The organism is Pseudomonas fluorescens (assembly GCF_902497855.1).
GTDB lineage: Bacteria > Pseudomonadota > Gammaproteobacteria > Pseudomonadales > Pseudomonadaceae > Aquipseudomonas > Aquipseudomonas fluorescens_BI.
Map to the genome: position 1 here is coordinate 56,772 of NZ_CABVHU010000006.1, position 57,671 is coordinate 114,442.

The following is a 57,671-nucleotide window of genomic DNA, read 5'->3' on the forward strand; positions in this document are numbered from 1 at the left end:
TGCTGCGTGACCTTGACCCGCCGAGCCTGAACGGCATCGACTATCTGGAAGTCGTCTCCCTGAATCAGCGCAAGCTCAGTGTGGTGTTCGTCAACCCGGTGGCTGGCATCACCGCGGCACATTGCCGGATCGAGGGCGGGGTGCGCATTACTGGCGTACGCATCGAAAGCCTGAGTATCAGCGGCAATCAACTCAACATGACGGTGGACCAGGCCGGTGATTTCTCCTGGTACCGCTTCGTTTTGATCAATCCCACGGCACCCGAAGACGCACCGCCAGGTTTCGACCCTTGCCTGTCGAGTATTCGTTTCAGTTTCAAGGCACAGTGCCCATCCGAATTCGATTGTGCCGACGACCAACCCTGCCCGCCGCAGGTACCGGCCGAACCGCTGCTGGATTACCTGGCCAAGGACTATGGGAGCTTCCGCCGGTTGATGCTGGACCGGATGGGGCAATTGATTCCAGGCTTTCACGAGCGCAACCCTGCGGATTTTTCTGTGGCCCTGGTGGAAATGCTGGCGCACATCGGCGATCAGCTCAGTTATTACCAGGATGCGGTCGCCACCGAAGCGTATCTGGGCACTGCCCGCCGCCGCGTCTCCCTGCGCAGGCACGCGCGGTTGCTGGATTACCCGATCCACGATGGCTGCAACAGTCGGGTCTTCGTCAGCCTGAGCGTCTCGGCCCAAGCCGACGGTCGAGTGTTGGCCGCCGGTACGCCGCTGTTGACCCGTACCGCCGAGCCCGGGACGGTATTGAATGAAACCGTGCTGCAAACCCTGCCTGACGGTGCCACACAAGTCTTCGAAACAATGCACGCGTTGTCGTTGCAGTCCGCCCATAACCGCATTGATATCCATCATTGGGGCGAGCCGGATTTTTGCCTGGGCAAAGGCGCGCAGGAGGCCGCGCTGATCGACGATCCGCCGCTGAGCTTGCAGCCAGGCATGCTGCTGATCTTCGAAGAAGTCCTGAGCCCCGGCACTGGCCGTGCACCGGATGCCGACCGCACCCACCGGCATGCGGTGCGCTTGACCGGGGTCAAGCCGGGGCACGACCTGCTGACCGACACGCCGTTGCAACTGATCAGCTGGCACGCCGAGGACGCGCTACCGTTCCCGTTGTGCGTCAGCGCGCGTATCCAACAGTCCGGTGTCGGCGAGACAGTCAGGATCGCTCAGGTCTGCGGCAATGTGGTATTGGCCGACCACGGGCTGACCCGCGCCGATGAGTCGCTGCTGCCGGACGCGGTACCGGCTGCCGGCCAGTACCGCCCGCGCCTGCGCGAGCCCGGCATCGTCTTTGCCCAGGCCTATGAGCACGACCCTGCGCGCTCCGCCAGCAGCACCTTGTATCAGGATCCCCGGCAAGCCCGTCCGGCCGGCATGCAACTGCGCGAAGACGATCCCGATCAGTTTGGCGACCAGCCCAAGCCCGGTGCCAGCCATTGGTTGCCACGCCGTGATCTGCTCGGCAGTGACCGCTTCGCCCAGGAGTTTGTGCTGGAGATCGAAGCCGATGGCAGCGCACACCTGCGCTTTGGCGACAACCGCTTCGGCCTGCAGCCGCAACCCCTCAGCCGGCTGTTGGCCAGCTATCGCCAAGGCGGTGGCAGCATCGGTAATGTCGGCGCCGAGAGCATCACCCAGGTGGTCTGTGAAGACCCTCTGATCAAGGACTTCATCGAAACGCTGCGCAATCCGTTGTCGGCCAGCGGCGGCGCCGAGCCGGAAAGCGCCGATGCGATCAAGCTGTTTGCGCCACAGGCGTTCCGCACCCAGGAACGGGCGGTCACCGAGGCCGACTACGCGCGAGTCGCCGAGCGTCATCCACTCGTTCAACGGGCAGCTGCCCGGCTTCGCTGGACCGGCAGCTGGTACACCCTGTTCGTCAGCCTCGACCGCAAGGGCGGCAAGCCACTGGATAAGCCGTTTCGTGAAGAAATGCTGCGCCACCTGGAACGCTACCGGCTTACCTGCCATGACCTGGAGCTGCGCGAACCGATCTATGCCCCATTGGATATTGCGCTGAACGTCTGCGTATTGCCGGGCCACTTTGCCGCGACGGTCAAGCTCGGCCTGCTCAAGCGCCTGAGCAGTGGTGCAGACGGGCTGGGACAACTCGGCTTCTTTCATCCCGACCACTTCAGTTTCGGCCAGGGCCTGGCGCTCTCCGCCCTGATGGAGGCGGCGCATTCGGTGACCGGTGTGGCCTCGCTTCAGGTCGAGGTGTTCCAGCGCTGGGGTAAAACCCCTGGTCAGGAAATAGAGCAGGGCATGATCAGTGCCGCGCCGCTGGAAGTGCTGCGCCTGGATAACGATCCGAATTTCCCCGAAAACGGCCGACTGCTGCTGAACATGCAAGGTGGCTTATGAATAATGGCGAACAATGCGGCTGCTGCGCCGGGATCAAGGTGCTGACGCCGGTCGACGAATTGAACCCGCCAGGGCAGACGACGTTGCACTATCGGGTCGGCACCCATGGGCGTTTTCGCGAGAGTCAGCTGGCGCGCCTGTCCGGCCAGACGTCGCTGCTCGGGCTGAGCACACGCGATGCCGACGATCCGGCGCTGGCATTGCTCGATGCCTGGGCTGGAGTCCTCGATGTGCTGGGTTTCTACCAGGAACGCCTTGTCAACGAGGGCTTCCTGCGTACCGCCACGGAGCGGCGCTCGATAGTGGAGTTGGGGCGTTCCATCGGGTACGAGCTGCGCCCTGGGGTGGCGGCCTCGACTTTCCTGGCTTTTTCGCTTGAGACCGCGCCGGGCGCGCCCTTGACCGCGCGGATCGACGCCGGCACCAAGAGCCAGAGCATTCCCGAGCAGGATGAACAGGCCCAGGTTTTCGAAACGCTGGAGCCGTTGTATGCGCGCGCTGCCTGGAATGCCTTGCCCCTGCAGACCCAGGAAGAGGTGCCGCCCTACTGGGGCGCGCGCACCCTGTATCTGAAGGGGCAGAACACCCGCTTGCAAGCCGGCGACTCATTGTTGATCGTCGGCGATGAACGCCTGAAAAATCCCGGCAGCGAAAATTGGGACCTGCGCCGCGTCACCCGCCTGCAAGTGATTTCTGCGGCGCAGCCGAGCGCCGACCCACTGGCTGGCTACACGGTAGTGACGCTCGACCGGCCACTGGGTGAGGTGATGCCTCACGTCGAGCCGGCCAAGGCCAATCCACGCTGTTTTGCCCTGCGGACCAAGGCCTCGCTGTTCGGCCAGGCTGCGCCGGACTGGCGAGCGATGCCACGCAGCCTGCGGGCAAGCTACCTGGGCCTGGACGTCGAGGAACAGGCGAACATCAGTCTGCACGGCCAGTGGCCGGGCTTCACCCTGGCCGACATTTCCGATCCGCCGACCCGCCAGGCCACCGGCAGCGGCCTGTATGCCGAGTACTTCGAAGGCAAAGACTTCAAGACACGCAAGCTTGGCCGCACCGACGCCACCGTTGATTTCGATTGGGGCAACGCCAGCCCCGATCCGAAGCTGACCGTCGACACCTTCTCGGTGCGCTGGAGCGGCTGGCTGCAAATACCCGAGAGCGGCAATTACAGCTTTTTCGTCAAAGCCGACGATGGCGTGCGGCTGTGGCTTGGCGGTCAGTTGCTGATCAATCAGTGGCAGGTGCAAGGTGCCACTGAATACGACGCGACCCTGTTTGAGCTCCAGGCCGGGCAAAAACTCGACCTGCGCCTGGAGTACTTCGAGAACGGCGGCGCCGCCTTGATCCAATTGCGCTGGCAGGGCCCGGGCATCGCCAAACAGATCATCCCCCAGAGTCGGCTTTATCCCCGGGACGTACACAGCGTGCATCTGGATGCCAGCTATCCGCGGCTGGTCACGGGCAGTTGGCTGGTGCTGGCGCTGCCCGATTACCAGGAGCTGTATCAGATCCTCGACAGCCGCGAAGATGCTCGCGCCGCCTTCACCCTGAGCAGCAAGACCACGCGCCTGAGCCTGCGTGGTGAACAACTGCGCGAGCTGTTCAACGAGCGTCTGCGCGAGACCACGGCCTACGGCGAATCCATCGAGCTGCCGTGGGCGACCCGACCCCGGTCCGGGTTGCTCAGCGGTCATGTGTTGACGCTGGGTGATCTGCAGCCGGAGCTGGAAGCGGGGCGCTGGCTGTCGGTCAGCGGCCACACCTTGCCGGACGTGGCGCAAAATGCGCTGGCGCGTCAGCGACTGTTGGCCAATGACCCGCTGGTGGCGGTGGAAATCGCCAGGGACGGCCGGTTCGCCAGCCTGTCCTTCACCGATGGCGTACGCCATGAAGTGCTGCTGGGTTTTGCCAGCGAAGTGCGGCGCTTGCAACGTAACGACAGCAGTGGCTCGCGTACGCGCCTGGAGCTGGAGAGCGATTTGCAACAGGCCTATCTGCCGCTGAGTGTGCGGGTCAACGCCAATGTGGCACCCGCCAGTCACGGCGACAGCAAGCAGATGCAGATCCAGCCGGAAATCCTCGGCAGTGGGGACGCCAGCCAGGCCTTCCAGCGCTTCTTGCTGCAACAGAGACCGCTGACCTACATTTCCTCACCGACACCTTCGGGCATCCAGAGCACGCTGCACGTGCACATCGAGGGTGTGCGTTGGTCCGAGGCGCCACGTTTGGGGGACCTCGGCGCACAAGACCGTGCCTATCTGCTGCGACGGCACGACGATGGTCGGGTCACCGTGCAATTTGGCGACGGCCTGCACGGCAGTCGCCTGCCCACAGGGCAGATGAACGTGCACGCGTACTATCGCGTCGGCATCGGTGCGGCCGGCAATCTCGACAATGGGCGGATCAGTCTGCTGCTGTCCCGCCCATTGGGGGTCAAGGATGTGATCAACCCGGTACCCGCTGCCGGCGGGGTTGACCCGGAAGACCGCGACAGTGCCCGGCAGAATGCACCGTTGAGCGTAAGGACCCTGGACCGCATCGTCTCACTGCGGGATTTCGAAGACTTCGCCGCCGCCTTCGCTGGCGTCGGCAAGGCTCAGGCGGTGTGGTTGTGGGATGGCGAACAGCGCTTGGTCCACCTCACCGTCAGCGGGGTGGAGGGCGTCAGCATCGATCCCGGATCTACGCTCTACCGCAACCTGGCAGCGGCTATCGACACGGTGCGCCCGGCTCATCAGCCCCTGAAGCTTGCGCCCGGCGTGGTGCTGCGCTTTGGTGTGGAGGCCAAGGTCCGGATCAATCCGGACTATCGGAGCGCGGCGGTCCTGAGCGCAGTGCGCAGTGCCTTGGGGCAAGCCTTCGGGTTTTCAGCGCGGTACTACGGACAACCCGTCAGCGGCAGTGAAGTACTGGCAGTGATGCAGCGGGTACCGGGAGTCGAGCGGGTGGATCTGGACAGCCTGCGGCTCTGCGACGGCTTGTCCGGCAGCCGTGTAACGGGGCCGGATGGTCGCCTGCGCGCCCGCGGTGCGCGGTGGCAGAGTCAGCAGATATTGGCGGCGCAGCTGCTGTTGTTGGACCCGACCGCGGTCACGTTGACGGAGCTTGGCCTATGAGCATTGACGCCGAATTCCTGATGGCGCGGCTGCCTGCCTTCTATCGCGAGCGTGATGCCGAAATGGGTGGGCCGCTGCGGGCATTGCTGGAGGTTATCGCCGAGCAGGGCGCTGTGCTGGAGGAGGACATTACCCGGCTCTACGACAACTGGTTTATCGAAACCTGTGACGACTGGTTGGTGCCCTATATCGGTGATCTGCTGGGCGTACGCGGTCTGTATCCGGTCAGCGGCACCCAGGCGTTCGGCCTGCGCGCCTATGTGGCCAATACCCTGCGCCTGCGACGGCGCAAGGGCACGCTGCCGGTGCTGGAACAGCTGGCGTTCGATACCACCGGCTGGCGTGCGCGGGCGGTGGAGTTCTTTGAGCTGCTGGGCACGACCCAATACCTCGAACACTGCCGCCCGCAAAGCGTGCGCACGCCGAACCTGCGTGATGCCACGCAATTGGAGCGCGTCGACGGCCCTTTCGACCGCAGCGCCCATACCGTCGAGGTGCGTTCACTCCCGGCCGGGCGCTACAACATTGCCAACGTTGGTCTGTATCTTTGGCGATTGCAGGCCTACGCGCTGCAACGCGCCACTGCCCGGGCGATGACCAGCCTGGCGGGGTTCTACAGTTTCGATGCCCTTGGTCGCGACGTTGCCGAGCCGCTGTTGCGGGGCGAGGGCATGCTGTTCAACCGGCCGCGCACCGAGCAGGAAATCACTCACCTGGCGCAACCGGAAAATGTGCCGGAGCCACTTTCCCGGCGTCTGCTGCACGACGAACTGACCGCCTTGCGCCAGGCCCTGACCGATGGCGAGACGCCCGACCCTGTGTACTTTCCCCTTGATCAGGAGGAGGGGGGGCCGGTGCTGCGAATCTGGCTGGACGGAGTAGAAGTACCGCCTGAGCATCTGCTGGTGTGCAATCTGTCGCCCTTGCCCGGTGTGATGCCGCAGGAATGGCGGCGACCACCGGCCAGTGTGACGGTCAAGTCGAACAAACCCGGCCGGCCGGACAAAACCTTTCCCGGCGTTGCCAACCTGTACCTGGTGGGTTTCGACCCGGTCCTTGGGCGTATCGCCTTGCCGGCCGGCAAGACCGCGACCCGGGTGGAGGTCGCTTATTGCTATGGCTTCCCTGGTGATGTCGGTGCCGGGCCCTATGATCGACGCCCGGTGCGTCGCGAAGATGAGCCGTTGCACGGCCTGCTGGACCCCGCAGATTTCCAGGCATGGTTGCGGGTCCCGGGCGATTTCGCCACCCTGGCCGATGCGCTCGCGGCGGTGATTGTGGGGGTGCCCACGCTGATCTATCTGCTGGACGACGGGACCCAGGAACTGAGCCCCGATCTCAACTTGCCCGATACCCACCTGGCCATTGAAGCCGCCAACCAGCGGCGACCGGTACTGATCGGCGACCTGCGTTTACGCGGCAATCTCAACACTCGCCTCAGCCTGTCCGGGCTGCTGCTGGACGGTCAACTGCGCTTGGACGGCGCGCTGGGCGAAGTGAATTTACGTCATTGCAGCCTGACGCCGAGCAAGGGCGGCATTCGCCACACCGGCACCGGCAGCCAACTCTGGCTGCGACTGACCCATTGCCTGTGCGGGCCGTTGCGCTCAAGCAAGGCCATTGCCGGGGTCGAGGGCCGCAACAGTGTGTTTGATAACGGCGATGCCTTGGCCTTCGATTTGCCACACACGCGATTGCAGCTCGATCGCTGCAGCGTCTTCGGCGCTTGCGCAGCCGGGGAACTGCAAGCCAGCAACAGCCTGTTCAGCGCCAAATTGACGATCGCCCGACGCCAGGAAGGTTGTGTGCGTTTCTGCTATATCCCGTCGGGCTCGCAGACGCCACGCCGCTATCGCTGCCAGCCAGACTTGGTAACCGCCCAGGCGAAGAGCGAACGAGTGCGGGTGACACCCACGTTTACCTCGGTGAATTTCAGCCATCCGGCGTATGCCCAGCTGCGACTTTCAAGTGCTCAAGAACTGCGTGCCGGTGCCGAGGATGGCGCCGAAATGGGCGTGTGGAATCTGCTGCAACAACCACAGCGCGAGGCCAACCTGCGTCAGGCCTTGGACGAATACCTGCGCTTCGGCCTGGAGGCCGGGGTGATCTTTGTGAACTGACTGAACGCGCATAACGGGCCAGGAATACCATTATGAAAGCCGATCTCACCCGCTCTACCGACAAGCAGGACCAGCACTACCGCGCGGTACGCATGCAACAGGGGCGGGTGCAGCTGGACGCGGACTGGAACGAGCAGCAGGACATTCTCAATCGCCGGATCGAGACCGAAACCGTCGATACCATCGGCCACAGCGGGGGGCCTTTGGCCAACCCGGGTTTTCTACTGACCGGCAACGGCAAGACCATCGGCATCGGCATCGGTCATTACTACGTCGAAGGCTTGCTCTGCGAAAACGCCAGCCCGGTAACGGCGACCAGCCAGCCACACTTGCCGGGCAACGTCTCACCGGTGCTGCCGGTCAATGCCAGCCTGTTGTCATTGCCTGCGGCGAACGCGCCGCCACTTGCCGAGGTCAAGGTCTATGACAACAACGGAGCGCCCATCGACCCGCCTGATGGGGTTTACGTTGGTTATCTCGAAGCCTGGCTGAGGCATATCACGGCCCTGGAAGACCCGCTTATCCGTGAAGTAGCCCTCGGTGGGCCGGACAGCGCGACCCGCGACCAACTGTTATGGCAGGTCAAGCTATTGCGTGCCGGTGACATCGGCTCCGACCTGACCTGTCTGAGCGCGCTACCGGCCTGGACCACCCTGGTCACTGCCGCCGACGGCAAGCTGGCGGCCCGCGCGGAGCCCAGCACGCCGCCCAAGGATCCCTGCCTGTTGGCGCCGGAAGCGGGTTACCGACGCCTTGAAAACCTGTTGTATCGCGTGGAGATCCATGACGATGGCAGCGTTTCAGCTGACCAGCGCTACAAATGGTCCCGTGATAACGGCAGTATCGAGACCCGCGTAACACGTTGGCTGGGCGAGCCGACGGCGGACGAATTCGAGGTCGCCAGCATCGGCCGTGATGCCTACCTCGCAATCACTGCCGGTTGCTGGCTGGAATTGTTCGACGATACCTATGAACTGCTGGGCCGGCCCGGGACACTGGTCCAGGTGCTCAAGACCGAAGGCAATCTGGTCACCCTCGATCTGGCCAGTGCCACCGGACCGCTGGACAAGATGCTGTACCTGAGCAATCCGCGAGTACGGCGTTGGGACGGTTGGGCGAAGATGGCCCCGGCGGCGGCCAACTTGAACAGCGGATGGGTGGAGCTGGAGGAGGGCGTCGAGATCAAATTCATCCCCGGCAAGTACCGTGTCGGGGATTTCTGGACCATTCCCGCGCGCACGGCTACCGCTGACATCGAGTGGCCGCTGGTGGCCAACAAACCCGCCTTCCAGGCACCGCAGGGGGTGTTGCGCGCCTTCACCCGGTTGGCCTTGCTCAACTGCCAGGCCGGGGTCTGGAGCACGCTGTCCGATTGCCGTCAGTTGTTCCCGGCGCTGACCGAACTGACCAATCTCTATTACGTAGGTGGCGACGGCCAAGAGGTCATGCCTGACCCTTTGGCGCCACAAAACCTGCCTTTGCCCAGCCCGCTGGAAGTCGCGGTGTTCAATGGCAAGTTCCCGGTTGCCGGGGCCGAGGTCAGCTTCACCGTCAGCGATGGCGCGCTGCCTGACGGCACCGACAGCCAGATCATCGCCACCGGCGCGGACGGTATTGCCAGCGTTACCTGGAGCCTGGCCCCCGGCGTGCTGAACCAGACCTGCACGGCGCAACTGCTCGAAGCTGGCCAGGTAGCGGCCGGCAAGTACAACGTCCTGCATTTTTCCGCCAACCTGTCCGTAGCGACACACGTCGCCTATGACCCGGCGAAGTGCGCCGACATGGCCGCCCAAGGCATTCATACCGTGCAGGATGCGCTCGATGCGCTCTGTCAAAAAAATCACGGCGGTGGCTGCTGCACCAGCATCGGCGTCGGCGGCGAGTTCGAGAGTCTCGACATCGCTCTCAAAACGTTGCTCGAACAGGGTAAACGCGACATCTGCCTGTGCCTGCTACCTGGCGAGCATCACCTGGCCGACAGCATCGACCAGGTCGCGCCGGAGGGTACCCATCTGTTCATCCACGGAAGCGGCCCCGCCAGCCGGCTGGTGCTGCGCAATCAAGAATTCAACTGTTTCGATTTTGCCTCCCTGACGTTTCTGGATTTCGCCATCATCGTGCTGGGCGACAACCAGTGCCTGCGTTTTCAAGGCTGTGCGCAATTGCGCTTTGCGCGGATGCGCCTGTCGGGACTAACGGTGCCTGGCATTAGCCTGGTGCAGATCGACGACGCCGAGCGCATTGACTTGAGCGCTTGCCTGATCAATGCCTACTCGTCGAATGGACCACCGCGGGGCCGGGATCTGATGGTTGCCATCCCCTTGCTCGCCCCCCTGGAGGTGGCGCTGGAAACAGGCAGGGGAGAGCTCTTCGCATCCATCCCGAGCAAGGTGGTCGAAGCCTTTGCAACGTTCAGCCCGGCTCAGCGCAAGGCTTTCGGGCAACAACTGGACCGCCTGCAGGTGCCCCTCACCCCCAATGAAGGATTGGCATTGTCGACACTGCGCAGCGAGATCGAACAAGGTGCCAGCCAGCGTCGACTCGCGCTCTCGCTGGATCGCTTGCGCACTGAAATGATGCTCAACCCCACCGGTTTCGCGCTGGCTCTGGGGGATGCCGAGGCCGACACCTTGCTGGCAGACAACCAGATCAACGGTCGCGTGTCCTTATACGGCGAAGGCAAGAGTGACGAACCGTTGGACCTCGACCTCCTGAAAAATCTGGGCGTGGCGTTGAGTCGGGGTCGAGTTCGACTCCAGCCAGGCAATGGCAATCTACGCCTGCGTAACAACCGGCTACGCGAGTTACGCGTGGGCGATGCGATGCTCGACCGTTTGCGGCAACTTGCCGGCGCAGCCGACGGAGGGGTGCTTGATGGCTGCTATCGCAGCCTGTTGGCGGACGCCAATACATTGGTGGGCACGGAAAACCTGCTGCTGGCGTCGAGCCTGGCCCTGAGCCAGAACCAACTGAGTATCTTCGGCCACATTGCCGCGTGTATCGCTTACCAAGGCAAGTACATCGGCAATTTCACCCTCGAATCCATCCTGTTCCTGCTGGGTCACAAAGCGAACCAACAGTTTGCCAATGCCGGGCTGATTTTCAGCGAACTGTAGCGGGCCGCAGATACAGGAAGGGATTTTCGCCGATTTAAACAGGCACACTGTAACCCGTTGAATCCGGGTTGCAGTGGCCGGTTACACCCATGACTTCCGGTGACTGAACACATGCGACTGAAGTAATGCTCGGACACATGCGCTCGCCTGCTCGTTGAAAAGGTGAGCGGCTACCTGTTGCTTGTTGAGTACGGGCGAGCGTGAGGGGGGACGAATATCTGTTTGACAGATATCTGTATTTGATATAATTTTGCTTGCATGGAAGAACGCCGGAGAAGGTATGCGGGTAATAGCGAAAGCGGCGGTTACGCAAGCGATGCAGAAATACAGTCAATGGCAAGCAGCGCTGAGTTTATGGCTAACGACGTTTGATAAACCAGGCCTGCGCTTCGAGTCGTTTGAGCAGACTCGAAAGCTTTGGTCCACCACGTCCGGATGGAACGTTGATCGAGTCCCTCACTCAAAACTACGGGAGACGAGCAGAAAGGGCCCCCTTGATATTTATATCTTTGATATCAAGAAGAATGAGTGTCGGATTATCTGTTGGATAAATACGATGAGTGGCACCATTTATATCAAGGATATCCTGCCTCACGCCGGATACGACAAGTGGTGTAGAAGTGAGGTCAAGTAGTTCTGATCGAATGATCTACTTTTATGTACTGTAAGAATATAGGTGATAAAATGAAGCGTGATAAGATCGAAGCCACTGGACTAGATTCCTTCATAGCTAATATTTCACCGATGCTTGATGGTCTGAGCGATCAGATGGCGACCATGTCCCGGCTATTGTCTGCCTGTCATGAAAAAATCAAGGATGATAAAGACTTGCAGGGGCGCATGGCGCTAATCGATGAGCTTTACTCTCATGCTGACAGTGAAGGGCATGTAGCAGCACGCTTCGCGGAGCTGGTGGCTGATCGTGTCTATGAGTACGAGACTGAAACGGTTTTGATCCCTTACTCCTCTCAATCGCAAGCGTTGGCGTTTCTTATTGCCGATAGGGGGGTTAAACAAAAGGACTTGTCCGAAATTGCTTCTCAAAGTGCCATTTCAGAAATGCTCAACAATAAAAGAAAAATGACTGTATCTCAGATAAAAGGCTTTTCTGATTACTTTAAGGTTCCGGTCGAGTTTTTTATGCACGGTGTAGTTTGATCAGCGTTTTTTGACGACTCAATGAAAAAGGCGCGCTCTAGGGGGCGCGCCTTCCTTTGCCCGGCAGGATACATTTCGATCCCACAAGTCCTTCAGACTATCTTCAACCCTTCAAACGGGTTCCACCCCTGCGAGCCTTTTTCCTGTTTCAGGTAATACGCATAGTTGGCGCTCAACCCATACATCAGTGCAAAGACGACGTTCAGGCCGCTGCCCAAGGCGTAGGGCAATTCACGACCCAGGATTGTGAAGATAAACGACAGGCTGAAGCTGACGACGACGATGATCGCCAGCAGCGCCAGGTTCTTTTTCCACAGGCCAAGCACGAAAAGATAAATCGGTCCGAAGAAAATCGCGATGAAGTTCATATTGATCAGCATGCGCTTGCGGGTCGTCAGCTGCTTGAGCGCCGAGCTGAAGTTGGGGGTTTTGGGGCTGCCGTGCTGATTGAAAAAAGCGAAGCGCTCTTTCCATTTCGGGCTGGCATCGTGGTTTTGCAATTCGTCCGTGCTGCTCATGTTCTGTCCTTTTTTGGGGCGCTGCTCGGTCGAGACATCGACCAGCTTTTTGCAGGCTGCAGGTCAGTGACCAATGTGGCGACTTGAGTCTCCGGCAGCGTAGGAAATTTCACAAGCCATTATGTTCAGCCCCGATGAGGCTTCGAATCAGATGGGGGGACACATAAGAAATAAATCTGTCGCCGTTTCCCCCCAATCAGAGCGCAAAACCTACCCGCCATTGGGGATGGTGCTGCCTTGACATCGACTGCCTGGCAACCATGGATCGCCGACTGTCACCAACAGCGCAAATAAGCGTGAATTGTTAACGGCGGCCTGCTATTACCCTGTAACCACCTGAACGAAGGAGCGCTGACATGTCGACCACCAAGAAGCTGGCCCTGATGATCGCTGCGCTGTACTTCTCGAGCTTTGCCCAGGCCCGCGAGCTTGAGGTTTCCACGGGCGGCGCGACGGTGACCATCAATGGCATTACCTACACCGGGAAAAACATCAGCGTTGACGGCAACCGGGTGGTGGTCGATGGCGTCGAGCAGACTGTGCCGGTGACAGGTCCGGTCAGCGTCGTCGTGAACGGTAACCCCACCTCGGTTGAAACGGCCGCTGGCAGGGTTCAGGTCACCGGCAATGTCGGCAGCGTCCGCACCATGAGCGGCCATGTCGACAGTGGTGACATCAATGGCGATGTCACCACCATGTCGGGCGATGTGAGTTGCAAGGTTCATACGGGCGACACTAAAACAGTCTCCGGCAACATCAGGTAGTCAGTGCCGATGGTCGAGCGCAGAGAAACTCCAGGAAACTTTTGCACACCGCCGATAGATACGGCGCAGGTCTGGACACGATATGAAACCGCCGGGAGGCCCAACTGTCGGTCAGCGCAACACTGACCAGGCCCGGCCCCTCGGTGTAGCTGATCGCCCGCCGAGGGATGACGGCAATGCCCAGGTCGGCTTGAACCATTCGGCACACCGCATCGAAGCTCTTCACGTGCACTTCATACTTGATGGTTTTTTTCGCACTGCGCGCTGCCTGGTCCAGCATTCGATACAGAGGGCTGTCCTTGTGCAACGCGATGTGGCTGAACGACAGGCTGTCTGAAAACGCTACAACGGTTTTTTCCGACAGCGGATGGCCCGTCGGCACCACCAGCACCAACTCATCCGAATGATAGGCATGGACATCCAGCCCGCGTTCCGCCGCGCCGGACAGGTCGGTGCCGATTCCCAGGTCACTCTGATTGCCGAGCACAGACTCGACCGCTTCTTCGCTGGTCTGTTCCTGAAGTTCTATCTGGATTTCGGGGCGAGCATCGCGGAAGGCGCGCAGATCCTGGGGCAGGAACTGGATGATGCTGGAACGATTGGCGCCCACCCGGATATGACCGCGTTGCCCATCGGCGAAACCCGACAGGTCGGCGCTCATCTGCAGCAAGTCATCGACGACCCGTCTTGCGTGCTCCAGCAGGCAGAGGCCGGCGGGTGTCGCTTCGATGCCTTTTTTATGGCGATAGAACAAGGGCGTGCCGACGGCGTCTTCCAGTTCGGCAATCCGCTTGCTCACCGCCGACGGCACCATGTTTTCTCTTTCCGCGGCTCGCGCGATGCTCCCCTGTTCACAGGCGGCAATGAAGAGCTTGAGCGAGGTGGGATCGAATCGCCAGATGGATTGCATGGAGCACCGATATTTGGTGATGGCTGTGCTGAGGAATCGTCACTAGTGCCGACAGATGTGGCGTTTAGTATCCCTCTCAGAGAGGAGATAGAAAATGACCACGACAAAAATCCGCTTTGACGGACGCATCCTGTTCTTATCCTGCAGCAGCGAAGCCGTTCAAGCTCAGCTGCAGGCGCGCGACCTGGCGGTGGCCGAAGCTTTGCCGCTGCGCGACGACATTTCCACCGACGAAATCACGCCTGTGGTCATCATGATGACTTACGACTCGCGCCTCAGTGAATTTCCTTATGTGGGCTTCAAGACGGAGGATGTGCTGCCAATCGCAAATTTCGCGGTCAAGGATGGCGGCTTCCAGGTCACGGTGGCAGGCAAGCGTTATGGCAAGGGGTCGTCTCGCGAATCCAGCCCCCTGGCGGAAAAATCCGCCGGTATTCGCCTGATCATTGCCCAGAGTTTTGAGCGCATCTATCGCCAGAACTGCGACAACATCGGCATCTACACCTCGACTGATTTCGGCTTGATCGACCGTATTCGCGCCGGCGAATCCATCGATATCCACGAGTTTCTGGCGGGGCGGGATGCGGTGACGCAAGCGGTGATCCGCGCGGGTGGCCTGCTGCCGTTCAGCAAGGCCGAATTACCGCCTCGCGACGAAAAAGTGTTCAATCCGATTCCTGCCAATCGTCCGCTGACGTTGGTCGAGAAGATCATCGAACGCCGCCGCATCGACCCTGATGGCGCGGTAGTCAAGGGCGACGGTGTGTTCATTTCCGCTGACTGGCGTTTCAGTCATGACTACTTCACCGGCATGTGCGCGCACTTCATGCAGGAGGCATTTGGTGAAGACGTGAAGCTGGTGCGCCCCCACGAAATCATCGCCTTTCAGGATCACCTTATTCTGGCCAGCCAGAGCTTCCCCCATGTCCGTGACAATCTGCTCGCCGCCGTTGGCGGGCTGGCATCGGCTCATGATGACTTCGTCCGGCGTTATCCGGTGGTTGCCCATGGCGCCTTGCAAGGGCAGAGCGGCTCGGAAGGCATCTGTCACGCCTTGATGACCGAGCAGCATGCGCTCCCGGGCCAGGTCGTGGTCGGTACGGATTCACATTCGCCGCACTCCGGGGCCCTGGGTTGCCTGGCGTTCGGCGCGGGCGCAACCGACATCGCCAATAGCTGGGCCACGGGTTACATCCGTTGCCGCATGCCCGAGATCATTCGTGTCGAACTCAATGGTCGGCTCAAGTCCGGCGTGACGGCCAAAGACGTCGTACTCGAGTTGCTGCGTTCGGCGTTCATCCGCCAGGGTAATGCCATCGGCGCGGTGTTCGAGTACACCGGGGAAGCTGTCCAGGCCATGTCGATTGATGAGCGGGCCACGTTGACCAACATGGTGGCCGAGCTCGGCGGGTTCACCGGCATCGTGCAACCGGACCAGAAAACTGTCGATTTCATTCTTGAGCGGCGGGGCGTGAGCATTGAGCTGGAGGACTGGTTGTTCAGCGATGAAGGTGCTGAATACAAGGAGCAGTTCGCTATCGATTGCTCGCGCCTCACACCCTTGGTCGCGGCGCCCGGTGATCCCGGAAACGGTGTGGCCCTTGCGGAGCTGGATGAGTACATCCCGGTGGATATTGCCTACGGCGGATCCTGTACGGCGGGCAAACGCGAGGACTTTGATTATTACCACGAAGTGTTGGCGTGGGGTGTGGAGCACGGACTGACCATCGCCGAACACACCCGACTCTATCTTCAATACGGCACCCTGGCTGTTCGAGACTACTGCATCGAAAAGGGCTACCTGGACACCTTTGAACGCCTCGGCGTCGAGATGATCATGCCGGGTTGCGGCGCCTGCGCAAATTGCGGACCTGGCTCATCCACCCGGGCGGATCAGGTGACCGTGAGCGCGATCAACAGAAACTTTCCCGGCCGATCCGGCCCCGGCCAGGTATGGCTCGCGAGCCCCTACACCGTTGCCGCCAGCGCGCTGCTCGGACGACTCGCCAGTTTTGAAGAGTTGCGTGAGCTGGCCAGCCAGGAGGTGGTTTGAGATGGATGTATCAACCTCGGACCTGTGTGATCGACATGCGGCAATGCTCATCAATGGCGATGTCCGGGTGCTGCCGGGCGACTGGGTCTGGTTCGGCTCCCTGCGCCATTGCCATGGCCAGATCGTCACGCTCAAGGCGCAAGGATGTAACGGTGAGATTCGCGCTCTGCTGGCTGAGGCGGGCAATGGCCGCGTGCTCATCGTCGACGCGGGACACAATCCCCTGGCCCTGCTTGGCGACAATCTGGCTGCGCTGGCCATGCGTAGCGGCTGGGCGGGAATCCTGATTGATGGAAACGTGCGCGACACCCAGGAGCTGGCTCGGATGGAGCTCGGGATCATCGCGACCGGGTGCTGGCCCGTGCGATCGAACAATGAGCACGGCGGCATCGTCCAGGAAGCGCTCACTATTGGCGACACCCCGGTGTTCCCCGGTGATTGGCTGTATGCCGACGAGGATGGCGTGCTGGTGAGTCGCTCCGAACTCCATCCTCCAGCCCGGCATTCGAGGTAACCCGCAAGCTGGCGATTTCCTGATGCTATAACCGGTTACCGTGCGTGGCCGGAATTAATGATCTCCAACAAATACAATTACGGAGAAATAACATGGCTACTGCGATCCAAAGCGCTGTGGGCGAACCTGCCGGCATTGATGAATTACTGCTCTATCGGCGCATTGCCTGGCGAATTCTTCCGCTCACCATTGTGTGCTTCCTGTTTTCCTATTTCGACCGCATCAATATCAGTTTTGCCAAGACCCAGATGCAGGCGGAACTGGGGCTTTCCGATGCGGCTTATGGCTTTGCCGCCAGTATTTTCTTTTTTGGTTACGTGTTGTTCGAAGTGCCAAGCAGCTACGGCCTCAAACGCTACGGCGCGCCGAGCTGGATTTGTCGCATCATGGTGTCATGGGGATTGGCGACCGCCGCACTCGTCTTCGCTTATAACGAATACACCTTGTACTTCCTGCGCTTCCTGATCGGCGTCATGGAAGCAGGTTTTGGCCCGGCCCTGTTGTTCTATCTGGCGTGCTGGTTTCCTAAAAAGAACCTGGCGAGCATGAACGGCATCTGGTTCCTGTCGATCCCGTTGGCCGGCGTCCTTGGCGCACCCGTGTCGGGGTTGATCCTCGAGTACATGAACGGTTTCCTGGGGCTCGCCGGATGGCACTGGCTGTTCGTCTTGTCCGGATTACCCTGCAGTCTGCTGGGCATTGTCGTGTTGTATAAACTTGATCGGGATATCCAGTCCGCCAAATGGCTCACACAGGACGAGAAGGATGTCCTTCAGCGCAACCTGGATAACGACAGGAAAGCCTCCAATCCGATTCAGGCATCGCTGTTCAAGGTGATTTTTACCCGCCAGGTCGCCGTGCTTTCCGTGATCTATTTCATGATCAAGCTGACGGGCTATGGCCTCAACTTCTGGATGCCGCACCTGATCGGCGCATCGGGTATCAAAAGCGAGCTGACGGTGGGGTTTCTGACAGCACTTCCGTACCTGGTGGCCGCTATCGGCATGATCATCGTCACCCGGCGTTCGGACGCCACTGGAGAGCGGCGCAAGTACCTGTGGCTGTGCATGATGGTCGGCGGAGTGGGTTATTTCGCGGCGTGCTACTTCAATGACCACTACATTCTGTTGACTTCATTTCTGGTCCTGGCCACTGCCGGCGTTTTCATCGCCATCCCGATTTTCTGGACCATCCCCCAGCAAGCGTTCACCGGCCTGGCTATCGCCGGTGGCATCGCCGCAGTCAATACAGTGGGGCAGCTCAGTGGCATGGTCGCGCCCTTGCTGGTTGGCTACATCAACGACGTGAGTGGCAACACTTACATGGGGATGCTGGCGCTGGCTCCGTTCTGCTTCCTGTGCGCGGGTCTGATTTACTGGGGCCTGCCGGATGATCGAAAAACTGCGAAGCGCGTCGTGGCGTGAAGGGCCGCTGTACCGAGGCGCCTATAGCGCGTCTCGATGACCAAGGGCTGGTCTTTGCATGAACAGGGTACGGCGAGCAGTTGAACTAAAAGCTGACCAGTTAGTCAGGATAGTTAATTGCTCTTCTCCCATTACGAGGATCCCCCCATGCACAACTACACAGTGGAATACCTGTTCAACGGCGAGCCCCGCACTCACAGTTTCGAACTCGGCCAGGCTCGGCTACCCGTGCACGAGGCGGCGATGCATCTGCTACAGCTGCATTTGGGGGATGCCGAGAACAGCCTGGTCATGCCCACGGCGGACGCGACGCCGGCGGAGATTTTAGAGCAGGCCGAGCGGGTAGGGCTGACGCAGATCAAGGTCGTCGATCAGCCCGGTTGATGGGACCTCCAGGCGTTGCTTCGACTGTTCGCTATTTAACTTCAGGCACCGCCAACCACTGCCCCAGAATTTTCTGATAATTCCCCGTCACCTTCGCCAGATGCAGCCACTGATCGACATACAACTTCCAGCTGATGTCATCCCGCGGCAGCAGATAGGCCTTCTCCCCATACTGCATGAACCGGCTCGGATTGACCGCGCACAAACCGGGTTTGAGTTTCTGCTGGTACAGCGCTTCCGAAGCGTCGGTGATCATCACGTCGGCCTTCTTGTCCAGCAGCTCCTGGAAGATGGTGACGTTGTCATGCAGGCGTAATTGCGCCTTGGGCAGAAAGGCGTGAACGAATGCTTCGTTGGTGCCGCCGGCCGGTTCGACCAGGCGCACCGAAGGCTGGTTGATTTGCTCGATGGTCTGGTACGACGCCTGTTCTTCGCAGCGCACCAGCGGAATTTTGCCGTCGACATCCAGCGTGGTGCTGAAGAAGGCCTTTTTCTGGCGTTCCAGGGTGACTGAGATCCCGCCGACAGCGATGTCGCATTTGCCCGCCAGCATGTCGGGCATCAGGGTTTTCCAGGTGGTCTGCACCCACTCGACCTTGACGCCGAGGCTGTCGGCCAGCGAGCGGGCCATGGCGATGTCGATCCCCGAGTAGTCGCCGTCATCGGCTTTGGAGGTATAGGGTTTGTAGTCGCCCGTGGTACAGACGCGCAGTTGGCCTTGTTGAATGACGGTGTCCAGGTGCGATGGGCCTTGCGCTGCCTGAACGCCGATGGATAGGACGAGCAGGCCACCGAGCATCATCGCGGTTTTGATTTTTTTCATTGTTATTGGGCTTTTGAATTGGAATGTCGGCCGAGTGTAGTGAATTGGTTTCTCAACTTGAAGAACTGGATACCCAACTCGCAACGCACGGACAGCCAACAAGAGCACAGTGAGGCGCATGCAGCTTTCCATCCAGGACAAAAACCGGTCGTGAGCACGGGAGCATTGTTGCTGCCGCTGTTCTTATTGGCGGGTCGTCGGCTTTGAAGACGACGCAACTGTGGCGCCACCGCAATTGATATATGAAGAAGACTTCAGCCAACGCTGGTCCGGATAGTAAGAGAACAGCAACTGCCCATCTTTCATCGAGTCGATCAGCTTGTGCGCAATGGCCGGTCGTACCGCCGGGCAACCCAGGCTTCGACCGATTCGCCCGTTCGCCCGTGCAAGTACCGGGCTGACATAGGGCGCGCCGTGGATAACGATCGCCCGGTCAAACGCATTGTCGTTGAAACCCGGCTCCAGTCCTTCCATGCGCAACGAGTAACCGTTCTGCCCGACATAGCTCGCCTGGGTGCGGTACAGGCCGAGGCTGGTGGCGAAACTTTCGTTCTGATTGGAGAACTTGACCGCCATGTTCTCGCCGCTGTTGCGACCGTGGGCCACCAGTTCGTGGAACAGCAACTTGCGTTTCTTCAGATCGAAAACCCACAGCCGCTGTTCGGTGGAGGGCAGTGAATAATCGATCACTGCCAGTCTTTGCACCGGGGCTTTACCCTGGGCGATGCTACATTGGGAAGCGCGTACCGCCAGTCCGATGACTTTGGCGTTGGCATGGGGAGCCGCTTTGATCAGCGCGGCTTCAAGCGAATCGGCGTACGCTGCCGGTATTGAGAGGGAGGTCAGCAGCAGGGCCGTGATTGCCATGCCAATGCGGTCTAGCGCCATAGTCGGGTCTCATTAGATGGTGTCAAGTCTAGCAGTCTGTAGGATGCTAGCTGATGAATGCAGGAGATTAAGGATTATCCATGGTGCAGTTAACAAGGTTATTCGTCATAAGCCGCGTCTTTTTTATGGTCTTTCTGATCAGCGGTGCAGCGCAGGGGCAAACGTCGCCGATCATGCTGTCATCTCCAGCTGATGCGATGATCGAGACGGCACCTGATGACATCGTCGCTCAAGCGATTCAGGCCGAGCTGGCGCCACTGGCAACTGCGTTCCCGCCGCTGCTCACCTCGCCGCGTCATCAGCGGGTGGATGTGAACCGGGTGGTGATGGATTTTTACAGCCATCGCGGTTATCGCGCCGCCTGGTCCCACGACAGCGACGTTACCCAGTTGTTGAAAAGCCTGGGTGAAACCCAGGTCGACGGGCTCGACCCCGCGGATTTTCGCATTGCCGAACTGGCCGGGGCGCAAACATTCATGCAGTCCATGGTGCCTACCCCGGCGCAACGCGCTGCGTTCGACATGGCGGCCACCCGTACCTACATAACGGCGTTGCTGCAGTTGCGGCGCGGCAAGGTCGACCCGTCGCGACTGGACATGCATTGGAACTTCGACCCTGTCGGTGTTGATCCTCGTGAAGACGTGAATCATTTCTTCGCCGCGCTCGACGACCACGATGTGGCGCGGGCGTTTGCTCAAGCGCCGCCACAAGAGACGGTTTATGGCAGCTTGCGAGTGGGCCTGGCGCAATTGCGCAAAGTGCGGGAGATGGGTGGCTGGCCGAAGGTTGCCGAAGGCCAGTCGCTCAAGCCCGGCATGGATAACGCTGCGGTCGCGCAGCTGCGAGCCCGTTTGGTGGCGGGTGGCTATCTGGCTGCGCAACGCTCGCCGCGCACGATCTACGACGACACCGTTATCGCTGCGGTGAAGAAGTATCAATCCGAGCAATACCTGGGAGCGGACGGTGTGGCGGGGGCGGCGACGCTGGCGGCCTTGAACGTGCCCGTCGAGGCGCGTATCGACCAGGTCCGAGTGAACATGGAGCGCGCACGCTGGTTGCTGTACAAGCTGCAGGGCACGTTCGTCATCGTCGATATCGCCGGCTACAAAGTGGCGCTCTACCGCGACGGCAAGGCGATATGGCGGTCCCGGGTTCAAGTCGGCAAACCTTTTCGCAGTACGCCGGTGTTTCAATCCGAGATTACCTACGTCACGTTCAACCCGACCTGGACCGTTCCGCCGACGATCCTGGTCCAGGATATGCTGCCCAAGATTCGCAGCAACCCTGGCTACCTGGCCGCGAACCGCATCAGGGTCCTGGATCGCGAAGGCAATGTGCTCGATCCGGCGGGCGTCGATTGGGACCACCCGCGTGGCCTCACGCTGCGCCAGGATGCCGGTGCGGACAACTCGCTGGGCCAGGTGGTGATCCGGTTCCCCAACGACTATGCGATTTATCTCCACGACACACCGCATCGTGAGCTGTTTGCCAAACCCTTCCGTGCTACCAGTTCTGGCTGCATACGGGTGGAAAATCCGTTGCAATTGGTGGAGCTTTTGTTTAACGATCCTGTTCGCTGGAACGCCGCCGGGATCCAGGCCCAACTGGCGAACGGCAAAACCGAAAACATCAAGCTTCCCGTGAAAGTACCGGTATTGTTGGCGTATTGGACGGTAGACTTGAGCAACGATGGCCGGGTGATTTTCAAACCTGACATTTACGGGTATGACACGGCGGTACTTCGCGGGTTGAACAAGCCGTTGAAACTACCCGACCTGGATTGGCAGCGCGCAGGTAGTCCCGCGGTCGTAGCGGGGCAAAACCAACAGTAGCCAGGAAGGGCGCTGGATTTAATATCGTTATAGGAGGGAATCTGAAGATGGATGTTGCGCAAAAAAAACCGTCATTTACTACACGTCAGCTTGATGTGCATGACTTCGATGAGTGTCGCAACATTCAAAAAGGTCCAGTGTTTATCATTGCCTCGGGAGCGTCCGCGAAAGATTTTCCGCTGGAGAAGTATGCCGACGTTCCGATGATTACCATGAACGGGGCTATTTCGATGTTCATCGAGCCTGACATCAAACCGTTCTTTTACGCCTGTACGGACGACGCCTTTTGCCGACAACAGCCTTATCTTTTTGCTGAAGCCATGCGCCGCAGCCAGCGAATAGCCTTGTGGAAAGACCTCATCAGGTATGAAGCGCTGGCGCCCGAGGGCGAGCTTTATTTGCTGACGCAGGCGCCCAAACTCTCCTGGGGCGAGTTGCTGTTCCGGCGGGATAAAGAGCTTGTCCGCAGACGAAAGTTAGGGACTGGCCGCAATCGAAGCCTGGGTTTCAGCAAGAACCTCAAACGAGGCTTTTTCGATGCCCGCACAGTGGCCTACCTGGCGTTGCAAATCGCCTATCACGCGGGGTTCACCAAGGTGTTTCTGGTGGGCGTCGACCTGGATCAGTCGGCCGGTCGTTTTTATGAAAAGGCCGGCGCCGTTGTTTCGCCGTGCAACCTCGACGATCACTTTCGTACGAGAATACTGCCGTCGTTTGAGATCATGTCGAAGTACGTCATGGATGATGATTTCCGGGTCTACAACCTCTCCGGTTCGTCGCGGATTCCCGGTGAGCTCGTGCCGCGGGTGACGCTGGATCAAATCGACAGGATGATTTGAAGAGGCGAGCGTCATCAGGACAATCGGTCAACGGAACCGTCAACCGCTCGGCACTTGCAGCCGGATAGCAATGAAGCGTCGCCTAAGCTTTGGTTTGACCGGAAATTTCTCCGGCGCTTACAAGGAAGGTGTGGCATGACTTCATTAAAGTTCGGCGCGTCCATCCTGTTGGTCTGTCTGGCAGGCTGTGCAACCAGCAGCAGTTCCTATGAACCGCCGCCGGTGCCGGCATCGGCGGTGACGCTTGATGATGGGCAAATCCACAGCACATTGGAGGGCCGGAAGTTCTATGGGACTACCCGAGAAGGCCGTCATCCTTACTCCTTGAGCTTTGCGCCTGGCGGAGTAGAAATATTCGAGATGGCCCCCAACAAACCTGAAAAGGAAAAATGGACGTTGAAAGACGGCGTGGTGTGTATCGAAGCCAAAGGCTATCCAACGGAGTGCAGCCTGGTGAAAGTGGCCAATAACGAATATTGGTTCGTCGATCCAAAGAGCGGGAGAATCAACGCACACCTGAAACTCACGCCTTGATGGTCAGGCTGGTGCAGGAATGGGGTGTGCCCTTGGGGAAACAGCGCCAACGGCACCACCGCGTTGGCTGTATCCACATCCACACCCTTGACCCACACCAGATCCTCCGGCCACGCCGCCCAACATGGCCCGCTGTCCGGCTCGCGCTTGACCAGCGCGATATCGAGGTCGCCCGCGCTCAGTTTCTGTTTGAGATCGCCACTCATGCCGCTGAAGGTTTCGAGGCGCGCTTCGGGTCTGGCCCGGTTGAAACCGGCCCGGATCAGCGCCAGGCGTCGGGCGTCGAAATCCTCAGGCACGCCGATGCGCAGGATCTCCAGGTCGAGGTCGCTGGAGCAAACCCCGCCCCATCGTTCGTTTCGTCAGTTGAGCACCCTCGGCCTGCACCTCGCCCTGGAAGACCTGGGGCTGTCCAGCGCTCCTGAAGACAGTCAGCGCCTGGCAGCGGCGATCCCGCGCATGCCGCCGTTTCCCGAAGTGATCGAAACCCTGGCGCAACTCAAGGCGATGGGGTGGCTGCGTTCATTCGTTCAGCTGCCCGTCCCGCCGCCCGCACCACCCGTTCCGCCCCCTGCGGCCCCCGTGCCGCCGCCCGCACCGGAGCCAGAACCACTGGCCCCGCCGCTGGTGCCGGTGTCGCCCCCCGAGTCCGTGCGATTACCGCTTGAAGGCTCGCCGGGGGTGTTATCCGGGGGCGTGGTCGGACCGCTGGTAGCGCCGGATTGGGTCCCGGTCGCATCGGCACCATCGCCCGACCCTGCGAATGTGGCCGCTGACGCCACCGATAACAATCCGGCCAACAACAACGAAGTGATTTTGCTGTTCATCATGGTGGGTCTCCAAAAGAAGAGTCGTTACCTGATGTTGGTGTGAGGGGGCGGGGAGTTGGTGCCGGTTGGATGACGAGTGGTGGGGGGCGCCATTCATCATCAATGAGAGGCCGCCGACGCAACCACCCAAACGCGCCAGTGTCACACGCTAGGCACCCGCCATCAGGAGCGTCGGCCTCATGAAGAATTTGCGAATCGCGACGTTCAACGTCAACGGCATGCGCGCCCGGCTGCCGAACCTGCTGGCCTGGCTGGAGCGGGAGCAACCGGACATTGCCTGCTTGCAGGAGCTCAAGTCGGTGGACACTGCGTTCCCCGCCGCAGCGCTTGAGGCTGCTGGCTACGGCGCGATCTGGCAAGGCCAGTCGTCGTGGAACGGGGTGGCGATCCTGGCGCGGGATGCACAACCGCTGGAGAGTCGGCGCGGTTTGCCGGGCGATGACAGCGACAGCCACAGTCGCTATCTGGAGGCCGCCGTGCACGGCATCCTCGTGGGTTGCCTGTACCTGCCCAACGGCAATCCGCAGCCGGGGCCGAAGTTCGATTACAAGCTGGCGTGGTTCGAGCGATTGATCGCTTACGCCAAGGACCTGCAGAGCAGCGAACACCCGGTGGTACTGGCGGGCGACTACAACGTGGTGCCGACCGACCTGGACATCTACAACCCGCGGTCCTGGCTCAAGGATGCGCTGCTGCAACCGCAAAGCCGCGAGTGTTACCAGCGATTGCTGGATCAGGGCTGGACCGATTCCCTGCGCCATCTGTATCCGGAAGATCGCCTGTATACCTTCTGGGATTACTTCCGGCAGCACTGGCAGAAAAACTCGGGGCTGCGCATCGATCACCTGTTGCTCAACCCGGCATTGAGTCCTTATCTGCAAGAGGCGGGCGTCGACGCCTGGGTGCGCAACGAACCCCATGCCAGCGATCATGCGCCAACCTGGATTCGGCTGGGCTCGCGCAAGCGCCGTTGATTTTTACCCGGGTGGCGATTGGCTAAATCAATTGTCGGTCGAACCGGTTTTTCCCTTATACATGGCGGCCAACAGCGCAGAGATCTGCGGCCCCCTGCATAAGGATCGAGCAATGAGCGAGCCACGCCTGACCCACCTGGCGTTGTACCTGCAACATCTGGATTTCGACGCCCCTCCGGCACCGACCCTGGAAACCCTGCGCCAGTTGCAACGGCGTCACACCGGCGCCTTTGCATTCGAAAACCTCACCACCCTGTCGGGCGAACCCGTGCTCATCGACTTGCCGTCCGTGGAGCAAAAAGTCCTGTTCGACGGTCGCGGCGGTTACTGCTATGAACTCAACAGCCTGTACCTGGCCCTGCTCCAGGCGCTGGGCTTCGACGCACGCGGCATCTCCGGCCGGGTCGTCATGGGCCAACCCGAAGGCGCGTGGACGGCTCGCACGCACCGCTTGAGCCTGGTAACCCTGGACGGCGTGCGCTACATCACCGACGTCGGCTTCGGCGGCATGGTGCCCACCGCACCGTTGATACTCGATTGCGCGACCGAACAGCTCACCCCCCACGAACCCTATCGCATCGAGCGGCATGACGACGGCTACACCCTGCGCGCCAAGGTCGCCGGGGAGTGGAAAGCGATGTACATCTTCGACCTGCAACGCCAGGAAGACATCGACTACGCCGTCGGCAACTGGTACGTCTCGACCCACTCCGAATCGTCATTCAGAAAACAACTGATGGTGGCGCGAACGGGGGAAGGATGGCGGCGTACGCTGAACAACGGCAGCTTTGCGATTCATCGGGTCGGCAGCGAGAGCGAGCGGCGGCAGGTGGCGGACGTAGACGAACTGGTGGCGTTGCTGGAGCGCGAGTTCGGGATTCGGGTGCCGGCGCATGCAGGGTTGAAGAGGGTGCTTGAGCGGTTGATCGAGCCTGTACAGGACGCTGACCAAATGTTGTGAAATTGTATACAACTCTATAGACATTTGTCCTGAGTCTTGCATACAGTGTGCGCACAACAAAAACCAGGGAACCCCCCAAACCATGAAAACGCCCTCTGTTTCACACCAACGGCCCGAGGATGAAAATCTCGGGGTCGGCGCGAATATGGCTTACGGCCTGCAACATGTTCTGACCATGTACGGCGGCATCGTCGCGGTGCCCTTGATCATCGGCCAGGCGGCCGGGCTCTCGCCGGCGGACATCGGTTTGTTGATTGCTGCTTCATTGTTTGCGGGAGGCCTGGCGACATTGTTGCAAACACTGGGCCTGCCGTTTTTCGGTTGCCAGTTGCCGCTGGTGCAGGGCGTGTCGTTCTCTGGCGTCGCGACCATGGTGGCGATTGTCAGCAGTGGCGGGGAGGGTGGCTTCCAGTCGATTCTCGGGGCGGTGATTGCGGCGTCGCTGATCGGTCTGCTGATCACGCCGGTGTTCTCGCGCATCACCAAGTTCTTCCCGCCGCTGGTGACGGGCATCGTCATCACCACCATCGGCCTGACGCTGATGCCGGTGGCCGCGCGCTGGGCCATGGGCGGCAACAGTCACGCGCCGGACTTCGGCAGCATGGCGAACATCGGTCTGGCGGCGGTGACGCTGGTGCTGGTCCTGTTGCTGAGCAAGATCGGCAGCGCGACCATCTCCCGGTTGTCGATCCTGCTGGCCATGGTCATCGGTACGGTGGTCGCGGTGTTCCTCGGCATGGCGGACTTCTCGTCGGTGACCCAAGGCCCGATGTTCGGCTTCCCGACCCCCTTCCACTTCGGCATGCCGACGTTCCACTTCGCGGCGATTCTGTCGATGTGCATCGTGGTCATGGTGACCCTGGTGGAAACGTCGGCGGACATCCTTGCGGTCGGTGAAATCATCGGCACCAAGGTTGACTCCAAGCGCCTGGGCAACGGCCTGCGTGCCGATATGCTGTCGAGCATGATCGCGCCGATCTTCGGTTCCTTCACCCAAAGCGCCTTTGCCCAGAACGTCGGGCTGGTGGCCGTGACCGGGATCAAGAGCCGTTTCGTGGTCGCCACCGGCGGCTTGTTCCTGGTGATCCTCGGCCTGCTGCCGTTCATGGGGCGGGTCATCGCCGCGGTACCGACCTCGGTACTCGGCGGTGCCGGCATCGTGTTGTTCGGCACCGTGGCGGCCAGCGGCATTCGTACGCTGTCCAAGGTCGACTACCGCAACAACGTCAACCTGATCATCGTCGCCACGTCCATTGGCTTCGGCATGATCCCTATCGCCGCACCGAGCTTCTACGACCACTTCCCCAGCTGGTTCGCCACGATCTTCCACTCGGGCATCAGCTCCTCGGCGATCATGGCCATCGTGCTGAACCTGACCTTCAACCACCTCACTGCCGGTAACTCCGACCAGCAATCGGTGTTTGCGGCGGGTACCGAGCGGGTGCTGCGCTACCAGGATTTGGCGGCATTGCGCGAAGGGGATTATTTCAGCGAAGGCAAGTTGCACGACTGCGACGGCAAGGAGATTCCGGTGGTAGAGGCGGAGCATGAGCATGGGCACGCCGAGCCGCGGGCGGGGCATGCGAAAAGCAGTGAGCATGTGTGATTGAAAGAGGCGTCCTCCGGGACGCCTCCTGTGCAACTGACAAGCGCCGGCCCTTGTAGGAGCTGGCTTGCCAGCGAAGGCGGTGTAACTGCCAACATAAATGTTGAATGTTATGGCCTCTTCGCTGGCAAGCCAGCTCCTACAGGGGGGCGCGCGACGTATCACGCCATTTTTTCCAGCGACCACAAAAAAGCCCCCGAATCTTTCGATTCGGGGGCTTTTCGATCTTGCTGTCTGGCTCCACGACCTGGACTCGAACCAGGGACCCAGTGATTAACAGTCACTTGCTCTACCAACTGAGCTATCGCGGAATGCCGTGTATGTTACTGATTCAAAAAGAGAAGTCAAGCATCTGTTGACTATTGGACGGTTTCAATGAGACGGACGGTGGTTTATCGGTGATTGGCGGTTACCAGATTCGCCTCAGAGGTCTACCATGGCCGCCCGGAAGTGGTTACACGCGCTGCCGGCCATTCGCCGAAAAGGTACGCGCCATGAATCACCCAATCCTCACACCTCGCCACCACGAGGTGCTTGCATGAGCATCGCTCAGATCAGCCTGCCCAAAGGGGTCGGGCCCCACGCCGAGAAGTTGTTCGACGCGATCACCCAGGCCAGCACCGCTGACGAGTTGAACCGCGCCGGCGGCAAGGCCGAAGGTTTCGTCCTCGGCCTGGAAAGCACCAAGGCGATCAAGAGTCAGGTCGCCGAATCGCTGTATGTGGCCTATGACGATGCTGCCAGCCAGCGTGCAACCGAACTGGCTTAACCGCCGAAGGTGATGGTGCCGAGCATCAGTTTGGCGTACAGCATCGTCGCGGCCAGTTGCACCAGCCACAAGGCCAGGCCGCCGAGGAAGACGCCGGTGGCCACTTGCATCACCAGGTTGTTCCCGCGTTTGGCCGGGGTGCGCGGGACGAAGGCATCCAGGTCGTCCAGGTCATCGCGCTCGGCGCGTAGGTCATCGTTTTTCATGTGCATTCTCGTCAGAATTCTCGGGTGTACGTAAATCTGTAGGAGCCGGCTTGCCGGCGAAGGCGTCGTCATGGGCGGTGCAAGGCTCGAGGCCGCCTTCGCTGGCAAGCCAGCTCCTACAGGGATCACCGGTGTACAGATGAATTGTGGTTAACGCCAAATCCCTGTGTAGGAGCCGGCTTGCCGGCGAAGGCGTTGTCATGGGCGATGCATGGCTTGAGGCATTCGCTGGCAAGCCAGCTCCTACAGGGGGACAGATATGTGCAGTCTAGAGCGCTTGGTTGGTGGGTTGAAAATTATCTGAGCCAAATAAAAACGGGAAGCTCAAGGGCTTCCCGTTTTTCGTATCACCGAATCACTCAGATCACCGCAACGATCGCATCCGTCACGACCTTGATGTTGCTCTGGTTCAACGCCGCAACGCAGATGCGCCCAGTGTCCAGCGCGTAGATGCCGAACTCGTTGCGCAGGCGGGTCACTTGCTCAACCGTCAGGCCGGAGTAGGAGAACATGCCGCGCTGACGACCGACGAAGCTGAAATCGCGCTGTGGAGCGTTTTTCGCCAGCAGGTCGACCATCTGGATGCGCATGCCGCGAATCCGCAGGCGCATTTCGGCCAGTTCTTCTTCCCACTGCGCGCGCAATTGCGGGCTGTTGAGCACGGCGGCGACGATGCTGGCGCCGTGGGTCGGTGGGTTGGAGTAGTTGGTGCGGATCACGCGTTTGACTTGCGACAGCACGCGCGCGCTTTCTTCTCTCGATTCGCTGACGATCGACAGGGCGCCCACGCGCTCGCCGTACAGCGAGAAAGATTTGGAGAACGAGCTGGAGACGAAGAAGGTCAGGCCCGATTCGGCGAACAGGCGCACGGCAGCGGCGTCTTCATCGATGCCATCGCCAAAGCCCTGGTAGGCCATGTCGAGGAACGGCACGTGACCTTTGGCTTTCACCACCTCCAGCACGTTGTTCCAGTCCGACGGGCTCAGGTCGACGCCGGTCGGGTTGTGGCAGCAGGCGTGCAGCACCACGATCGAACCGGACGGCAGGGCGTTCAGGTCTTCCAGCAGGCCGGCACGGTTTACGTCGTGGGTCGCGGCGTCGTAGTAGCGGTAGTTCTGCACCGGGAAACCGGCGGTTTCGAACAGCGCGCGATGGTTTTCCCAGCTCGGGTCGCTGATCGCCACGACGGCGTTCGGCAGCAGTTGCTTGAGGAAGTCGGCACCGATTTTCAGGGCGCCAGTACCGCCGACGGCCTGGGTGGTGATGACGCGGCCGGCAGCGATCAGCGGCGAGTCATTGCCGAACAGCAGTTTCTGGACGGCCTGGTCATAGGCCGCGATGCCGTCGATCGGCAAGTAGCCACGGGAAGCATGTTGAGCGACGCGAATCGTCTCGGCTTCGACAACGGCGCGCAGGAGTGGAATTCGCCCCTCCTCGTTGCAATAAACACCGACCCCCAGGTTGACCTTGTTGGTACGGGTATCGGCGTTGAATGCTTCGTTGAGGCCCAGGATTGGATCGCGTGGTGCCATTTCGACAGCGGAGAACAGGCTCATTTTTGCGGCGGCTCTGAATGGAGAGTGGAGGGACGTGTCGCGCTCCAGCCGAATGCACTAGAGCGGTGCACAAACGGGGAGCTAGTATAGAGGCCATCACTGATCCAAGGCGACAGGCATTTCGCCTTTTAACGTAGGTTTTGCCGATTATTTTTCGATCGATCGTCGATTGCTGGCGTCAAAGACTTCAAGGGATGTAGGACGTTTGCCTTGAAAGCGCGGGCAATCGGCGCCACATTGAGCACAATCCCAGTTTTTTCCTCGGGCGACATCGGTCGTTTGCGGTCTTTTTCGTTGCTGTCCGGTTTGACCGGCCAGGCGCGAACCCAGAGGTTTTGTATGTCTGAATTCCAGTTAGTCACCCGCTTCGAGCCCGCCGGCGATCAGCCGGAAGCCATCCGCCTGATGGTCGAGGGCATCGAAGCCGGGCTGGCGCACCAGACGTTGCTCGGTGTGACCGGCTCGGGCAAGACCTTCAGCATCGCCAACGTCATCGCCCAGGTGCAGCGCCCGACCCTGGTGCTGGCGCCGAACAAGACCCTGGCCGCGCAGTTGTACGGCGAATTCAAGGCGTTCTTCCCGAACAACGCGGTGGAATACTTCGTTTCCTACTACGACTACTACCAGCCCGAAGCCTACGTGCCGTCTTCGGACACCTTCATCGAGAAGGATGCCTCGATCAACGACCACATCGAGCAGATGCGTCTGTCCGCCACCAAGGCGTTGCTCGAGCGCAAGGACGCGATCATCGTCACCACGGTGTCGTGCATCTACGGTCTGGGTAGCCCGGAAACCTATTTGAAGATGGTGCTGCACGTGGATCGCGGCGACAAACTCGATCAGCGTGCGTTGCTGCGCCGGCTCGCCGACCTGCAATACACCCGCAACGATATGGAGTTCGCCCGTGCAACCTTCCGGGTGCGTGGCGATGTGATTGATATCCACCCGGCGGAATCCGATTTCGAAGCGATCCGCATCGAGTTGTTCGACGACGAAGTCGAGAGCCTGTCGGCCTTCGATCCGCTGACCGGCGAAGTGATCCGCAAGCTGCCGCGTTTCACCTTCTACCCGAAAAGCCACTACGTGACGCCGCGGGAAACCCTGCTCGGCGCCGTGGACGGGATCAAGGTCGAGCTGCAGGAGCGTCTGGACTACCTGCGGTCCAACAACAAGCTGGTGGAAGCCCAGCGTCTGGAACAGCGCACCCGTTTCGACCTGGAGATGATCCTCGAACTGGGTTACTGCAACGGCATCGAAAACTACTCGCGCTACCTGTCGGGCCGTGAATCCGGCCAGGCGCCGCCCACCTTGTTCGACTATTTGCCGGCCGATGCCTTGCTGGTGATCGACGAATCCCACGTCAGCGTGCCGCAGGTCGGGGCGATGTATAAGGGTGACCGCTCGCGCAAGGAAACCCTGGTGGAATACGGTTTCCGCCTGCCGTCGGCGCTGGATAACCGGCCGATGCGGTTCGACGAATTCGAACACATCAGCCCGCAGACGATTTTTGTCTCGGCGACGCCGGGCAATTACGAGGCGGAACACGCCGGTCGCGTGGTCGAGCAACTGGTCCGTCCGACGGGCCTGGTGGACCCGCAAATCGAAATCCGCCCGGCACTGACCCAGGTCGACGATCTGCTCTCGGAAATCTCCAAGCGCGTGGCGCTGGAGGAGCGGGTGCTGGTGACCACGCTGACCAAGCGCATGTCGGAAGACTTGACCGATTACCTGGCCGACCACGGCGTGCGCGTGCGTTACCTGCACTCGGACATCGACACCGTGGAGCGGGTCGAGATCATCCGCGATCTGCGCCTCGGAACCTTCGACGTGCTGGTGGGGATCAACCTGCTGCGTGAAGGCCTGGACATGCCGGAAGTCTCGCTGGTGGCGATTCTCGATGCGGACAAGGAAGGCTTCCTGCGGTCCGAGCGCTCGCTGATCCAGACCATCGGCCGCGCGGCGCGCAATCTCAATGGCCGGGCGATTCTGTATGCGGACCGGATCACCGGTTCCATGGAGCGGGCGATCGGCGAGACCGAACGGCGGCGCGACAAGCAGATCGCCTTCAACCTGGCCAACGGCATCACGCCCAAGGGTGTATTCAAGGACGTGGCCGACATCATGGAAGGCGCCACCGTACCGGGTTCGCGCAGCAAGAAGCGCAAAGGCATGGCCAAGGCCGCCGAGGAAAGTGCCAGGTACGAAGCCGAACTGCGTTCGCCGGGCGAAATCGCCAAACGCATCAAAGCCCTGGAAGAGAAGATGTACCAGCTGGCCCGCGACCTGGAGTTCGAAGCGGCGGCGCAGCTGCGCGATGAGATCAGCAAGTTGCGGGAGCGGTTGATCACGGTTTGAGATGTGCGATGAATGTGCGGGCCTCTTCGTCGGAACGCCGCCCGGACCAAGCCCGCACAGGGCACAGCGTGAACCCTGTAGGAGCTGGCTTGCCAGCGAAGAGGCCATCACAGGCGACATTGATGTTGCCTGACCTGCCACCTTCGCTGGCAAGCCAGCTCCTACCTGATCACCGGCACTCTGTAGGAGCTGGCTTGCCAGCGAAAGGGGCGCCACGGTCTCCGTGTGCTTGCCGGTCTCGAGTCCCGCCAGAATCACATTGATCAGCCACTTGCCAACAGGCTAATCCCGACGCCATTCCGAAAAAATAAAACACTACCCTGGCTTATATGCCCCACCGACTGGAGCCGGGCAGCCTGCGCCTGTTACCATTCGCCCCCTGTTTTATCTTCGCTTTTCATTCTTTTCGAGACATGCCATGACCACCGTCCGCACTCGCATCGCGCCATCGCCTACCGGGGATCCCCACGTAGGTACCGCTTACATCGCTTTGTTCAACTACTGCTTTGCCAAGCAGCACGGCGGTGAGTTCATCCTGCGGATCGAGGACACCGATCAATTGCGTTCGACCCGCGAGTCCGAACAGCAGATTTTCGACGCCCTGCGCTGGCTGGGGATCGACTGGAGCGAAGGCCCGGACGTCGGCGGCCCGCACGGCCCTTACCGGCAGAGCGAGCGCGGCGACATCTATCAGAAGTATTGCCAGCAGCTGGTCGAGATGGGCCACGCCTTCCCGTGCTTCTGCACCGCCGAAGAGCTGGACCAGATGCGCGCCGAGCAAATGGCCCGTGGCGAAACCCCGCGTTACGACGGCCGTGCGCTGTTGCTGTCCAAGGAAGAAGTGGCTGCCCGCCTGGCCGCCGGCGAGCCCCATGTGATCCGCATGAAGGTGCCGAGCGAAGGCGTCTGCGTGGTGCCGGACATGCTGCGTGGCGACGTCGAGATCCCGTGGGACCGCATGGACATGCAAGTGCTGATGAAGACGGACGGCCTGCCGACGTACTTCCTGGCCAACGTGGTCGACGATCACCTGATGGGCATCACCCACGTCTTGCGCGGCGAAGAATGGCTGCCCTCGGCACCGAAGCTGATTCTGCTGTACGAGTACTTTGGCTGGGAACAGCCGGAGCTGTGCTACATGCCGCTGCTGCGCAACCCGGACAAGAGCAAGCTGTCCAAGCGCAAGAACCCGACCTCGGTGACGTTCTACGAGCGCATGGGCTTCATGCCGGAAGCGATGCTCAACTACCTCGGCCGCATGGGCTGGTCGATGCCGGACGAGCGCGAGAAGTTCTCGCTGCAGGAAATGGTCGACCACTTCGACCTGAAACGCGTGTCCCTGGGCGGGCCGATTTTCGACATCGAGAAACTGTCGTGGCTCAACGGCCAGTGGCTGCGTGACCTGCCGGTGGAAGAGTTCGCTTCGCGCCTGCAAACCTGGGCGCTGAACCCTGAATACATGATGAAGATCGCGCCGCACGTGCAAGGCCGGGTCGAAACCTTCAGCCAGGTGGCACCGCTGGCTGGCTTCTTCTTCGCCGGCGGGGTCAATCCGGACGCCAAACTGTTCGAATCGAAAAAGCTCTCGGGCGATCAGGTTCGCCAGTTGATGCAGTTGATCCTGTGGAAGCTCGAAAGCCTGCGCCAGTGGGAGAAGGACAGCATCACCGCGACGATCCAGGCGGTGGTCGAGTCCCTGGAGCTGAAGTTGCGTGATGCGATGCCGCTGATGTTCGCCGCAATCACCGGCCAGGCGAGCTCGGTGTCGGTGCTCGATGCGATGGAGATCCTCGGTCCGGACCTGACCCGTTTCCGTCTGCGCCAGGCCATCGACCTGCTGGGCGGCGTGTCGAAGAAAGAAAACAAAGAGTGGGAAAAACTGCTGGGCAATATCGCCTGACGGCGTTTGACCCTGTGTAGGAGCGAGCTTGCTCGCGATGGACGTAAACGATAACGCGTTCTTCCTGAATAAACGCGTTGCTCTCTAGTCCATCGCGAGCAAGCTCGCTCCTACATTCTCCGAGTCAACCTGCAAGGCTGCCGCAAGCTGCGATCGTTTGATCATGATTTTCGGCACCCACACTCCCGGTTTTCCGGGGGGAGGGCGGTAAGTGGTTGTTATGCCGACAAAAAATTTTGAAATATTTCAAAAATAAGTTTGACAGGCTTTCGATACACCCTTAAGATTCGCCCCGTCCTCAGCGATGACATCAACGATGAGGGGCTATAGCTCAGCTGGGAGAGCGCTTGCATGGCATGCAAGAGGTCGACGGTTCGATCCCGTCTAGCTCCACCAATTTACACTTCAGGGCCTGGCCACACCGGCCTTGAAGCGATCAACACTCAGCGTTGATCTGTTGTATAGAAGGGTTTGCGTCCCCTTCGTCTAGTGGCCTAGGACACCGCCCTTTCACGGCGGTAACAGGGGTTCGAGTCCCCTAGGGGACGCCAGTTTTACAGAAGCGATGTTGCAAGATGTCGCTCCGCCGCGAGGCGAAAAATCCGGGGCTATAGCTCAGCTGGGAGAGCGCCTGCATGGCATGCAGGAGGTCAGCGGTTCGATCCCGCTTAGCTCCACCAATTTTACAGTTCAAGGTCTGGCCACACCGGTCTTGAATCGATCAGCCCTCAGCACTGATCAGTTGTATAGAAGGTTTTGCGTCCCCTTCGTCTAGTGGCCTAGGACACCGCCCTTTCACGGCGGTAACAGGGGTTCGAGTCCCCTAGGGGACGCCACGATTACCCGCTCTGCGGGATTTATAGGGGTCATTCAATCATTGAATGGCCCTTTTGTTTGTCTGGCGTTTGGCCAAATCCCCCCCTTTCTTTCAAACTGTTCTTCAGACCAGCGGTCACATCCACGACTTGCGGAAAATTATTATGAGAATAATATTCTAGTCGTAATATTCGGAGGCAACGATGAACGATAAAAAAGCTCAAACCCGCGAACGCATTCTCAAGGCCGCCAGCGCCGCGCTTATCCAGCGCGGCCCGGCCGAACCGAGCGTGGGCGAAGTGATGGGCGCAGCCGGCCTGACAGTCGGTGGTTTCTACGCCCACTTCGACAGCAAGGACGCGATGATGCTGGAAGCGTTCAAGCAACTGCTCACTCATCGCCGTGGCTTGATCGCCGACATGGATGCCGAGCTGACCGGCGAAGAGCGTCGCGCCCTGGTCGCTGCGTTCTACCTGTCACGCAAACACCGAGATTCCTCTGAGTCGGCGTGCCCGATCCCGGCGTCCGTCGGCGAGCTGGGCCGGCTGCCGGACGAGTTTCGCGTGGCCTTGAATGAGCATGTGGAAATGATGGTCGCGCAATTGGCGGCCAGCCCCGAAGAGACCGACAAAGCCTTGGCCGACATGGCCTTGATGGTCGGTGGCCTGGCCCTGGCACGCGCGCTGGGGCCGGGAGAGTTGTCCGATCGATTGCTGCGCGCCGCCAAGTCGGCGGTGCTGTGACCTGAAGGCATTAGCCTGGGGAGTGAGAGCGATGAGCACGTTGAAGTGGGTTCGTGGCGTTAATGGCACCTTGGGCTGGTTCGCACCACAACTGGTCGCAAGCAAAATGCGACAGGCGTTCATGACGCCGCGGGACCTGCCGCCCCGTGACTGGGAATTGCCGCTGTTGGCCAAATCCGAGCGGATCACCTTGCGCTTCGGTCTCTCGGCATTGCGTTGGGGGCAGGGGCCGGCGGTGTTGCTGATGCACGGTTGGGAAGGGCGGCCGACGCAGTTTGCCAGCCTGATCACCGCGTTGGTCGATGCCGGTTATACCGTGGTGGCCCTGGACGGCCCCGCCCACGGCCGCTCGCCCGGCAATGAAGCGAATGTCGTGCTGTTCGCCCGGGCCATGCTCGAGGCGGCTGCCGAGTTGCCGCCACTGCAGGCGGTCATCGGCCACTCCATGGGCGGCGCCAGTGCCATGCTCGCTGTTCAGTTGGGCCTGCGCACCGAAACCCTGGTGACCATCGCCGCCCCCGCACGAATCCTCGGGGTACTGCGCGGTTTCGCGCGGTATGTGCGGCTGCCGCCCAAAGCCCGTTCGGCGTTCATTCGTCAGGTCGAGAAAGACGTCGGCATGCGCGCCGCGACGCTGGATGTCGCACATTATCAGCTCGACATGCCCGGCCTGATCGTGCATGCCGAAGACGACAACTATGTCTTGGTCAAGGAATCCCAGCTGATCCACGAAGCCTGGTTCGACAGCCGTCTGCTGCGCCTGGACGAGGGCGGTCATCAACGGGTGCTGGCCGATCCCCGGGTGATTGATGGCGTGCTATCACTGCTGTCCGGTCGTAGCCTGCAATCGCGCCAATCGGCTTGAGCATCCGTTACACTGCGCCGGTCGACATCATTTGACCGGGAGTGAGGCATGGGTTGGGATCGGGCAACGCCGTTTATCATTGATCTGCAAGTGGGCGCCGAGGACATCGACGGGCTGGGTCACGCCAATAACGCGGTGTATGTGACCTGGCTCGAACGCTGCGCCTGGCGCCACTCCCAGCGGCTCGGCCTGGACCTGGTCGAGTACCGGCGGCTGGACCGGGCGATGGCGGTGGTGCGGCACGAGATCGATTACCTGGCGGCCGCCTATGAGGAGGATGAGTTGCAATTGGCGACCTGGATCGTCGATTGGGACCAGCGCCTGAAAATGACCCGGCACTTCCAGTTGAAGCGCCCTCGCGACAACACCACACTGCTGCGGGCGCAGACCACCTTTGTCTGTATTGAACTGTCGACGGGCAAGCCCAAGCGCATGCCGGTGGAGTTTATTGAGGGTTATGGCCCGGCGTTGCAAGTGTTGACCTGATTGAAGCTTTCGCGGGCAAGCCTCGCTCCTACAGGACCGTGATGACCGTAGGAGCGAGGCTTGCCCGCGAAGGCGTCCTATCTGACGAAATACCTTCTGCACGCCGAAACCAGTAAACTGCCCCACGTTTTTCGTCGAGTGTGTTTTTCATGCAAATTGCTTTGGCGCCCATGGAGGGGTTGGTCGACAACATCCTGCGGGACGTGCTGACCCGTGTGGGCGGTATCGACTGGTGCGTGACCGAGTTCATCCGGATCAACGATCAGCTGCTCACCCCTGCCTATTACCACAAGTTCGGTCCGGAACTGCTGACCGGCGCCCGTACGGCGTCCGGCGTGCCGTTGCGGGTGCAGCTGCTCGGTTCCGATCCGGTGTGCCTGGCTGAAAATGCCGCGCTGGCCTGCGAGCTGGGTTCCGAGGTCATCGACCTGAACTTCGGCTGCCCGGCCAAGACCGTCAACAAGTCCCGTGGCGGTGCGGTATTGCTCAAGGAACCGGAACTGCTCAACGAAATCGTCGAGCACGTGCGTCGCGCGGTGCCGGCGCACATCCCGGTGACCGCCAAGATGCGCCTCGGTTTCGACAGCCCCGACGGTGCCCTGGTCTGCGCCACGGCCCTGGCTGAAGGCGGCGCGGCGCACATCGTGGTGCATGCGCGGACCAAGACCGATGGCTACAAGCCGCCGGCCCACTGGGAGTGGATCCCGCGGGTGCAGGAGGTGGTCAAGGTGCCGGTGTTTGCCAATGGCGATATCTGGAGCGTCGAGGACTGGCGCCGTTGCCGCGAAATCAGCGGCGTGGAAGACATCATGCTCGGTCGCGGCCTGGTCTCGCGCCCCGATCTGGCCCGGCAAATCGCTGCCGCGCGCGCCGGCGAGGACGTGGTCGAGATGACCTGGGCCGAGCTGCTGCCGCTGATCCAGGACTTCTGGCTGCAGGCCAAGGCGCAGATGACCGCGCGGCAGTCGCCGGGTCGCTTGAAGCAATGGCTGGCGATGCTGACCCGCAATTACCCCGAAGCGGTCGAGCTGTTCACCGTCCTGCGTCGCGAAACCGAACTGGACCAGGTCTCGCGTTTATTGGGGCTGCAGGTGGCCGAAGCGGCCTGAAAAAAATTTGAAAATACCCTCTTGAAAACCAGTCAGCGGTCCCTATTTTTTTATTACGCGATGCCGAATCCGGGTCGCGGAGACAAAAAAACTTGCTGATCTGTTTTCAGGAGATTTGAATCATGAGTACTGCACTTTCCATGGCCCCCCTGTTCCGTTCCTCGGTGGGCTTCGACCGTTTCAACGACCTGTTCGAAACCGCCCTGCGCAACGAGCCAGGCAGCACCTATCCACCCTATAACGTGGAAAAACACGGCGACGACCAATACCGCATCGTCGTAGCCGCCGCCGGCTTCCAGGAAGAAGACCTGGAGCTGCAAGTGGAAAAAGGTGTGCTGACCATCAGTGGCGGCGGCAAACGTGAGGTGAATGAAGGCGTCACTTATCTGTACCAGGGCATCGCCCAGCGGGCCTTCAAACTGTCCTTCCGCCTGGCGGACCACATCCAGATCCAGGCCGCCGACCTGAGCAACGGTCTGTTGAGCATCGACTTGTTGCGGGTGGTTCCGGAAGAGGCGAAAGCCAAGCGAATCCCGATCAACAACGGGACGCAAAAACCGGCTCTGCAGCATTGAGCCGGACCCCGGGCAGGGTCGTCTGAGTACGACCCGACCGGCTGAAGCAAAAAGACCCCGACTTGTCGGGGTCTTTTTTTTGCAGGGCCGGTTTATGAAATCAGGTCCACCCATACCGGACCAGGTGAAAGAAGATCGGCGCCGCAAAGCACACCGAGTCCAGGCGGTCGAGCATGCCGCCGTGGCCTTCGATCATGTGCCCCCAATCCTTCACCCCACGGTCGCGCTTGATTGCCGACATCACAATGCCGCCGGCGAACCCCAGCAGGTTGATCAGCAGGGCGATGAGCAGTGACTGCCAGGGATTGAACGGCGTGATCCACCACAAGGCACAGCCGATCAACGAGGCCAGGAGGACGCCACCGACAAAGCCTTCCACTGTCTTGGACGGCGACAGCCTGGGGGCGATCTTGCGTTTGCCGAACAGTTTTCCGCAGACGTACTGCAGCACATCCGACATCTGCACCACGATCACCAGGTAGGCGATCAACAGCAGGTTTCGTCCCTCATAGCCGGCGATATCGAGGGTCAGCAGGGCAGGCACGTGGGACACACAGAACACCGCGATCATCAGGCCCCATTGGACTTTCGAGGCGCGTTCGAGAAAATGCGTGCTGTCGCCGCCCAGGGACGCGAGGATCGGCAGGAGCAGGAACACGTACACCGGGATGAAGATCGAGAACAACCCGTACCAGTCGTAGTAGATGAGCAGGTACTGCAGCGGCAGTGCCAGGTAGAACGCCGCCACCAGTGCCGGGTAGTCGCTGCGACGGGTCGGCGTAAGGGTCATGAATTCGCGCAGGGCGTAGAAAGACACGGTGTAGAACAACAGGATCACCGCCGTGGTGCCGAGCCAGAAGGCGATTCCGATCACCAGCACCATGACCCACCAGGCGTTGATCCGGGCGTTGAGGTTATCGACCACCGGGTTCGCCGTGCCGCCAGCGCGCCGCTTGAGAATGAAACCGATCACCGAGGCCAGCAGCAGAAACGCGCCAATCCCGCCAAACAACATCAGGGTTTGTCTGTCCATGTCAGGCTTGCTCCTCGGCCAGGCTCAACAGCGCGTCGCGGCTGCGTTCGAGAAATTGCGCCTTGGTTTCTTCTTCGCCAAGGGCCAGGGCGGCGCCAAAGCTGATGGTGCATAACAACGGCAGCGGCAGGACGCGGCCTTTGGGCATGACGCGGTTGAGGTTGGCGATCCACACCGGGATCAATTGTGCCTGGGGATAGGCTTTTGCCAGGTGGTACAGCCCGCTTTTGAACGGCAGCAGACCGTCCTCGGGGTTGCGTGTGCCTTCAGGGAAAATGATCAGCGAATCACCGTTTTCCAGGGCGTCGAGCATCGGCTGCAAGGGGTTATCGGCGGTCTCCCTGCGTTCGCGGTCGATCATTACGCCATTGAACACCCGGTTGATGATGTAGCGGCGCAGGGGGCTTTTGAGCCAGTAATCGGCGCCGGCCACCGGCCGGGTGATGCTGCGCAAAGCGGGCGGCAAGGAAGCCCACAGCAACACAAAGTCGCCATGGCTGCTGTGGTTGGCGAAGTAGATGCGCTGCACCGCCTGCGGCGCACAGCCGAGCCACAGGCTGCGGGCTCCCGTGAGCAGGCGGGCGCCCGAGATGATGAGGGTGGCAACCGCGGGTGCGAGCATGAAAACTCCTTATCCAGCAAAGGTCAGCCAGGGGCCGGCCACAATGAAAATCAGGGTCAGCAGCACTTGTGCCGCCACCAGCAATGCCTGGCGACGTAACAGCTTCAGAGCGCCAGAGATACGTTCGTTCCAGGGACGTCCGCCGCGGTCGGCGGGCTGCAGGCCCAGCGCAGTCAGCGCATGATCCAGGGCCCGGGTGCGTTCGGGGAGGTCTTGTGCACCGGCGGCCAGGTGCTGGAACAGATCGGCATCGAAAGCGACCCGCAGTGCCCAGTATTTTTGCCACAGGCCCAGCACCAGCAGCGTGACGCTGCAGGTCAGCCCCCAGGTTCCCGGGCTGGCCGTGACAAATTGGCCCAGGCCGAGCAAGGCCCCCAGCAGCGTGAGCCCGGTGGACAGTCGGTCCAGCGAACCGCCACGGCGCAACAGGCTGGCGGTCGCTTGCAGCTGCATATCAATGGACACAGAGGTGCTCCGTGCTCATGGGTAACTGCTGCAGCACCTGTCGGTGCGCAGGGCTCAGGACGATCCCCGGACGTGCTCGCTGAATCAGCAGGATGGCGTCATCGACACTGGCGGCCCTGCCGCTGTGCAACAGCCATGCGGCGACCGCGATGGCGCTGCGCGAATAGCCCAGGGCGCAGCAGACCAGCAGCGGACCTTGCTGGCGCAGGCTTTCGATCGCCTCGGCCGCTGCCTGGCATTGCGCGGCGGTGGGTACCGTCAGGTCCAGTACCGGCAGCGAGCGGTAACTGACCGAATCGGGGTTCAGTGACAGTTCTGCACACAGATCGAGTACCGCCCGGAATGACGAGTGCTGCAGTTCCTGCTGGCCTGGCAGGCGTCCGAGCCAGACGTCATCGATCACCCGGTCGGGCTGCGGATGGTGGCGGGTCCACAGCCGCGAGTTGAGCCAGGCCGCCGCCAGGTAGGGGGCCAGCAGCCAGCGTACCGCGGGGGACAGGCGTCCATCGACGCGTTTCTGGAAACCGCGAGCGTCCAGCAGGGCATAATTGAGCGCTACCAGCAGCAAGGCCACCGCAGGCCAGATCAACCACAGCCACGCGCCCCTCAAAGTAAAGGCCGGAATTGTGAAGGCGGCCGCTCCCAAGCTGTAGTACAGCGCCAGTTGCCAGCGTTTTTTATCCACAGTCAGGCGAGCACCGTGCAGAGGGCCGGGTCCCTCCAGTGGCCACAGCCAGACGCACAGCCAACCGAGCAGCGCACCGGTGGGCAGGTCGACGAAATGGTGTTGGTAGGTGGTCAGCACCGACACTCCGATCAGGATGAACCAGCCATGCATCAACCCGCGCCACAGGCCCCGCAAGTGCCGCTGGTAGCAGCTCCATAACACCACCAACAGAGCAATGTGCAGGGAGGGCGCCTGATTGAACGGCTTGTCGAAACCTGCCAGGACATCGAACAGCCAGCCGAATACCCCATCCAGTTCGGGCCGGGCAAAGGTGAAGCGCAACGGCCAGATCAGAAAACAACTGACGGCGATCAACTGGGCGGTTATCAGGCGCAGGGCGTGGCGCCTGAGTTCCAGGCGACTGGCGGGCAGCAACAGCGACAGGCCGTAGAGCAGGTCAATGGACCAGTACGGGACGATGCTCCAGGCCCAGAACGGCACTTGGGTTTCCCAGTCGAACACCAGGCTGGCGACATCGTCCCGTTGGGTGGTGACCCAGGTGGCGAAGCCGTAGGTGGCGAAGAACAGCGGGGCCAACAGCAACAGCCAGAGCAGTGCCGGTTTGAACAGGCCGGGTTCGCGTCCGGGCGTGGCAGTCAGGGGCATCATTGCACCCGTTGCGCCAGGGATACGCTGAAAATGCCCCATTGATCGACCCGCATGCCGATCTTGCGAAAGCCGGCGGCGGCTACCAGTTGGTCCATTTCCGCCTGGGTACGCCGGCGCATGACCCAGGCCTGGCCTTCACGGTGACTGGTCAAGGCGCGGGCGATCAGTTCCAGTTGCGGGTGCCAGGGCTGGCCGGTGTAGACCAGATAACCACCGGGTGCCACGGCGTCGGCCAGTCCGGCGAGAGAGCCACTGACCATCTGGTTGTCGGCGAACAGCTCATATAGGCCGGACACCACCGCCAGCGTCGGCTTGGGATCGAGTGCGGCGAGGTCGGCACGGTCGAAGGCATCGCCCTTGACGAATTGTGCGATGGCCTCCAGGCCTTTGTCGCGGATCAGTGCACCACCGTCGCGCACGTTGATGTCGCTGTAGTCGCGCAACAGGATCGACTCGGGAAGCGGGTCGATGCCCTGCAAGGCTTCAAGAATGTAGCGCCCATGCCCGGCGGCAATGTCGACGATGCGCACTTCGCGACCCTGGTCACGCAGGTGCGCCATGGCCAGGCGCAGCAGTTCTTCGACATGCAGCTTGCGTTGGCGAATGCCGCGCCAGCCGATGGAGTCCAGGTAGTTACGGTCGATCAGTCGACCCATGGCAGAGGTGCCGGTGGGCGTGTTGCGGTAGACGTAGTCCAGGGTGCTGCCGGAGTCGTAGCCGGTGTCGAAACCCAGCTTGAGCCCGGACGACAGCCGGCTGCCGAGGCCCATGCCGGCGCGGGTCATGCGCCAGTACAGGTCGCGCAGGGAATTGCGGGGCAATGGCGCGGCCAATGATTCTGATTCGGCGCAGGTCAGGCCCAGGCGGTCGGCGGCCAGCAGGGAAGGGCGGGCAGCCGGTTGTTGAAAGTTGTGCAGGATAAAACGGCGTACGCTGGCAACGGCGCTCTCGCGACGCTGTTCACCCAGGGTATCGTGGAAGAATCCCGGCAGCACATGTTTCTCCTTGTGCAGGCTGCCGAGGCGCTCGAAGAACTGTTCCTGAGGGTGGCGATGCACTACGAAATCGGCACCGGAAATCAACAACTGCGTCGGCACCTGGATGGCCTGGGCATCGGCCACCACTCGCTCGGCAGCGTCGTAAAGACCGAGCAGGACATTGACCGAAATCGCCTTGGTGATCAGCGGGTCGTCGTCGTAGCTGGCGACCCGTTGCGGGTCGTGGCTGAGAAACCGCGCTTTAACGTAGCTGTTGACGAAAAAGTTGCCACGCCACCGGCGCATCAGCGCCAGCCCCTGGCGCGCGAAGGGCACGTAGAGTTTGACCTTGAACGCCGGTGACGCCAGCACCAGGGAGCGTATGCGTGGCGCGTAATCGTGGACCCAGGTGGCCACGATCACTGCACCGACGCTCTGGGCGATCACCGCGATATTTTCTTCAGCGATACCGTATGCCGCGCCCAGGTGATCGCAGAAGGTCTGCACGTCGCGCACGCTGGTGGCAAAACCCGGGCTGTCGCCACGGGCACCGGGCGAGAGGCCATGACCCCGGGCGTCCCAGGCAAAGAAATCATGGTCGGGCAGATTCAGTTCATCCACCAAGTGGGCAATGCGCCCGGAGTGTTCATGGCCGCGGTGAAACAACAGCACGGCCTGGCGTGGTTCGCCTGGCGCCGTGGTACCAGGCCAGTAGCGGTAAAACAATTCCACGCCGTCATGGGTGGTGAACGTCTGATGTCGAGCTTCGCGCATTGCACTGTCCTTATGCTGAAGGGGTGTCTACCTGTACTTCCTTGAGGCCCTGGCGGACCCTGTTGATCAGCGTGTAAACCAACAATGCGGCGATGATCGCGAACACGGCGTTGATCCACAGGGCGCTGATCCAGCCCACTGCAATAGCGACCGCCACGACCCCCAGCACAAAAGCCCGATCACTTTTGCCCATGGGCCCGTCATAGCGCCGCGAGGCGCCAACCATCGGCCCCAGCACGCCGCTGTATTCGCTGAACAAGGCGAGCAGGGCGACCAGTAGCACCAGCCACAGGCTGACATCCGGGAGCAGGGCAAACGGCAGGATCAGCGCACAGTCGGCGACGATATCGCACAGCTCATTGAGATAGGCCCCCAGGTGCGACTGCTGGTTGAACTCCCGGGCGAGCATGCCATCGATGGCGTTGAGCGCCATGCGCACCAACATCCAGATGGGTACCAGCACAAAGATCCAGGGGTGATGCACGAAACCTGCGATCACCACGCCCACCAGGATTGAGCCGATGCCGGCGATCAGGGTGATCTGGTTGGCGGTGGCGCCCTTGTCGAACAAGCGCCGGACCAGGGGGCGCAGGAGGTTTTGGAATGCGGGTTTGATCTGGTAGATGCTGGGCACGTTGGAGGGGTCTCGGCCAGTGATAGTCGGGAGAGGCGATATGGTTACTGAGTGTAGATGGCATCTTGCGATGGATTTGGCGACAGCGCCTGGTGATTGGAGTCATGGCAACGAGCATTTTTCAATGGGGCAAAATCAAACAGGCTGAAATACGGAAATTTCCGACGTCATCAGTGGCCTTTTCCGGCATTCATCGTGGCTCTCTCTTGTTAGCTTTCTCGGCCATTACCGCTCTTTGATGTCGTCATGGATGAGACTCGCGCGGTTGTCGTTCTCAGCTCAAGGATCAGCCTATGTTCGCACCGGCCAATGTTGCTCATTTCGAACTGAAAATCCCCACCGTTCGCAACGATTTCAAGGTGCTGGCCTTTAACGGTACGGAGGCCATCAGCCGCTTGTACACGATCAATATCGAGCTGAGCCAGCGGTTATGCGCCGAGGAAGGCATTGCCTGGCACCTCCAGCCTTCACCCTATGGCCATAGGCTGGAGGAAACCCCTTATCAACCAGGCTCCGGTATTTGCCAAGTCCCCAAACAGCAGAGTGGGGCAGCCCATGCTTGAATTACCGCCATTGCCAGATGATCTGCCCTGGTCGTTGCCGGCCTATCTGCAGTTGGACGGGGTCAGCGCGGCGAATCTGGCGCATCGCCTGCACCGCTGGGATAACCCGGTGTATTGCCTGTACCACGGCACCCGCTGGCATGAGCTGGCGGACATCTCACCCTGCTTGGTCACGCTCAAGGGCGCCGGGGATTCACTGCTGGCGTACTTCCAGGAACATGCCGCGCTGGAATGGGGGTATCTGCTGTTCAGCGAGGCCGACGCGCTAACGCTGTGCAAACATTGGCGCCGCCTGCTCAGTCTTGAGCAGGCGGAGGGCGTGGAAGTCATGCCGCGCATCGCCGATCCAGCCGTCATGCATCCTCTGTTTGACCTTGCGTGCCAAGCCAACAGCGCACGTTGGTTCGGGCCTGTCGCCCACGTCTGCCTGCCCGATGGGGTAGCGGGCGCCTGGCGGCAGCACACCCGCCCCGAACAGGCCCGCGTTGAACCGCAGGCTAATCGATTGACCGATCAGGAGCTTACGGCACTGGGCGAGGTCGAGTTTCGCAACGTCGTCTCAGCCTTGAGTGAGCACTTGCAAGCGCACTTTCCAGCGTTCATGGCGAATTTTCCAGGGCCTGAGTGTCGTCAATATGCACAAAAACTGGCGAGCGAAGCCTACCAGCAAGGCTTTTCCTCAGATCAGGAAATGGCCCTTTACGCGAACGTTTTTGGTTATCTGGCCGGGCAACCGGTGATTGAACATCCTGATATTGCGCAACTGCTGGCGGGGGCGGCAGCGGGCGCCCCATTGGCGCGCGTACAACGCGCCGCCGAGCTGGCCGAAAGCCGTGCTGCCGATCGACAAGGAGGCCTACTGTGAATGCCCGACAACCACCCAAAGTCAGCGCCAATACCGCGGCCATGGCCATGAGCGCCAAGGACGCCCGTTCACCCATCGGGCTGTGCCCCTTGATGGGCCAGAAAGTGCAGTTGTTGCCGCTGCGCTACGGCCTGGTCGAACGCCTCGACCCCTCGGGCGAACTGACCCTGCCGCTCACGCTGAAAAGCCAGCCCCTGGGCATACGGCTGCTGCGTGACGGCTACCTGTACCTCATCGATAACGACACCGGTTACCTGCACGAATACCGCGTCGAACAGGGGCAGATCAGCAAACTGCTGTGGCAGGGTCGGGAAGTGGCTGGCGACACGCGCACCGCGGCGGTCGGCGAGCCGCATTTGGTCTTCACCCGGCAACACCGGTTGTATGCCAGTTATTCGGAAATCCAGTGGACGGCCTTCAAATGCGCGCAAGTGCTCAAGGGCCCCGGCGAGCGTGAACGCTTGATGCAACGCATCGATCTGGCGAGTGCTTGCCCCGTCAATGGCGGTACTGATTTGTTGAGCAAGCTGCAGGCGGAAAAATGGCTCGCGGAAGTGGCGCCACCCCTCCCGCCAACCGCGGGCAAAGGCCCCGAGGCATTGCCCGAGGGCGCCCACCCGCAGGAACGCCAACCCTATAGCTGGGAAGCCACGCCGCTGTTCAAGGAGACTGGGATCGAAGCGCTCACCAGTCGGGTGCTGGGCGTCTACCAGAACGACTATCTGTTTTTGGTCTTGCGCGACGATTTTGGCGTGATGCGCGACCTGGCCAGCGCCCAACTGCAGGTCGCGGACTGGATCGAGCACTGGAGTGCCGACGAGGCGGCCCAGCGCAAATACCTCACCGGCGCTTACATCCAGTCTTTGTATGAGGCGGGTCCGGCGCGTCTGCAAGCCTTGGCGACCACTAACGCTGAAGTCAAAGACCTGCAGGAGGCCCTCAGCCCGCAACAGCAGACGGCTCTTCATGATTACTTGCGGGCCAAACGTGAGCATGCAAGGCCGTCAATCTATGGCGATGAGCAGGCCTGGCGCAAGGCGGCGGCCAGCGATCCTTACGCGCGTGCCTTCGTCAACCTGCTCGATGCCTTGGGCGAAGCGCTGTGGCAAAAACATCAAAGTGCCATCGCCAGCCTCCACCTGCAAACCTGGGAGGCGCTGAACGGCAAGGCCATCGGCGAGCGTGGTATCGATCAACTGGTCAAGCGGGCCGAGATGCAAAAGTTCGTCCGCCAGCAGCAAACGCTGCTCAGCCATTGGCAACAGCGCCTGCAAGCCATACGTGAAGACCGCTTGAACATGATCGCCAGCGGCCATTTTCACCGAGCCGCCTGGTATTACGACTTCCAGCACGACGCGCTGATCCAGCATCGCCTGGAAACCGAATTCGTTTGCGTGGCAGCCCTGTGCAGCGATCGTGACGCGACGGAAAAGCTCGCCGCCTTCCTCGAACAAAACCCGCTCACCGTGGTCCCGGGGCTGGAAACCCTGCCCCTCGCCGAACAGCTGGATGTGAGCAAGAAACTTCTGGATCTGAGCAACTTCTCGATCAAGGTCGCCACGGCCCCGGACAGCCTGGCCAACGTCAATGCGCTGGCCAATCAGTTCAACAGCCTGATGAACGAACGGCTGCCCAACTATGGGGATCTGAATACGCGGTTCAAGGGGCTGCAGAGTTTGTTGGATGGGGCGTATAACCCGGCCAGGCAACTCAGCATTGCGGACGAGCTAGACACCGCTCATAACGCACTAACGCAGCGACAGCAGATCGATCCCGACAGCTTCCTCCGTGACCTCGGCCAACCGGCGCGCCTGCAACTGTTGCGCGAGTTTTCCCGCAGCGGCCTGACCCTGCGGGCGGCGTCGGCTGACGAAATCCAGGCCTTCAACAAGACCCGCGATGCCGCCCTCGATCTGCGCCGCCAGCTCAAGCGCGCCTACAAGCTGCGCCGTGAGGAGTTGTCGCGGCAAACCCATGGCTTGAGCGCGCCGGGCAGCGAGCGGGTGCATAACCAGCGGATCAATGAGCTCAAGGCCGCGCTGCTGCCGCTGGAAGAGCGCCTCAGCCGGGCGTTGACGGTGGGTGGCGGCGGGCGCCGGCAGATCGGTACGGTGGTCGACGGCATGGACCCGGCGCTGCGTAAGGAAATGCAGCGTACGGTGCGGGATTTCCGCGCGACGGGGACGTTCGGCAAGCCGCTGAGTAGCGCCCTGAAGTCCGGAGGGGATGGGATTGCTTTGTTGCTGTTTGTGTATCAGGGGCAGAAGTTTGTTGAGGCGTTGAGTTCGATCCTGAAAAAGGATAACCGCTCCTTAACTGATGCAGTGGCTTTCGCTGAATCATTCTTCGGTATGTCGGCCGCGGGCTTTGCGGCGGTACAGGGTCTGTCGGTGACAATCCTTCAAGCGCATATCGAGCAAATGGACAGTGCCGCCGGCAAACTCAATACCATGAGCCGGTTGGGGCGCTGGACAGGGCTTGCAGGAGACGCCGCGTTTGTAGCGGGTGCTCTGGCCGCTGCTTTCGATTTAGGCAAGCATTCCCAGCAATGGGGCAAAGCGCTCGCCGAAGGTAATCACCAGGCGTTAGCCGCCACGACCTTACAGATTGCGGGCGACGGTATTCTGGTGGGCACCAACACCTGGGGCGCCAAACACACAACATCGATCATCAGCCAGATCCTCAAGAAGCCCGCCCAACTGCGGGCCCTGGCCTGGGCCGAAGCCAGTCCGCGGCTGCTGAGCATCGCCGCCAAAGCCAACCTGGTGGGCCTGATCGGTACGGCCCTGCAACTGGTGGGCGAAGGCTTTTACAACTACTTCAACCTGGACGCCCTGCAAAAATGGCTGCAAGCCAGCGCCTGGGGCAGGGCCAACCTGCAACGCAGCCTGGCCGAGGACTGGAGCACCCTGGCCCGGGTGGTACAACAACCGACCTGTGAGCTGGTTCGCGAAGGCCAGCGCACTTACCTGCAACTGCGACTGCCGGGTGTGCGTACGCGGGAAATGGACAGCCGCCAACTGCACCTGCAGGCCTTTCATCAAACCCGCGATCGGCAACCCCAACCCTACAGTCGGCATGCACCGCCCCCCCGTTGGCAGGAAAACAGTGCGGCCTGGGCTGCGGTGACCGTGGTCGCCAGCCAGGCAGACGAAGCGCTGACTCTTCAGATGCCGATCAGCGAAGCCCAGCAAACCTCTGATTTCGCTTTGGCGCTCAACATCCGCTACCAGCTGGAAGCCGAACGCAACTTGTTTCACCACACCAACTTTGTCCTGCGCGACCTGCGCATTGCAATGGTGCGGGGCGTACGGTTGCCGGCCCTGGGCCGGTTTACGCTTGATCCCGTGGACACCTTGCCCAGCGGTCTCGGCAAGGCGCTCTTCTGGGGGTGCAAGCGCGAAGAAATGGCGGCGGTCGATGATTAACCGACTGTTCAAACGCAGAAAACCGCCGCAATCCCCAGAGTCGACACCGGACGTCCGCAGCCAGCGGCCCGGTGCCGGGGAGTTGCGGCTCAGGGGGCTGAATGAAACCCTGTTCCTGGCGCCATTGCCGGTCTACACCGGGCAGGCGCAGGTGTCTCGACGTAATTTTTCGGCGATGAATGAGACCTATCTGGAATTGGGGGGAAGCAACTACGGGATGGTGGAACTGGGGAAAAGATTGGCGGTGATGATTTGGTTTGTGTTGTTCGCGGCTTTCATTGCCCCGGGCTTATTGATCATGTATGGAGTAATCTTTTATTCAGAAAACTTCAAAGACCCTTTGCATGATCTACTCATTTTTTTTGAGGTGGGTATCGGCATTTGCCTGTTATCCCTGATTCCGATTGGCGCCTACGTCTACGGCATGCTCTCCAATGTCCGAACCCTGGCCAAAAGCTATCCAGTCCGCTTCAACCGCCAACGCCGCGAAGTTTGCTACATCGACGACACCACCCATCGAGTGCTGATCGTGCCTTGGGAAAACGTGGTGGCCTGGGTCGCCCGCAGCCAGGGCGTGACCAGCTACGGCGCGATGCGCGATTACACCTTCGGCATGGGACTGGAGGACGAAGAGCGCGACACCGTGCAGTTTATATTGTCGGCCCAACCCAGCGATGCGCATGCGCTGGGCATGTGGACGTCGATCCGCAACTTCATGGAGGACGGGGAATTGGTGGATACGCCCAATCCCATGCTGGCCGCGCTGGGCATCACCCTGACCGAGGACGAGCTCAAGCCTTACGAAGGGCTGCACACCTTTGAAATCGAACGGCTCGACGCCAGGGCATTGGGTAGGCTGGACGACGGAGGAGGCGATCTGACTGCCGAAGAGCGCAAGCGTTGGGGTTACTCCAAACGCTCCCACTGGCCTCTGCGCTGGTGGTACGTCAGACGGGTGATAGTGTTCTGGAAAATGCCCTACCTGATCGCCGAATGGGCCCACCGCAAGGGCCGCCCGACCCTGCCTGAATGCGTGCAAGCCTGGTCGCAACCGCTGCCTCGCGAACAATGGGCTCAGCCCAGCCCCGCCCTGCAAAAAGCCAACGCCCTGGTCAAGACCGCCATGGACAAAAAAGGCGCGAGTTTCGTCGACGCCTGCAAGGCGGCGGGGCTGCATTGAACCTGCACTGCACACATCGCCCGGTGGCCGGCTGCAAGCCAGCGCCTGGGGCACGGCCAACCTGCAACGCTGTCTGGCCGAAGACTGGAGAGCTCTGGCCAGGGTGGTGCAACAACCGACCTGCGAACTGGTTCGCGATGGCCAGCGCACCTACCTGCAACTGCGACTGCCGGGGGTGCGCACCCGGGAAATGGACAGCCGTCAACTGCACCTGCGGGCCTTTCATCAAAGATGGGGCAATGTTCTGGAGGTGCGACCTTGCCCCGGCCGGCGTTCCGATGATGGACGTCAACGGTAACGCGTGGTGTCAGGCAGCACGTGTCGTCCATTCGTTCTTCGCGAGCAAGCTCGCTCCTACAGGAGGAGTTTTTGAAATTCCTCCACCGGCAACGGCCGGCTGTGCAGATACCCCTGATAGAAATGACAGCCCAGACCCTGCAGGAAATCCAGCTGGTCCTGGGTTTCCACCCCTTCGGCGATCACCTTCAATTCCAGGCTGCGGGCCATGGCGACGATGGCGCGGATGATCTCGGCATCGTTGGGGTCGGTGGTGGCGCAGCGTATGAAGGACTGGTCGATTTTCAGGGTGTCGACCGGCAGGCGCTTGAGGTAGGTCAGCGAGGAGTAACCGGTGCCGAAGTCGTCCATGGCAAAGCTCACGCCGAGTTTTTTCAGGCGGCGCATTTTGCTGATGGTGTCTTCCAGGTTCTGGATGACGATGCCTTCGGTGATTTCCAGTTTCAGCAGCGAGCAGGGCAGGCCGTGACTGGCGAGGCTGTGTTCGATGCGTTCGACGAAGTCGTTCTGGCGGAATTGCCGTGGGCTGATGTTCACGCACAGGCTGAAGTCGAGGGGGTCGATCAGGTCTTTGCGGACCAGCTGTTTGAAGGCGGCGCAGACCTCGTCGATGATCCAGGTGCCCACTTCGAGGATCAGCCCGCTGTCCTCCAGCACCTTGATGAACTCCGTGGGCGACTGCGCGCCGAATTCCGGATGGTCCCAGCGCACCAGCGCCTCGGCGCCGACGATGCGGCCGTTGCGCGCGTCCACCTGCGGTTGGTAATTGACGCGAAACTCGCCGCGGGACAGGGCCTGGCGCAGGTCGGTTTCCAGGCGCAGGCGTTGGCTCGCGGCCTTCTGCATGGTGTTGTGATACATCTGCGTGGTGTTGCGGCCCGAATCCTTGGCCCGATAGAGCGCGATGTCGGCGCGCTTGAGCAGGTCGGTCGGGGTCGAGCCGTGATCGGGAATCAGTGCGATGCCGATGCTCGGGGTCACTTGCAGGCGCTGGCCGTCGAGGAACATCGGTTGGGACAGCAGTTCACGCAAGGTGTCGGCCAGATCCAGGACCTGATCGCTGACGTCGTTGCGCGAGCCTTCAAGGCCGCTGAGCAGCACCACGAACTCATCACCCCCCAGCCGCGCAACGGTGTCCTCCATGCGCACGCTGGCTTCAAGGCGCGCGGTGATGATTTTCAGCACCGTATCGCCCACCGGATGGCCGAGCGAATCGTTGATGTGCTTGAAGTGGTCGAGGTCGAGAAACATCAGGGCGCCGCGCAGGTTGTGGCGCTTGAGCAGGGCGATCTGCTGGCTCAGGCGATCCATCAGCAGCGCGCGGTTGGGCAGGTTGGTCAAGGGGTCGTGGTAGGCCAGGTGGCGGATCTGCGCTTCGGCATTTTTCAGCAGGCTGACGTCCCGCGCCGTCAGCAGCAGGCAAGCGGTTTCGTTCAGAGTGATGGGTTCCACCGAGACTTCGACGGTCAGCAATTCGCCGCGTTTATTGCGCCCGAGCATCTCCAGGTGATGAACCCGGCCCTTCATGTGGAGCTCGGCCAGCAGCGTCGAGCGTTGTTTTTCCTCGGCCCAGATGCCGACCTGGTACACCGTGCGGCCGATCACTTCGTCGGCGCGATAGCCGGTCAGGCGGCAGAAGCCATCGTTGACTTCCAGATAGCGTCCGGTGTCGCGCTCGGTGATGGTGATGGCGTCGGGGCTGGAGTGGAAGGCCTTGGCGAACTTCTCTTCGCTGGCCTTGAGCGCCGCTTCCGAGCGTTGCTGCTGGGTGATGTCGCGCAGGGTGGTGACGATGCACGGCTGGTCGCCGACGCTGATCTGGCGGCTGGAAATCACGCAGGTCAGGGTCTGCCCGTCTTTGTGCTGGATCAGGATCGCGACATTGTTCAGGCCTTGTTCGCGGATGACTTGTTCGATCCGCCGCAGGCTTTTCGCCGAAGCGTCCCACAGGCCGATTTCGTCGGCACTGCGACCAATCACCTCGGCGGTGCTCCAGCCGAAGGTCTGGGTGAAGCTGGAGTTGATCTCGATGAACAGGCCGGTGTCCTGGTGGGTCACGCAGATCGGATCCGGGCTGACCTGGAACAGGGTGGCGAATTTCTCTTCGGAGGCCACCAGGCGCTGTTCGCGTTCCACTTGATCGGTAATGTCGAGCAGCGTGCCGGCCATGCGCAGCGGCGCGCCCTTGTCATCGCGGTACAGTCGGGCGCGGCTTTCCAGGTAGCGTGAACTGCCATCCGCCAGTTGCACGCGGTAAGTCAGTTGATAATTGCCGGCCGGGCCTTCGCGCAGGCTGCGGTAGGCGTCGCGCATGCTGTCGCGTTCTTCGCCGGGCACGCCTTCGAAAAAATCGTCGAAGGATTCATGAAAAGGTTTGGCTTCCAGCCCGTGCAGTTGGGCGGCGCGCGCCGAACCGTAGAGCATGCCGCTGGGAATGTGCCAGTCCCAGGTGCCCAGCTGCGCGGAATCCAGGGCCAGGTCGAGGCGTTCCTGGCTGTCTTTGAGGGCGTGTTCGGCGGCTTTGCGTTCGGTGGTGTCAAGGAAGGTACTGAGCAGATAGGGCTGGCCTTCGAGCTCGACTTTCTGCGCGCTGAGGATGCCGTCGTGGACCTGGCCGTTGCTGGCGCGAAACTGCACCTCCATGCTGGTCAATTCGCCCTTGGCCTTGGTGGCCTTGACCAGTTGCGCCCGTTGTTCCGGGTGCACCCACAGGCCCAGTTCGAGGGTGGTGCGGCCGATCGCGTCTTGCACCGGCCAGCCGAACAGGCTTTCGAAATACTGGTTGGCTTCGCTGATCAGGCCGTCTTCCTGGCGGGTCAGCAACACCATGTTCGGGCACAGGTGAAACAGCGTGGCGAAACGTTTTTCCGAACTGCTCAGGGCCTGTTCACGCTGACGCTGGTGGGTGATTTCGCGGATGACGCCGATCATCCGTGGCCGGCCGTCTTTATCCGGCAGCAGGCTGCCGTTGATTTCCAGCCAGTGCAGGCTGCCGTCGGGCCATTGAATGCGGTGGTGCATCGCCTGTTCCAGCGGGGCGCCGGCGATCACCGCGTGGAACGCGCGAATGGTTTTCGCCCGGTCCTCGGGTGGCAGCAGGTCAAGGTATTCCAGATCGGCCGGCAGCGGTTGCCGGGGATCGAAGCCGAACAACGCCTGGGTGCCCCGGGACCAGCTGATCTGCCCGCGTTCGATGTCCCAGTACCAGGCGCCCAGGTGCGCGCCGTTGAGGGCGGCCAGTAATTGCGGCGCACTTTCCCAGCTCTGCTCGGACCGTTTCGGGTCCAGCGCCTGAATACGCGGCATCGGCGGAATTCGGTCAACAGATTTCGGCATTTTCAAGCCTTGGCTGAATTGGACGTTAGGTACCGGCGTTCACGGCGCAATTGATTCTATAGACGTAGCACAGCTTAGCCCTGAATCCCTGGCCCATCGATTTGTGCATCCAGCAGGGCCATAAAGGCCCGTGCCGCATTCGAGAGCGTCCGTTCGGTGTGCAAGATATAGCCTAGCTGGCGAGTCAGTTGTATGCCCGGTAAAGGTACTCGTGCTACTTGCTCGTCGAGCATGGTGCGCGGCAACACGCTCCAGGCCAGGCCGATCGACACCATCATCTTGATCGTTTCCAGATAATTGGTGCTCATGGCGATGTTCGGCGTCAGGCCCCGGGCTTCGAACAGGCGCTGGACGATGTGGTGGGTAAAGGTGTTGCCGCCGGGGAAAACCGCCGGGTGCAGGGCGATGTCCGCCAGGCTGACCGGGCCGTTGCTGATCAGCGAATGCTCCGGGGCGACCACGAAATCCAGCGGGTCGTCCCATACGGGCGTGGCCTTGACCAGGGCGTGGGGCTCCGGCGCCAGGGTGATGATCGCCAGTTCGGCGCGGCCATGAAGGATTTCTTCGTAGGCCACTTCCGAGTCGAGGAACTGAATATCCAGCGCCACTTCTGGATAGCGCCGGGTGAACTCTCTTAATAAAGGCGGCAGGCGGTGCAGGCCGATGTGGTGACTGGTGGCCAGGGTCAGGCGGCCGCTCACTTCGCCGGTCAGGTTGGTCAGGGCGCGGCGGGTGTCGTCCAGCACGTTCAGAATCTGATAGGCCCGGGGCAGCAAGGCGCGGCCGGCCTCGGTCAGGCCGACTTCACGTCCCAGGCGATCGAACAGGCGCACCTTCAATTGCTGTTCCAGCCCGGCGATGCGTTTGCTGATGGCCGGTTGCGTGAGGTGCAGCCGCTCGCCGGCGCCGGAGAAGCTGCCGGTCTCGGCAATCGCTATAAAGGCATTGAGGTTGGCCAGGTCCATTGTCGTATTCCAGTTGGTTATCCAAAGCATAAAAAATATGAATTTGAGTTATTTAATGTAACCCCCTAGGATCGACCTCACAAGCCAAAGGGTTATTGAAGCATTCAAAGCCCGGGGCATAGAAACAAGCTGATGAGGAAACCGTCTGATGGCCGGCAAAACGCTCTACGACAAGCTCTGGGATTCGCACTTGGTCAAGCAGCGCGACGATGGCTCTGCGCTGATCTACATCGATCGTCACATCATCCATGAAGTGACCTCGCCGCAAGCCTTCGAAGGCCTGCGCCTGGCCGGGCGCAAGCCTTGGCGCATCGATGCCAACATCGCGACCCCGGACCACAACGTACCGACTACGCCGGAGCGCAAGGGCGGCATCGAAGCCATTGCCGACGAGGTCTCGCGTTTGCAGGTGCAGACCCTCGACGATAACTGTGACGAATACGGCATCGTCGAATTCAAGATGAATGACGTGCGCCAGGGTATCGTCCACGTCATCGGCCCGGAGCAGGGCGCCACCTTGCCGGGCATGACCGTGGTCTGCGGCGACTCCCATACCTCGACCCATGGCGCATTCGGCGCATTGGCGCACGGTATCGGCACCTCCGAGGTCGAGCATGTGCTCGCCACCCAGTGCCTGGTCGCCAAGAAAATGAAAAATATGCTGGTGTCGGTCGAGGGTAAATTGCCGTTCGGCGTGACCGCCAAGGACATCGTCCTCGCCGTGATCGGCAAGATCGGCACCGCCGGCGGTAACGGCCATGCCATCGAGTTCGCCGGTAGCGCGATTCGCGACTTGTCCGTTGAAGGCCGCATGACCATCTGCAACATGTCGATCGAGGCCGGTGCGCGCGTCGGCCTGGTGGCGGCGGACGAAAAGACCGTGGAATACGTCAAGGGCCGTCCATTCGCCCCGAAAGGCGCGGAATGGGACCTGGCTGTCGAAGCCTGGAAAGACCTGGTGACTGACAAGGATGCGAAGTTCGACACCGTCGTCGAACTCGACGCGACCCAGATCAAACCGCAAGTCAGCTGGGGCACCTCGCCCGAGATGGTGTTGGCCGTTGATCAGAACGTGCCGGACCCGGCCAAGGAAATGGACCTGGTCAAGCGTGGCTCCATCGAGCGCGCCTTGAAGTACATGGGCTTGACCGCCAATCAGGCGATCACCGACATCCAGTTGGACCGGGTGTTTATCGGTTCCTGCACCAACTCGCGGATTGAAGACCTGCGTGCGGCGGCAGTGATCGCCAAGGGCCGCAAAGTGGCGTCGACCATCAAGCAGGCCATCGTAGTGCCGGGCTCGGGCCTGGTGAAGGCTCAGGCCGAATCGGAAGGCCTGGACAAGATCTTCCTCGATGCCGGTTTCGAATGGCGTGAGCCGGGCTGCTCGATGTGCCTGGCGATGAACCCGGACCGTTTGGAAAGTGGCGAGCATTGCGCTTCGACCTCCAACCGTAACTTCGAAGGCCGTCAGGGCGCCGGTGGCCGTACCCACCTGGTGAGCCCGGCCATGGCCGCCGCCGCCGCTGTGAACGGTCGTTTCGTCGACGTCCGTGAATTGATCTAAAGGAGCGCAGCATGAAAGCTTTTACCCAGCACACTGGACTTGTCGCGCCTCTGGATCGTGCCAACGTCGACACCGACCAGATCATTCCCAAGCAATTCTTGAAGTCGATCAAGCGCACGGGTTTCGGCCCGAACCTGTTCGACGAATGGCGCTACCTGGATGTGGGGCAGCCGTATCAGGACAACTCCAAGCGTCCGTTGAACAAGGACTTCGTGCTCAACGCCGAGCGTTATCAAGGCGCCAGCGTGTTGCTGGCCAGGGAGAACTTCGGTTGCGGCTCCAGCCGCGAACACGCGCCGTGGGCGCTGGAAGAGTACGGTTTTCGCAGCATCATCGCGCCGAGCTATGCCGATATCTTCTTCAACAACAGCTTCAAGAACGGCTTGCTGCCGATCATCTTGAGCGACGCTGAGGTCGATGAGCTGTTCCAGCAGGTTGAAGCGACGCCTGGGTACCAGTTGCAGGTCGATCTGGAAGCCCAGACCGTGACCCGTCCGGATGGCAAGG

The 57,671-nt window shown here is 60.9% G+C and carries 47 protein-coding genes, 5 tRNA genes and 1 pseudogene (2 of these 53 cut by a window edge); 37 read left to right on the forward strand and 16 right to left on the reverse strand.

Going from position 1 to position 57,671, the window contains the following annotated elements:
- From F8N96_RS13835 to F8N96_RS13860, 6 genes are all read left to right on the forward strand, one after another.
- A protein-coding gene (locus tag F8N96_RS13835) for a putative baseplate assembly protein (protein ID WP_150798275.1) crosses the window boundary here: on the forward strand, positions 1-2,375 show its 3' portion. The gene continues 43 nt to the left of window position 1, outside the view; the window shows 2,375 of its 2,418 coding nt (coding positions 44-2,418); its start codon lies beyond the left edge, outside the window; the stop codon is at positions 2,373-2,375.
- Positions 2,372-5,494, forward strand: a complete 3,123-nt coding sequence (locus tag F8N96_RS13840) for a putative baseplate assembly protein (RefSeq protein ID WP_150798276.1) — start codon at positions 2,372-2,374, stop codon at positions 5,492-5,494. The genes F8N96_RS13835 and F8N96_RS13840 overlap by 4 nt, the downstream gene beginning before the upstream one ends.
- Entirely contained in the window at positions 5,491-7,614 is a 2,124-nt protein-coding gene (locus F8N96_RS13845) for a hypothetical protein (protein ID WP_150798277.1), read from the forward strand. The genes F8N96_RS13840 and F8N96_RS13845 overlap by 4 nt, the downstream gene beginning before the upstream one ends.
- Positions 7,615-7,646: 32 nt before the next feature.
- A complete protein-coding gene (locus tag F8N96_RS13850; protein ID WP_150798278.1) occupies positions 7,647-10,730 on the forward strand; it encodes a DUF6519 domain-containing protein in 3,084 nt (1,027 codons plus the stop codon).
- Positions 10,731-11,046: 316 nt separating this feature from the next.
- Complete coding sequence (locus F8N96_RS13855) at positions 11,047-11,364, forward strand: type II toxin-antitoxin system HigB family toxin (RefSeq protein WP_224789528.1); 318 nt, start codon at positions 11,047-11,049, stop codon at positions 11,362-11,364.
- A 50-nt stretch (positions 11,365-11,414) separates the two neighbouring features.
- Positions 11,415-11,888: a helix-turn-helix domain-containing protein gene (locus F8N96_RS13860; RefSeq protein ID WP_150798280.1), complete on the forward strand. Its 474-nt coding sequence runs from the start codon at positions 11,415-11,417 to the stop codon at positions 11,886-11,888.
- A gap of 92 nt (positions 11,889-11,980) precedes the next feature.
- Here F8N96_RS13860 and F8N96_RS13865 read toward each other — a convergent pair whose 3' ends face one another.
- Positions 11,981-12,406: a DUF2628 domain-containing protein gene (locus tag F8N96_RS13865; RefSeq protein WP_150798281.1), complete on the reverse strand. Its 426-nt coding sequence runs from the start codon at positions 12,404-12,406 to the stop codon at positions 11,981-11,983.
- Between the two features lie 356 nt (positions 12,407-12,762).
- On the opposite strand from F8N96_RS13865, the gene F8N96_RS13870 reads away from it, so the two are divergent.
- Positions 12,763-13,170 (forward strand): hypothetical protein, encoded by a 408-nt coding sequence (locus tag F8N96_RS13870; RefSeq protein WP_150798282.1) that lies wholly within the window; start codon positions 12,763-12,765, stop codon positions 13,168-13,170.
- Here the strand turns inward: F8N96_RS13870 and F8N96_RS13875 are convergent.
- A complete protein-coding gene (locus tag F8N96_RS13875) occupies positions 13,163-14,080 on the reverse strand; it encodes a LysR family transcriptional regulator (protein ID WP_150798283.1) in 918 nt (305 codons plus the stop codon). The genes F8N96_RS13870 and F8N96_RS13875 overlap by 8 nt on opposite strands.
- A gap of 94 nt (positions 14,081-14,174) precedes the next feature.
- On the opposite strand from F8N96_RS13875, the gene F8N96_RS13880 reads away from it, so the two are divergent.
- From F8N96_RS13880 to F8N96_RS13895, 4 genes are all read left to right on the forward strand, one after another.
- On the forward strand, positions 14,175-16,133 hold the full coding sequence (locus F8N96_RS13880) for an aconitase family protein (RefSeq protein WP_150798284.1): 1,959 nt from the start codon (positions 14,175-14,177) through the stop codon (positions 16,131-16,133).
- A gap of 1 nt (position 16,134) precedes the next feature.
- Complete coding sequence (rraA, locus tag F8N96_RS13885; RefSeq protein ID WP_150798285.1) at positions 16,135-16,647, forward strand: ribonuclease E activity regulator RraA; 513 nt, start codon at positions 16,135-16,137, stop codon at positions 16,645-16,647.
- Between the two features lie 92 nt (positions 16,648-16,739).
- Entirely contained in the window at positions 16,740-18,071 is a 1,332-nt protein-coding gene (locus tag F8N96_RS13890) for an MFS transporter (protein WP_150798286.1), read from the forward strand.
- Between the two features lie 147 nt (positions 18,072-18,218).
- The gene (locus F8N96_RS13895; RefSeq protein WP_150798287.1) at positions 18,219-18,455 is read left to right on the forward strand and encodes a hypothetical protein; all 237 of its coding nucleotides are present in this window, start codon (positions 18,219-18,221) and stop codon (positions 18,453-18,455) included.
- A gap of 31 nt (positions 18,456-18,486) precedes the next feature.
- On the opposite strand, the gene F8N96_RS13900 is transcribed toward F8N96_RS13895, so the two are convergent.
- Both F8N96_RS13900 and F8N96_RS13905 read right to left on the reverse strand, forming a co-directional pair.
- Complete coding sequence (locus F8N96_RS13900; protein ID WP_150798288.1) at positions 18,487-19,278, reverse strand: transporter substrate-binding domain-containing protein; 792 nt, start codon at positions 19,276-19,278, stop codon at positions 18,487-18,489.
- Between the two features lie 183 nt (positions 19,279-19,461).
- The gene (locus F8N96_RS13905; protein WP_150798289.1) at positions 19,462-20,166 is read right to left on the reverse strand and encodes a murein L,D-transpeptidase catalytic domain family protein; all 705 of its coding nucleotides are present in this window, start codon (positions 20,164-20,166) and stop codon (positions 19,462-19,464) included.
- Between the two features lie 80 nt (positions 20,167-20,246).
- Here F8N96_RS13905 and F8N96_RS13910 point away from each other — a divergent pair, with 80 nt between their 5' ends.
- The 3 genes from F8N96_RS13910 (at position 20,247) to F8N96_RS13920 (ending at position 23,371) form a co-directional block, all read left to right on the forward strand.
- Positions 20,247-21,998, forward strand: coding sequence for a L,D-transpeptidase family protein (locus F8N96_RS13910; RefSeq protein ID WP_150798290.1), 1,752 nt, complete (start codon positions 20,247-20,249; stop codon positions 21,996-21,998).
- Between the two features lie 47 nt (positions 21,999-22,045).
- Positions 22,046-22,837, forward strand: a complete 792-nt coding sequence (locus F8N96_RS13915; protein WP_150798291.1) for a lipopolysaccharide biosynthesis protein — start codon at positions 22,046-22,048, stop codon at positions 22,835-22,837.
- A gap of 135 nt (positions 22,838-22,972) precedes the next feature.
- A complete protein-coding gene (locus F8N96_RS13920) occupies positions 22,973-23,371 on the forward strand; it encodes a hypothetical protein (protein WP_150798292.1) in 399 nt (132 codons plus the stop codon).
- 29 nt (positions 23,372-23,400) lie between these two features.
- On the opposite strand, the pseudogene F8N96_RS13925 reads toward F8N96_RS13920, so the two are convergent.
- Positions 23,401-23,706: pseudogene (locus F8N96_RS13925) on the reverse strand (LysR substrate-binding domain-containing protein); the annotation flags it as partial.
- Here F8N96_RS13925 and F8N96_RS35775 point away from each other — a divergent pair.
- The 4 genes from F8N96_RS35775 (at position 23,675) to F8N96_RS13950 (ending at position 27,742) form a co-directional block, all read left to right on the forward strand.
- Positions 23,675-24,244, forward strand: a complete 570-nt coding sequence (locus F8N96_RS35775; protein WP_318187371.1) for a hypothetical protein — start codon at positions 23,675-23,677, stop codon at positions 24,242-24,244. The pseudogene F8N96_RS13925 and the gene F8N96_RS35775 sit on opposite strands and share 32 nt — an antisense overlap.
- Positions 24,245-24,380: 136 nt before the next feature.
- Positions 24,381-25,175, forward strand: a complete 795-nt coding sequence (locus F8N96_RS13940) for an exodeoxyribonuclease III (protein ID WP_150798293.1) — start codon at positions 24,381-24,383, stop codon at positions 25,173-25,175.
- Positions 25,176-25,287: 112 nt separating this feature from the next.
- On the forward strand, positions 25,288-26,136 hold the full coding sequence (locus F8N96_RS13945; RefSeq protein WP_150798294.1) for an arylamine N-acetyltransferase family protein: 849 nt from the start codon (positions 25,288-25,290) through the stop codon (positions 26,134-26,136).
- 82 nt (positions 26,137-26,218) lie between these two features.
- Positions 26,219-27,742 (forward strand): nucleobase:cation symporter-2 family protein, encoded by a 1,524-nt coding sequence (locus tag F8N96_RS13950; RefSeq protein ID WP_150798295.1) that lies wholly within the window; start codon positions 26,219-26,221, stop codon positions 27,740-27,742.
- A 235-nt stretch (positions 27,743-27,977) separates the two neighbouring features.
- On the opposite strand, the gene F8N96_RS13955 is transcribed toward F8N96_RS13950, so the two are convergent.
- Positions 27,978-28,053, reverse strand: a tRNA-Asn gene (locus tag F8N96_RS13955).
- Positions 28,054-28,280: 227 nt separating this feature from the next.
- Between F8N96_RS13955 and F8N96_RS13960 the strand changes: the two genes are divergently transcribed.
- Positions 28,281-28,511 carry a hypothetical protein gene (locus tag F8N96_RS13960; protein ID WP_008007186.1) on the forward strand — a complete coding sequence of 77 codons (231 nt, stop codon included), beginning with the start codon at positions 28,281-28,283 and terminating at the stop codon, positions 28,509-28,511.
- Here F8N96_RS13960 and F8N96_RS13965 read toward each other — a convergent pair.
- Together F8N96_RS13965 and F8N96_RS13970 are read right to left on the reverse strand one after the other, a co-directional pair.
- Positions 28,508-28,717, reverse strand: coding sequence for a hypothetical protein (locus F8N96_RS13965; protein WP_064676809.1), 210 nt, complete (start codon positions 28,715-28,717; stop codon positions 28,508-28,510). The two genes, F8N96_RS13960 and F8N96_RS13965, sit on opposite strands and share 4 nt — an antisense overlap.
- A 359-nt stretch (positions 28,718-29,076) precedes the next feature.
- Positions 29,077-30,273 carry an amino acid aminotransferase gene (locus F8N96_RS13970; protein WP_150798296.1) on the reverse strand — a complete coding sequence of 399 codons (1,197 nt, stop codon included), beginning with the start codon at positions 30,271-30,273 and terminating at the stop codon, positions 29,077-29,079.
- 339 nt (positions 30,274-30,612) lie between these two features.
- On the opposite strand from F8N96_RS13970, the gene uvrB reads away from it, so the two are divergent.
- The 11 genes from uvrB to F8N96_RS14025 all read left to right on the forward strand — a co-directional run bounded on the left by uvrB (position 30,613) and on the right by F8N96_RS14025 (position 39,122).
- Positions 30,613-32,628 (forward strand): excinuclease ABC subunit UvrB, encoded by a 2,016-nt coding sequence (gene uvrB, locus F8N96_RS13975; protein WP_150798297.1) that lies wholly within the window; start codon positions 30,613-30,615, stop codon positions 32,626-32,628.
- Positions 32,629-33,046: 418 nt separating this feature from the next.
- The gene (gene gltX, locus F8N96_RS13980; RefSeq protein WP_150798298.1) at positions 33,047-34,528 is read left to right on the forward strand and encodes a glutamate--tRNA ligase; all 1,482 of its coding nucleotides are present in this window, start codon (positions 33,047-33,049) and stop codon (positions 34,526-34,528) included.
- A gap of 320 nt (positions 34,529-34,848) precedes the next feature.
- Positions 34,849-34,924: transfer RNA gene (locus F8N96_RS13985), tRNA-Ala, on the forward strand.
- A 79-nt stretch (positions 34,925-35,003) separates the two neighbouring features.
- Positions 35,004-35,079 (forward strand) — tRNA-Glu (locus tag F8N96_RS13990).
- A gap of 53 nt (positions 35,080-35,132) precedes the next feature.
- Positions 35,133-35,208: transfer RNA gene (locus F8N96_RS13995), tRNA-Ala, on the forward strand.
- 80 nt (positions 35,209-35,288) lie between these two features.
- Positions 35,289-35,364, forward strand: a tRNA-Glu gene (locus F8N96_RS14000).
- 183 nt (positions 35,365-35,547) lie between these two features.
- Positions 35,548-36,087 (forward strand): TetR/AcrR family transcriptional regulator, encoded by a 540-nt coding sequence (locus tag F8N96_RS14005; RefSeq protein WP_150798299.1) that lies wholly within the window; start codon positions 35,548-35,550, stop codon positions 36,085-36,087.
- Between the two features lie 31 nt (positions 36,088-36,118).
- Entirely contained in the window at positions 36,119-36,952 is an 834-nt protein-coding gene (locus F8N96_RS14010) for an alpha/beta fold hydrolase (protein ID WP_150798300.1), read from the forward strand.
- 48 nt (positions 36,953-37,000) lie between these two features.
- Complete coding sequence (locus tag F8N96_RS14015; RefSeq protein ID WP_150798301.1) at positions 37,001-37,438, forward strand: acyl-CoA thioesterase; 438 nt, start codon at positions 37,001-37,003, stop codon at positions 37,436-37,438.
- Between the two features lie 149 nt (positions 37,439-37,587).
- Positions 37,588-38,547: a tRNA dihydrouridine synthase gene (locus tag F8N96_RS14020; RefSeq protein ID WP_064676816.1), complete on the forward strand. Its 960-nt coding sequence runs from the start codon at positions 37,588-37,590 to the stop codon at positions 38,545-38,547.
- A 122-nt stretch (positions 38,548-38,669) separates the two neighbouring features.
- Positions 38,670-39,122, forward strand: coding sequence for an Hsp20 family protein (locus F8N96_RS14025; protein ID WP_150798302.1), 453 nt, complete (start codon positions 38,670-38,672; stop codon positions 39,120-39,122).
- A 100-nt stretch (positions 39,123-39,222) separates the two neighbouring features.
- Here F8N96_RS14025 and F8N96_RS14030 read toward each other — a convergent pair whose 3' ends face one another.
- The 6 genes from F8N96_RS14030 to F8N96_RS14055 are packed head-to-tail and all read right to left on the reverse strand — an operon-like array spanning position 39,223 to position 44,963.
- Positions 39,223-40,155, reverse strand: coding sequence for a phosphatidate cytidylyltransferase (locus F8N96_RS14030; protein ID WP_150798303.1), 933 nt, complete (start codon positions 40,153-40,155; stop codon positions 39,223-39,225).
- Position 40,156: 1 nt separating this feature from the next.
- Positions 40,157-40,777 (reverse strand): lysophospholipid acyltransferase family protein, encoded by a 621-nt coding sequence (locus tag F8N96_RS14035; protein WP_150798304.1) that lies wholly within the window; start codon positions 40,775-40,777, stop codon positions 40,157-40,159.
- Positions 40,778-40,786: 9 nt separating this feature from the next.
- Positions 40,787-41,242: a hypothetical protein gene (locus tag F8N96_RS14040; protein WP_150798305.1), complete on the reverse strand. Its 456-nt coding sequence runs from the start codon at positions 41,240-41,242 to the stop codon at positions 40,787-40,789.
- On the reverse strand, positions 41,232-42,575 hold the full coding sequence (locus F8N96_RS14045; RefSeq protein WP_150798306.1) for a phosphatase PAP2/dual specificity phosphatase family protein: 1,344 nt from the start codon (positions 42,573-42,575) through the stop codon (positions 41,232-41,234). The genes F8N96_RS14040 and F8N96_RS14045 overlap by 11 nt, the downstream gene beginning before the upstream one ends.
- Positions 42,575-44,329: a bifunctional alpha/beta hydrolase/class I SAM-dependent methyltransferase gene (locus F8N96_RS14050; RefSeq protein ID WP_150798307.1), complete on the reverse strand. Its 1,755-nt coding sequence runs from the start codon at positions 44,327-44,329 to the stop codon at positions 42,575-42,577. The genes F8N96_RS14045 and F8N96_RS14050 overlap by 1 nt, the downstream gene beginning before the upstream one ends.
- Before the next feature lie 10 nt (positions 44,330-44,339).
- Positions 44,340-44,963, reverse strand: coding sequence for a CDP-alcohol phosphatidyltransferase family protein (locus F8N96_RS14055; protein WP_150798308.1), 624 nt, complete (start codon positions 44,961-44,963; stop codon positions 44,340-44,342).
- A 293-nt stretch (positions 44,964-45,256) separates the two neighbouring features.
- Between F8N96_RS14055 and F8N96_RS14060 the strand changes: the two genes are divergently transcribed.
- The 5 genes from F8N96_RS14060 to F8N96_RS14080 all read left to right on the forward strand — a co-directional run bounded on the left by F8N96_RS14060 (position 45,257) and on the right by F8N96_RS14080 (position 51,297).
- Positions 45,257-45,526 (forward strand): hypothetical protein, encoded by a 270-nt coding sequence (locus F8N96_RS14060; protein WP_150798309.1) that lies wholly within the window; start codon positions 45,257-45,259, stop codon positions 45,524-45,526.
- The gene (locus F8N96_RS14065) at positions 45,519-46,391 is read left to right on the forward strand and encodes a DUF4123 domain-containing protein (RefSeq protein ID WP_191635349.1); all 873 of its coding nucleotides are present in this window, start codon (positions 45,519-45,521) and stop codon (positions 46,389-46,391) included. The genes F8N96_RS14060 and F8N96_RS14065 overlap by 8 nt, the downstream gene beginning before the upstream one ends.
- The gene (locus F8N96_RS14070; protein ID WP_150798311.1) at positions 46,388-49,819 is read left to right on the forward strand and encodes a toxin VasX; all 3,432 of its coding nucleotides are present in this window, start codon (positions 46,388-46,390) and stop codon (positions 49,817-49,819) included. The genes F8N96_RS14065 and F8N96_RS14070 overlap by 4 nt, the downstream gene beginning before the upstream one ends.
- The gene (locus F8N96_RS14075) at positions 49,812-50,999 is read left to right on the forward strand and encodes a DUF6708 domain-containing protein (RefSeq protein WP_224794093.1); all 1,188 of its coding nucleotides are present in this window, start codon (positions 49,812-49,814) and stop codon (positions 50,997-50,999) included. The genes F8N96_RS14070 and F8N96_RS14075 overlap by 8 nt, the downstream gene beginning before the upstream one ends.
- A 106-nt stretch (positions 51,000-51,105) precedes the next feature.
- Entirely contained in the window at positions 51,106-51,297 is a 192-nt protein-coding gene (locus F8N96_RS14080) for a hypothetical protein (protein ID WP_150798312.1), read from the forward strand.
- 56 nt (positions 51,298-51,353) lie between these two features.
- On the opposite strand, the gene F8N96_RS14085 is transcribed toward F8N96_RS14080, so the two are convergent.
- Both F8N96_RS14085 and F8N96_RS14090 read right to left on the reverse strand, forming a co-directional pair.
- Complete coding sequence (locus F8N96_RS14085) at positions 51,354-54,632, reverse strand: PAS domain S-box protein (protein WP_150798313.1); 3,279 nt, start codon at positions 54,630-54,632, stop codon at positions 51,354-51,356.
- A gap of 74 nt (positions 54,633-54,706) precedes the next feature.
- A complete protein-coding gene (locus F8N96_RS14090; RefSeq protein WP_150798314.1) occupies positions 54,707-55,597 on the reverse strand; it encodes a LysR family transcriptional regulator in 891 nt (296 codons plus the stop codon).
- Between the two features lie 148 nt (positions 55,598-55,745).
- Between F8N96_RS14090 and leuC the strand changes: the two genes are divergently transcribed.
- Entirely contained in the window at positions 55,746-57,164 is a 1,419-nt protein-coding gene (gene leuC, locus F8N96_RS14095; protein ID WP_064676826.1) for a 3-isopropylmalate dehydratase large subunit, read from the forward strand.
- A gap of 11 nt (positions 57,165-57,175) precedes the next feature.
- A protein-coding gene (gene leuD, locus F8N96_RS14100; RefSeq protein WP_150798315.1) for a 3-isopropylmalate dehydratase small subunit crosses the window boundary here: on the forward strand, positions 57,176-57,671 show its 5' portion. 149 nt of this gene lie beyond the right edge of the window; only the first 496 of its 645 coding nucleotides appear in the window; it begins with the start codon at positions 57,176-57,178; its stop codon lies beyond the right edge, outside the window.

What these genes read in the sequence shown, in the direction of transcription:
- F8N96_RS13965 (WP_064676809.1), bottom strand. Translation starts at nt 28,717, where the DNA reads ATGAAAAACGATGACCTACGCGCCGAGCGCGATGACCTGGACGACCTG.
- F8N96_RS14020 (WP_064676816.1), top strand. Translation starts at nt 37,588, where the DNA reads ATGCAAATTGCTTTGGCGCCCATGGAGGGGTTGGTCGACAACATCCTG.
- F8N96_RS13845 (WP_150798277.1), top strand. Translation starts at nt 5,491, where the DNA reads ATGAGCATTGACGCCGAATTCCTGATGGCGCGGCTGCCTGCCTTCTAT.
- F8N96_RS14090 (WP_150798314.1), bottom strand. Translation starts at nt 55,597, where the DNA reads ATGGACCTGGCCAACCTCAATGCCTTTATAGCGATTGCCGAGACCGGC.
- F8N96_RS13900 (WP_150798288.1), bottom strand. Translation starts at nt 19,278, where the DNA reads ATGAAAAAAATCAAAACCGCGATGATGCTCGGTGGCCTGCTCGTCCTA.
- F8N96_RS13850 (WP_150798278.1), top strand. Translation starts at nt 7,647, where the DNA reads ATGAAAGCCGATCTCACCCGCTCTACCGACAAGCAGGACCAGCACTAC.
- F8N96_RS13945 (WP_150798294.1), top strand. Translation starts at nt 25,288, where the DNA reads ATGAGCGAGCCACGCCTGACCCACCTGGCGTTGTACCTGCAACATCTG.
- F8N96_RS13915 (WP_150798291.1), top strand. Translation starts at nt 22,046, where the DNA reads ATGGATGTTGCGCAAAAAAAACCGTCATTTACTACACGTCAGCTTGAT.
- F8N96_RS14050 (WP_150798307.1), bottom strand. Translation starts at nt 44,329, where the DNA reads ATGCGCGAAGCTCGACATCAGACGTTCACCACCCATGACGGCGTGGAA.
- F8N96_RS13890 (WP_150798286.1), top strand. Translation starts at nt 16,740, where the DNA reads ATGGCTACTGCGATCCAAAGCGCTGTGGGCGAACCTGCCGGCATTGAT.
- F8N96_RS13895 (WP_150798287.1), top strand. Translation starts at nt 18,219, where the DNA reads ATGCACAACTACACAGTGGAATACCTGTTCAACGGCGAGCCCCGCACT.
- F8N96_RS13910 (WP_150798290.1), top strand. Translation starts at nt 20,247, where the DNA reads ATGGTGCAGTTAACAAGGTTATTCGTCATAAGCCGCGTCTTTTTTATG.
- F8N96_RS13970 (WP_150798296.1), bottom strand. Translation starts at nt 30,273, where the DNA reads ATGAGCCTGTTCTCCGCTGTCGAAATGGCACCACGCGATCCAATCCTG.
- F8N96_RS13920 (WP_150798292.1), top strand. Translation starts at nt 22,973, where the DNA reads ATGACTTCATTAAAGTTCGGCGCGTCCATCCTGTTGGTCTGTCTGGCA.
- F8N96_RS14075 (WP_224794093.1), top strand. Translation starts at nt 49,812, where the DNA reads ATGATTAACCGACTGTTCAAACGCAGAAAACCGCCGCAATCCCCAGAG.
- rraA (WP_150798285.1), top strand. Translation starts at nt 16,135, where the DNA reads ATGGATGTATCAACCTCGGACCTGTGTGATCGACATGCGGCAATGCTC.
- F8N96_RS14005 (WP_150798299.1), top strand. Translation starts at nt 35,548, where the DNA reads ATGAACGATAAAAAAGCTCAAACCCGCGAACGCATTCTCAAGGCCGCC.
- F8N96_RS14030 (WP_150798303.1), bottom strand. Translation starts at nt 40,155, where the DNA reads ATGGACAGACAAACCCTGATGTTGTTTGGCGGGATTGGCGCGTTTCTG.
- F8N96_RS13960 (WP_008007186.1), top strand. Translation starts at nt 28,281, where the DNA reads ATGAGCATCGCTCAGATCAGCCTGCCCAAAGGGGTCGGGCCCCACGCC.
- gltX (WP_150798298.1), top strand. Translation starts at nt 33,047, where the DNA reads ATGACCACCGTCCGCACTCGCATCGCGCCATCGCCTACCGGGGATCCC.
- F8N96_RS13865 (WP_150798281.1), bottom strand. Translation starts at nt 12,406, where the DNA reads ATGAGCAGCACGGACGAATTGCAAAACCACGATGCCAGCCCGAAATGG.
- F8N96_RS13855 (WP_224789528.1), top strand. Translation starts at nt 11,047, where the DNA reads ATGCAGAAATACAGTCAATGGCAAGCAGCGCTGAGTTTATGGCTAACG.
- F8N96_RS13875 (WP_150798283.1), bottom strand. Translation starts at nt 14,080, where the DNA reads ATGCAATCCATCTGGCGATTCGATCCCACCTCGCTCAAGCTCTTCATT.
- uvrB (WP_150798297.1), top strand. Translation starts at nt 30,613, where the DNA reads ATGTCTGAATTCCAGTTAGTCACCCGCTTCGAGCCCGCCGGCGATCAG.
- F8N96_RS13905 (WP_150798289.1), bottom strand. Translation starts at nt 20,166, where the DNA reads ATGGCGCTAGACCGCATTGGCATGGCAATCACGGCCCTGCTGCTGACC.
- F8N96_RS14060 (WP_150798309.1), top strand. Translation starts at nt 45,257, where the DNA reads ATGTTCGCACCGGCCAATGTTGCTCATTTCGAACTGAAAATCCCCACC.
- F8N96_RS13870 (WP_150798282.1), top strand. Translation starts at nt 12,763, where the DNA reads ATGTCGACCACCAAGAAGCTGGCCCTGATGATCGCTGCGCTGTACTTC.
- F8N96_RS14010 (WP_150798300.1), top strand. Translation starts at nt 36,119, where the DNA reads ATGAGCACGTTGAAGTGGGTTCGTGGCGTTAATGGCACCTTGGGCTGG.
- leuC (WP_064676826.1), top strand. Translation starts at nt 55,746, where the DNA reads ATGGCCGGCAAAACGCTCTACGACAAGCTCTGGGATTCGCACTTGGTC.
- F8N96_RS13950 (WP_150798295.1), top strand. Translation starts at nt 26,219, where the DNA reads ATGAAAACGCCCTCTGTTTCACACCAACGGCCCGAGGATGAAAATCTC.
- F8N96_RS14015 (WP_150798301.1), top strand. Translation starts at nt 37,001, where the DNA reads ATGGGTTGGGATCGGGCAACGCCGTTTATCATTGATCTGCAAGTGGGC.
- F8N96_RS14025 (WP_150798302.1), top strand. Translation starts at nt 38,670, where the DNA reads ATGAGTACTGCACTTTCCATGGCCCCCCTGTTCCGTTCCTCGGTGGGC.
- F8N96_RS14045 (WP_150798306.1), bottom strand. Translation starts at nt 42,575, where the DNA reads ATGCCCCTGACTGCCACGCCCGGACGCGAACCCGGCCTGTTCAAACCG.
- F8N96_RS13860 (WP_150798280.1), top strand. Translation starts at nt 11,415, where the DNA reads ATGAAGCGTGATAAGATCGAAGCCACTGGACTAGATTCCTTCATAGCT.
- F8N96_RS35775 (WP_318187371.1), top strand. Translation starts at nt 23,675, where the DNA reads ATGCGCAGGATCTCCAGGTCGAGGTCGCTGGAGCAAACCCCGCCCCAT.
- F8N96_RS13940 (WP_150798293.1), top strand. Translation starts at nt 24,381, where the DNA reads ATGAAGAATTTGCGAATCGCGACGTTCAACGTCAACGGCATGCGCGCC.
- F8N96_RS14065 (WP_191635349.1), top strand. Translation starts at nt 45,519, where the DNA reads ATGCTTGAATTACCGCCATTGCCAGATGATCTGCCCTGGTCGTTGCCG.
- F8N96_RS13840 (WP_150798276.1), top strand. Translation starts at nt 2,372, where the DNA reads ATGAATAATGGCGAACAATGCGGCTGCTGCGCCGGGATCAAGGTGCTG.
- F8N96_RS14035 (WP_150798304.1), bottom strand. Translation starts at nt 40,777, where the DNA reads ATGCTCGCACCCGCGGTTGCCACCCTCATCATCTCGGGCGCCCGCCTG.
- F8N96_RS13880 (WP_150798284.1), top strand. Translation starts at nt 14,175, where the DNA reads ATGACCACGACAAAAATCCGCTTTGACGGACGCATCCTGTTCTTATCC.
- F8N96_RS14085 (WP_150798313.1), bottom strand. Translation starts at nt 54,632, where the DNA reads ATGCCGAAATCTGTTGACCGAATTCCGCCGATGCCGCGTATTCAGGCG.